Source organism: Azospirillum sp. UENF 112521 (assembly GCF_058780665.1).
In genome coordinates this window covers 1,050,031-1,106,575 of record NZ_JBSNCI010000003.1, presented here as the reverse complement: position 1 = coordinate 1,106,575, position 56,545 = coordinate 1,050,031, and the positions used below count along the sequence as shown (strand labels likewise).

51 protein-coding genes, 2 pseudogenes and 1 riboswitch (2 of these 54 running past the window's edge) are annotated in these 56,545 nt (G+C 65.7%); of the genes and pseudogenes, 39 read left to right on the top strand and 14 right to left on the bottom strand.

The features are described from left to right. The 6 genes from ACWPN8_RS20610 to ACWPN8_RS20585 form a co-directional block, all read left to right on the top strand. Nucleotides 1-938 carry the 3' portion of an ABC transporter substrate-binding protein gene (locus ACWPN8_RS20610; RefSeq protein WP_109451466.1) on the top strand. 127 nt of this gene lie to the left of the window's left edge, so only the last 938 of its 1,065 coding nucleotides appear in the window; its start codon lies off the left edge, out of view; it ends in the stop codon at nt 936-938. Beyond that, the gene (locus ACWPN8_RS20605; protein WP_492242082.1) at nt 935-1,831 is read left to right on the top strand and encodes an ABC transporter permease; all 897 of its coding nucleotides are present in this window, start codon (nt 935-937) and stop codon (nt 1,829-1,831) included. Before ACWPN8_RS20610 ends, ACWPN8_RS20605 begins: the two co-directional genes overlap by 4 nt. Continuing rightward, nucleotides 1,828-2,631: an ABC transporter permease gene (locus tag ACWPN8_RS20600; RefSeq protein ID WP_492242081.1), complete on the top strand. Its 804-nt coding sequence runs from the start codon at nt 1,828-1,830 to the stop codon at nt 2,629-2,631. The genes ACWPN8_RS20605 and ACWPN8_RS20600 overlap by 4 nt, the downstream gene beginning before the upstream one ends. An 82-nt stretch (nt 2,632-2,713) precedes the next feature. Further along, nucleotides 2,714-4,339 (top strand): class I adenylate-forming enzyme family protein, encoded by a 1,626-nt coding sequence (locus ACWPN8_RS20595; RefSeq protein WP_492242080.1) that lies wholly within the window; start codon nt 2,714-2,716, stop codon nt 4,337-4,339. Between the two features lie 70 nt (nt 4,340-4,409). Continuing rightward, nucleotides 4,410-5,183, top strand: coding sequence for an enoyl-CoA hydratase/isomerase family protein (locus tag ACWPN8_RS20590; protein ID WP_492242079.1), 774 nt, complete (start codon nt 4,410-4,412; stop codon nt 5,181-5,183). Between the two features lie 173 nt (nt 5,184-5,356). Further along, on the top strand, nt 5,357-6,352 hold the full coding sequence (locus tag ACWPN8_RS20585) for an MDR family oxidoreductase (RefSeq protein ID WP_492242078.1): 996 nt from the start codon (nt 5,357-5,359) through the stop codon (nt 6,350-6,352). 28 nt (nt 6,353-6,380) lie between these two features. Here the strand turns inward: ACWPN8_RS20585 and ACWPN8_RS20580 are convergent. From ACWPN8_RS20580 to ACWPN8_RS20565, 4 genes and pseudogenes are all read right to left on the bottom strand, one after another. Next, nucleotides 6,381-6,526 (bottom strand): annotated as a pseudogene (locus ACWPN8_RS20580) (IS5/IS1182 family transposase); the annotation flags it as partial. Between the two features lie 14 nt (nt 6,527-6,540). After that, nucleotides 6,541-6,678 (bottom strand): annotated as a pseudogene (locus tag ACWPN8_RS20575) (IS5/IS1182 family transposase); the annotation flags it as partial. 152 nt (nt 6,679-6,830) lie between these two features. Beyond that, the gene (locus ACWPN8_RS20570; protein ID WP_492242077.1) at nt 6,831-7,826 is read right to left on the bottom strand and encodes a helix-turn-helix domain-containing protein; all 996 of its coding nucleotides are present in this window, start codon (nt 7,824-7,826) and stop codon (nt 6,831-6,833) included. A gap of 228 nt (nt 7,827-8,054) precedes the next feature. Then, a complete protein-coding gene (locus ACWPN8_RS20565) occupies nt 8,055-9,449 on the bottom strand; it encodes an amidase family protein (protein ID WP_492242076.1) in 1,395 nt (464 codons plus the stop codon). Nucleotides 9,450-9,861: 412 nt separating this feature from the next. On the opposite strand from ACWPN8_RS20565, the gene ACWPN8_RS20560 reads away from it, so the two are divergent. The 14 genes from ACWPN8_RS20560 (at nt 9,862) to ACWPN8_RS20495 (ending at nt 24,800) form a co-directional block, all read left to right on the top strand. Further along, nucleotides 9,862-10,776: an alpha/beta fold hydrolase gene (locus tag ACWPN8_RS20560; protein WP_492242075.1), complete on the top strand. Its 915-nt coding sequence runs from the start codon at nt 9,862-9,864 to the stop codon at nt 10,774-10,776. 188 nt (nt 10,777-10,964) lie between these two features. Continuing rightward, nucleotides 10,965-12,062 (top strand): TMAO reductase system periplasmic protein TorT, encoded by a 1,098-nt coding sequence (torT, locus tag ACWPN8_RS20555; RefSeq protein ID WP_492242074.1) that lies wholly within the window; start codon nt 10,965-10,967, stop codon nt 12,060-12,062. Then, entirely contained in the window at nt 12,062-13,636 is a 1,575-nt protein-coding gene (locus tag ACWPN8_RS20550; protein ID WP_492242073.1) for a sugar ABC transporter ATP-binding protein, read from the top strand. The genes torT and ACWPN8_RS20550 overlap by 1 nt, the downstream gene beginning before the upstream one ends. Beyond that, complete coding sequence (locus ACWPN8_RS20545; protein ID WP_109451488.1) at nt 13,633-14,664, top strand: ABC transporter permease; 1,032 nt, start codon at nt 13,633-13,635, stop codon at nt 14,662-14,664. Before ACWPN8_RS20550 ends, ACWPN8_RS20545 begins: the two co-directional genes overlap by 4 nt. 119 nt (nt 14,665-14,783) lie before the next feature. Beyond that, entirely contained in the window at nt 14,784-16,190 is a 1,407-nt protein-coding gene (locus tag ACWPN8_RS20540; RefSeq protein WP_492242072.1) for an MFS transporter, read from the top strand. Nucleotides 16,191-16,285: 95 nt separating this feature from the next. Continuing rightward, on the top strand, nt 16,286-17,749 hold the full coding sequence (locus ACWPN8_RS20535; RefSeq protein ID WP_492242071.1) for an amidase: 1,464 nt from the start codon (nt 16,286-16,288) through the stop codon (nt 17,747-17,749). A 241-nt stretch (nt 17,750-17,990) separates the two neighbouring features. Continuing rightward, nucleotides 17,991-18,878, top strand: a complete 888-nt coding sequence (locus tag ACWPN8_RS20530; RefSeq protein ID WP_492242070.1) for an MBL fold metallo-hydrolase — start codon at nt 17,991-17,993, stop codon at nt 18,876-18,878. A 240-nt stretch (nt 18,879-19,118) separates the two neighbouring features. Then, nucleotides 19,119-19,346: riboswitch (cobalamin riboswitch) on the top strand. Between the two features lie 415 nt (nt 19,347-19,761). Further along, a complete protein-coding gene (locus ACWPN8_RS20525; RefSeq protein ID WP_492242069.1) occupies nt 19,762-20,202 on the top strand; it encodes a TonB-dependent receptor plug domain-containing protein in 441 nt (146 codons plus the stop codon). After that, nucleotides 20,097-20,363, top strand: coding sequence for a DUF7676 family protein (locus tag ACWPN8_RS20520; RefSeq protein WP_492242105.1), 267 nt, complete (start codon nt 20,097-20,099; stop codon nt 20,361-20,363). The genes ACWPN8_RS20525 and ACWPN8_RS20520 overlap by 106 nt, the downstream gene beginning before the upstream one ends. Nucleotides 20,364-20,795: 432 nt before the next feature. Beyond that, nucleotides 20,796-21,113, top strand: coding sequence for an ATP-binding cassette domain-containing protein (locus tag ACWPN8_RS20515; RefSeq protein ID WP_492242068.1), 318 nt, complete (start codon nt 20,796-20,798; stop codon nt 21,111-21,113). 6 nt (nt 21,114-21,119) lie between these two features. Beyond that, a complete protein-coding gene (locus tag ACWPN8_RS20510; RefSeq protein WP_492242067.1) occupies nt 21,120-21,515 on the top strand; it encodes a DUF1636 domain-containing protein in 396 nt (131 codons plus the stop codon). 67 nt (nt 21,516-21,582) lie between these two features. Continuing rightward, nucleotides 21,583-21,999, top strand: coding sequence for a DUF2946 family protein (locus ACWPN8_RS20505; RefSeq protein ID WP_492242066.1), 417 nt, complete (start codon nt 21,583-21,585; stop codon nt 21,997-21,999). 71 nt (nt 22,000-22,070) lie between these two features. Beyond that, nucleotides 22,071-22,616: a DUF2244 domain-containing protein gene (locus ACWPN8_RS20500; protein WP_492242065.1), complete on the top strand. Its 546-nt coding sequence runs from the start codon at nt 22,071-22,073 to the stop codon at nt 22,614-22,616. A gap of 111 nt (nt 22,617-22,727) precedes the next feature. Further along, nucleotides 22,728-24,800, top strand: a complete 2,073-nt coding sequence (locus ACWPN8_RS20495) for a TonB-dependent receptor family protein (RefSeq protein ID WP_492242064.1) — start codon at nt 22,728-22,730, stop codon at nt 24,798-24,800. 160 nt (nt 24,801-24,960) lie between these two features. Here the strand turns inward: ACWPN8_RS20495 and ACWPN8_RS20490 are convergent, their stop codons facing one another. The 5 genes from ACWPN8_RS20490 to ACWPN8_RS20470 all read right to left on the bottom strand — a co-directional run bounded on the left by ACWPN8_RS20490 (nt 24,961) and on the right by ACWPN8_RS20470 (nt 30,373). Next, nucleotides 24,961-25,743: an amino acid ABC transporter ATP-binding protein gene (locus ACWPN8_RS20490; protein WP_492242063.1), complete on the bottom strand. Its 783-nt coding sequence runs from the start codon at nt 25,741-25,743 to the stop codon at nt 24,961-24,963. Then, nucleotides 25,743-26,831 (bottom strand): amino acid ABC transporter permease, encoded by a 1,089-nt coding sequence (locus ACWPN8_RS20485; RefSeq protein WP_492242062.1) that lies wholly within the window; start codon nt 26,829-26,831, stop codon nt 25,743-25,745. Before ACWPN8_RS20485 ends, ACWPN8_RS20490 begins: the two co-directional genes overlap by 1 nt. A 40-nt stretch (nt 26,832-26,871) precedes the next feature. Further along, entirely contained in the window at nt 26,872-28,023 is a 1,152-nt protein-coding gene (locus ACWPN8_RS20480; RefSeq protein ID WP_492242061.1) for an amino acid ABC transporter permease, read from the bottom strand. 37 nt (nt 28,024-28,060) lie between these two features. After that, nucleotides 28,061-29,113, bottom strand: a complete 1,053-nt coding sequence (locus tag ACWPN8_RS20475) for an amino acid ABC transporter substrate-binding protein (protein ID WP_492242060.1) — start codon at nt 29,111-29,113, stop codon at nt 28,061-28,063. A gap of 72 nt (nt 29,114-29,185) precedes the next feature. Continuing rightward, nucleotides 29,186-30,373, bottom strand: a complete 1,188-nt coding sequence (locus tag ACWPN8_RS20470) for a trans-sulfuration enzyme family protein (protein ID WP_492242059.1) — start codon at nt 30,371-30,373, stop codon at nt 29,186-29,188. A gap of 104 nt (nt 30,374-30,477) precedes the next feature. On the opposite strand from ACWPN8_RS20470, the gene ACWPN8_RS20465 reads away from it, so the two are divergent. Further along, on the top strand, nt 30,478-31,377 hold the full coding sequence (locus ACWPN8_RS20465) for a LysR substrate-binding domain-containing protein (RefSeq protein WP_492242058.1): 900 nt from the start codon (nt 30,478-30,480) through the stop codon (nt 31,375-31,377). Nucleotides 31,378-31,562: 185 nt separating this feature from the next. On the opposite strand, the gene ACWPN8_RS20460 is transcribed toward ACWPN8_RS20465, so the two are convergent. After that, nucleotides 31,563-32,534: a LacI family DNA-binding transcriptional regulator gene (locus tag ACWPN8_RS20460; RefSeq protein WP_158285444.1), complete on the bottom strand. Its 972-nt coding sequence runs from the start codon at nt 32,532-32,534 to the stop codon at nt 31,563-31,565. 455 nt (nt 32,535-32,989) lie between these two features. On the opposite strand from ACWPN8_RS20460, the gene ACWPN8_RS20455 reads away from it, so the two are divergent. The 5 genes from ACWPN8_RS20455 to ACWPN8_RS20435 all read left to right on the top strand — a co-directional run bounded on the left by ACWPN8_RS20455 (nt 32,990) and on the right by ACWPN8_RS20435 (nt 39,661). Then, a complete protein-coding gene (locus ACWPN8_RS20455; protein WP_492242057.1) occupies nt 32,990-34,066 on the top strand; it encodes an ABC transporter substrate-binding protein in 1,077 nt (358 codons plus the stop codon). Nucleotides 34,067-34,077: 11 nt separating this feature from the next. Continuing rightward, on the top strand, nt 34,078-36,243 hold the full coding sequence (locus ACWPN8_RS20450) for an ABC transporter permease (RefSeq protein ID WP_492242056.1): 2,166 nt from the start codon (nt 34,078-34,080) through the stop codon (nt 36,241-36,243). Then, on the top strand, nt 36,240-37,397 hold the full coding sequence (locus ACWPN8_RS20445) for an ABC transporter ATP-binding protein (RefSeq protein ID WP_492242055.1): 1,158 nt from the start codon (nt 36,240-36,242) through the stop codon (nt 37,395-37,397). The genes ACWPN8_RS20450 and ACWPN8_RS20445 overlap by 4 nt, the downstream gene beginning before the upstream one ends. An 88-nt stretch (nt 37,398-37,485) precedes the next feature. Then, on the top strand, nt 37,486-38,262 hold the full coding sequence (locus tag ACWPN8_RS20440; protein ID WP_492242054.1) for an inositol monophosphatase family protein: 777 nt from the start codon (nt 37,486-37,488) through the stop codon (nt 38,260-38,262). 46 nt (nt 38,263-38,308) lie between these two features. Further along, nucleotides 38,309-39,661 carry a histidine-type phosphatase gene (locus ACWPN8_RS20435; protein WP_492242053.1) on the top strand — a complete coding sequence of 451 codons (1,353 nt, stop codon included), beginning with the start codon at nt 38,309-38,311 and terminating at the stop codon, nt 39,659-39,661. On the opposite strand, the gene ACWPN8_RS20430 is transcribed toward ACWPN8_RS20435, so the two are convergent. Further along, nucleotides 39,649-40,752: a LacI family DNA-binding transcriptional regulator gene (locus tag ACWPN8_RS20430; protein WP_492242052.1), complete on the bottom strand. Its 1,104-nt coding sequence runs from the start codon at nt 40,750-40,752 to the stop codon at nt 39,649-39,651. The genes ACWPN8_RS20435 and ACWPN8_RS20430 overlap by 13 nt on opposite strands. A 182-nt stretch (nt 40,753-40,934) precedes the next feature. Here ACWPN8_RS20430 and ACWPN8_RS20425 point away from each other — a divergent pair, with 182 nt between their 5' ends. The 6 genes from ACWPN8_RS20425 to ACWPN8_RS20400 all read left to right on the top strand — a co-directional run bounded on the left by ACWPN8_RS20425 (nt 40,935) and on the right by ACWPN8_RS20400 (nt 47,814). Next, a complete protein-coding gene (locus ACWPN8_RS20425) occupies nt 40,935-42,218 on the top strand; it encodes an ABC transporter substrate-binding protein (protein ID WP_492242051.1) in 1,284 nt (427 codons plus the stop codon). A gap of 63 nt (nt 42,219-42,281) precedes the next feature. Next, on the top strand, nt 42,282-42,827 hold the full coding sequence (locus tag ACWPN8_RS20420) for a hypothetical protein (RefSeq protein WP_492242050.1): 546 nt from the start codon (nt 42,282-42,284) through the stop codon (nt 42,825-42,827). Further along, nucleotides 42,715-43,314 (top strand): carbohydrate ABC transporter permease, encoded by a 600-nt coding sequence (locus ACWPN8_RS20415; RefSeq protein WP_492242104.1) that lies wholly within the window; start codon nt 42,715-42,717, stop codon nt 43,312-43,314. The genes ACWPN8_RS20420 and ACWPN8_RS20415 overlap by 113 nt, the downstream gene beginning before the upstream one ends. Continuing rightward, the gene (locus ACWPN8_RS20410; protein ID WP_395456359.1) at nt 43,311-44,381 is read left to right on the top strand and encodes a carbohydrate ABC transporter permease; all 1,071 of its coding nucleotides are present in this window, start codon (nt 43,311-43,313) and stop codon (nt 44,379-44,381) included. The genes ACWPN8_RS20415 and ACWPN8_RS20410 overlap by 4 nt, the downstream gene beginning before the upstream one ends. 14 nt (nt 44,382-44,395) lie before the next feature. Further along, complete coding sequence (locus tag ACWPN8_RS20405; protein WP_492242049.1) at nt 44,396-45,463, top strand: ABC transporter ATP-binding protein; 1,068 nt, start codon at nt 44,396-44,398, stop codon at nt 45,461-45,463. Next, nucleotides 45,460-47,814, top strand: coding sequence for a glycoside hydrolase family 31 protein (locus tag ACWPN8_RS20400; RefSeq protein ID WP_492242048.1), 2,355 nt, complete (start codon nt 45,460-45,462; stop codon nt 47,812-47,814). The genes ACWPN8_RS20405 and ACWPN8_RS20400 overlap by 4 nt, the downstream gene beginning before the upstream one ends. A 31-nt stretch (nt 47,815-47,845) precedes the next feature. Here ACWPN8_RS20400 and ACWPN8_RS20395 read toward each other — a convergent pair whose 3' ends face one another. Then, on the bottom strand, nt 47,846-48,841 hold the full coding sequence (locus ACWPN8_RS20395; protein WP_492242047.1) for an MBL fold metallo-hydrolase: 996 nt from the start codon (nt 48,839-48,841) through the stop codon (nt 47,846-47,848). Nucleotides 48,842-48,999: 158 nt separating this feature from the next. On the opposite strand from ACWPN8_RS20395, the gene ACWPN8_RS20390 reads away from it, so the two are divergent. The 4 genes from ACWPN8_RS20390 (at nt 49,000) to ACWPN8_RS20375 (ending at nt 52,554) form a co-directional block, all read left to right on the top strand. Then, nucleotides 49,000-49,938: a LysR family transcriptional regulator gene (locus tag ACWPN8_RS20390; protein WP_492242046.1), complete on the top strand. Its 939-nt coding sequence runs from the start codon at nt 49,000-49,002 to the stop codon at nt 49,936-49,938. A gap of 160 nt (nt 49,939-50,098) precedes the next feature. Beyond that, on the top strand, nt 50,099-50,431 hold the full coding sequence (locus ACWPN8_RS20385; RefSeq protein ID WP_109451535.1) for a hypothetical protein: 333 nt from the start codon (nt 50,099-50,101) through the stop codon (nt 50,429-50,431). 236 nt (nt 50,432-50,667) lie between these two features. Next, a complete protein-coding gene (locus ACWPN8_RS20380; protein ID WP_492242045.1) occupies nt 50,668-51,621 on the top strand; it encodes a GlxA family transcriptional regulator in 954 nt (317 codons plus the stop codon). Between the two features lie 174 nt (nt 51,622-51,795). Continuing rightward, complete coding sequence (locus ACWPN8_RS20375; protein ID WP_109451539.1) at nt 51,796-52,554, top strand: SDR family oxidoreductase; 759 nt, start codon at nt 51,796-51,798, stop codon at nt 52,552-52,554. A gap of 191 nt (nt 52,555-52,745) precedes the next feature. Here ACWPN8_RS20375 and ACWPN8_RS20370 read toward each other — a convergent pair whose 3' ends face one another. Continuing rightward, entirely contained in the window at nt 52,746-53,774 is a 1,029-nt protein-coding gene (locus ACWPN8_RS20370; protein ID WP_492242044.1) for an alpha/beta fold hydrolase, read from the bottom strand. Between the two features lie 401 nt (nt 53,775-54,175). On the opposite strand from ACWPN8_RS20370, the gene ACWPN8_RS20365 reads away from it, so the two are divergent. The 3 genes from ACWPN8_RS20365 (at nt 54,176) to ACWPN8_RS20355 (ending at nt 56,247) form a co-directional block, all read left to right on the top strand. Next, on the top strand, nt 54,176-54,820 hold the full coding sequence (locus ACWPN8_RS20365) for a MarR family winged helix-turn-helix transcriptional regulator (RefSeq protein ID WP_492242043.1): 645 nt from the start codon (nt 54,176-54,178) through the stop codon (nt 54,818-54,820). A 40-nt stretch (nt 54,821-54,860) separates the two neighbouring features. Further along, nucleotides 54,861-55,601, top strand: a complete 741-nt coding sequence (locus ACWPN8_RS20360; protein WP_492242042.1) for a hypothetical protein — start codon at nt 54,861-54,863, stop codon at nt 55,599-55,601. A 100-nt stretch (nt 55,602-55,701) separates the two neighbouring features. Then, a complete protein-coding gene (locus ACWPN8_RS20355; protein WP_109451544.1) occupies nt 55,702-56,247 on the top strand; it encodes a carboxymuconolactone decarboxylase family protein in 546 nt (181 codons plus the stop codon). A 43-nt stretch (nt 56,248-56,290) separates the two neighbouring features. Here ACWPN8_RS20355 and ACWPN8_RS20350 read toward each other — a convergent pair whose 3' ends face one another. Continuing rightward, nucleotides 56,291-56,545 carry the end of an aspartate aminotransferase family protein gene (locus ACWPN8_RS20350; protein WP_492242041.1) on the bottom strand. The gene runs 1,062 nt beyond the window's last position, so 255 of the gene's 1,317 nt are visible here — the last part of the coding sequence; its start codon lies beyond the right edge, outside the window; its stop codon occupies nt 56,291-56,293.

Below are 56,545 nucleotides of genomic sequence, written 5' to 3'. Positions count from 1 at the left end.
CCCTGAACCGCATCTGCATCGAGCCGTTCACCAAGGAGACTGGCATCACCGTCACCCAGGCGGCGACCGAGGACTCCCTTGCCCAGATCCGCGTCCAGCAGACCACCCGGAACATCCTGTGGGACATTGCGCCCACCGAGCGTTCGGGCCTGCCGGTCTCGTCCAAGAATGGCTGGCTGGAGCCGATCGACTGGTCGGTGGTCGACCCGGAGAACAAGCTCCCGCCGGTTGCCCGCAAACAGTACGCCATCGGCGCGATCGCCTATTCCACCACGATCGGCGTGCGCACCGACAAGCTGCCGGAAGGCAAGAGCTTTAGCGGCTGGAAGGACTTCTGGGACGTCAAGACCTTCCCCGGCCCGCGCACGCTGCGCAACTCCCCGGCGGAAAACCTCGAATTCGCCCTGATCGCCGACGGCGTGAAGCCGTCCGATGTGTACACCGTTCTGCGGTCGCCGGACGGCGTCGACCGCGCGTTCAGGAAGCTGGACGAGATCAAGCCGGCGATCACCGTCTGGTGGACCAGCGGCCAGCAGCCGGTCCAGCTTCTCGCCAGCGGCGAGGTCTTCTACGCGACCGCCTTCAACGGCCGCATCCAGCAGCTGCAGAAGGACAAGCTGCCGGTCAAAATCATCTGGGACGGCGGGTCGCTGGACGTCAGCTACTATTCCATCGTGAAGGGCGCCCGCAACATGGCCGACGCCCAGAAATTCATGAACTACTGCTGGAACACGCCTACGCGCCTGGCCGAGATCGCCCGCGCCATGCCCTATTCCTCCTTCAATCCCGACATCTACAAGATCCTCTCGGCGGACGAGGCCAAGGAGCTGCCGACCAGCCCGGCGAACCTCGACGTTCAGTTCGCGCTGGATTCCGAATATTGGGCTGAAAACCTGCCGCGCATCCAGAAGCGGTGGGAAGCTTGGCGCCTGCAATGAGCGACGGCGTCGCCATGCCGCGCGATGGGAAAGGGGCGGCGCGCGGCAGGCGCGCGCCTCTCTCCTCCCTCTGGCTGCTTGCCCCGGCGGCCGTGCTGCTCCTCTTCGTGTTCATCCTCCCGGTGGGCGAGGTCGCGTTGTGGAGCGTGCAGGGGGAAGCCGGGCTGTCGGCGGAGAATTACGAGGCGGCACTCGGCGCGGGGCCGTACCGGACGATCCTGTTCGGAACCTTGCAGCTTTCCTTCGGCGTGGCCTGCGCCTGCATCCTGGTCGGCTATCCGGCCGCCTATTTCCTTGCATCCCGTCCGCCGCGCAACCGGACCCTGCTGCTCCTGCTCATCCTGACCCCGCTGTGGGTCAGCGTGCTGGTGCGCACCTTCGGCTGGATCGTCGTTCTCGGCCGGGAAGGGCTGGTCAACTCCATGCTGATCGGGATCGGCGCCGTCGATGGGCCGCTCCAGATGCTGTACACGCGCGGAGCCGTCTACATCGCGATGGTCCAGGTCCTGCTGCCGGTCGCCATTCTGGTCATGTTCTCGACCATGACCACCATCAACCGCTCCCTGCTGATGGCGTCCCGGATTCTGGGTGCATCGCCGTGGCGCGGCTTCGTCCACATCTTCCTTCCGCTGAGCGCGGGGGGAGCGGTCAACGCCTGGATGCTCACCTTCGTGCTGGCTCTCGGCTTCTTCATCACCCCGGCGCTGGTCGGCGGTCCCAAGGAGACGATGATCGCGAACCTGATCGCGACGCAGATCACGCTGACCCTCGATTGGGGCCTGGGTTCCGCGCTGGGCATGGTGCTGGTGGTCGCGGGCTTTGCCGTGGTGGGTGCCATCGCTCTGCTCTTCCGGCGGGTGACGGGGCTGAGCGGCCATGGAGGCTCGCGATGAAACGATCGCTTTGGGAAAAATCCGGGCGCTACCTGCTTCCGATCTATTTCGTCGGCATCCTGCTTTACCTGCTGCTGCCGTTGCTGCTGGTCATCCCGATGTCGATCAGCGAAACGCGCTATCTGAAATTCCCGCCGCAGGGCTTCACGTTCCGCTGGTATCAGGAGTTCTTCGCGTCCGCCGGCTGGATCGACGCCACCCTGCGCAGCCTGCTGATCGCCGCGGCGAGCGCCGTGCTGGCCACCGCCATCGGCACCGCGGCCGCCCTGGTGCTGAGCCGGGAGGGCAGCAAGGCCGCGCGGGCGGCCGGACCGGTCTTCCTGGGACCGCAGGTGGTGCCGGTCATCATCCTGGCGCTGGGCACCCTGCTGGTCTTCAGCCGCTTCGGCCTTTACGGCTCGCTGTGGGGCGTGGCCCTGGTCCATGCCGTTCTGGCTCTGCCCTTCGTCACCACCACGGTGTCCGGGGCGCTGCGCCAGACCGGCGACACGCTGGCACGCGCCGCCCGCGTGCTGGGGGCCCGGCCGCACGAGGCCTTCTGGCACGTCACCTTGCCGACGATCCGTCCGGCGGTGATCTCGGCCGGCGTGTTCGCCTTCTTCATCTCCTTCGATGAGCTGGTCATCGCCCTGTTCGTCATGGGGCAGAATGAAACCCTGCCCATGCGCATCTGGGCGGACATGCGCCACGACCTGACGCCGGTCGTGGCCGCCGTCGCCACGCTGCTGATCGTCGTCACCTTCGCCGCCGTCTTCATGAGCGATCTGATCCAACGCCGCGCCCAACGGCGCGCGGGGTGACGGGTCGCCCGGCACCGCGCGCCAGCGCCGCACCTCACATGGGCCACCGCACCCGACGGCCCCATCACCCAAGGAAAGTGTGATGTTCTCAGATTTCCGCAGGGAAGAACCCGATGCTCTCACCCGCCGCCTGGAGGCGATGACGCTTCCGGACTCGGTGTACGACCTGCTGCTGGCCACCGCTACCCGTGTCCCGGCGGCGCCCGCCTGGCGCTTCCTCGACGATGGGGTGGAACGGAGCTGGGGCGAGGTTCTGGCCAGCGTCGACAATGCCGCCGCGGCGCTGTCCGCGGTCGGCATCGGACCGGGCGTCCATGTCGCGGTGATGGCGTGGAACCGCGAGGAGTTCCCGATCACCTGGCTGGCGCTGTCGCGTCTCCAGGCGGTGATGGTGCCGGTCAACGCCACCTACACCGCGCGCGAGGTCGAGTATGTCCTGAAGACCTCGCTCGCCACCCACATGGTGTTGGAGGCGGAATTCCTGCCGCATCTGGACAGGCTGGAAGCGGTGAGGCTCGATCCCTCGCACGTCGTCGTGATCGGCGATGCGGTGTCGGACCGTCACCGCAACTGGCGGGTCCTGATGGACGAGGCCCGCGGCCGTCAGGCTCCGGCGATCCCGCGGTCGATGGACGCCACGCTGAACCTCCAATACACCTCGGGCACGACGGGCTTCTCGAAGGCCTGCATGCTGAGCAACGAGTACTGGCTGTGCCTCGGCATCAGCTCGACCGAGTTCTTCGCCACCGACCTGCGCCGCTTCTATGTCGGCTCCAGCTTCTTCTACATGGTGGGGCAGCGCATCCTGCTGAACGCCATGGCCAGCGGCGGCTGCGCCTTCTTCCCGCGCAAGCCGGGCGCCAAGCGCTTCATGCCCGACGTGTCGGCGCTGGACTGCGATTACTGCGCCCTGTTCGAGATGGTCTACAAGCAGCCGCCGCGCGCCGGCGACGCGGACAACAGGCTGAAGATCGCCACGATCTTCGCCTTCGGCCCCGAAAGCCACGCCGACTTCCAGCGCCGCTTCGACGTGTATGGCCAGGAATTCTACGGCATGACGGAGATCGGCGGCGGCAGCTACGTCCCCGCCCATCGCCTGCCGGAGATGACCGGTTCGGGAAGCTGCGGCGTGGCCGCGCCCTTCCGCGAGTTGATGGTCGCGGGCGAGGATGGCAAGCCGGTTCCGACCGGCGAGACGGGTGAGCTATGGGTCCGCGGCCGCGGCATCCTCAAGGGCTATTTCGGCAACGAGGACGCGACGGCGGACGCGTTCACCGACGGGTGGTTCCGCACCGGCGATCTTTGCCGGGTGGATTCCGGGGGCTATCACTACATCCTCGGCCGCACCAAGGACATGGTCCGCCGCATGGGCGAGAACATCGCCGCGCGCGAGGTCGAGGTGGTGTTGCGCACGCTCGACGACATCCAGGACGCCGCCATCGTGCCGGTGCCCGACGATTACCGCGGCGAGGAGATCAAGGCCTATATCCTGCTGGCCCCCGGCGCATCCCCGGACAGCTGCACGCCGGAGTTCATCGCCGATCACTGCTCCCGCCATCTCGCCGGGTTCAAGGTCCCCCGCTACTACGAGTACCGCGACAGCTTGCCCCTGACCGACTCGCAGCGGGTCCAGAAGAAACACCTGATCGCCGAGAAGCCCGACCTCCGCGCCGGCTCCTATGACCGGCAGGACAAGATCTGGCGCTGACGCCATCCCCGTCCCATCCCAATCGATCCAATCCGAAAAGGCCAGCCGGCCTTGAATGAGGACCATTGCCATGCCCGAAATTTCCACGCGGACCGAGGGCGCCATCCGCATCCTGACCATCTCCAACGAACGCAAGCGGAATGCGTTCGAAGGGTCGATGGCGGCGGACTTCCTCCGGCTCCTGAACGAAGCGGAAAGCGATGACGCGGTGCGTGTGATCGTGGTCACCGGGGCCGGGGACATCGCCTTCTCCAGCGGCCATGACCTGAACGAGATCGCGTCCGGCGCCCACGCCGAAAGCAACCTGGGGGAAGAGCCCTTCCTGCGCCCGCGCAGCATGCACAAGCCGGTGATCGCGGCGGTCAACGGCCATTGCTATGCCGCCGCCCTGATCTTCGCGGTGAACTGCGACCTGCGGGTGGCGAGCAGGAATGCGTCCTTCGGGTCGCCGGGGGCGCGTCTCGGCATGCTGCCGGAGGGCGGCCAGATCGGCCGTCTGCCGCGTCTGATGACGTCGGCCCGCGCGCTGGAACTGATGTTGACGGCGAACCCGTTGTCGGCCGACGAGGCTTACCGGACCGGCTTCATCAACCGGCTGGCCGAAAAGGGCGAGGCCTTGAGCGAAGCCCTCGCCCTGGCCGGCGACATCGCCAGGAATTCCCCGTCGGTGGTCGCCGCGATCAAGGCCGGGGTGATCCTGGGGGAGGTCGAGGGGATCGAGGCCGCCACCGCCTATGAGGAGACCGTCGCCCGTCGCCTGGAGAAGGAGGCGGACGCCCAGGAAGGCGTCAGCGCCTTCCTGGAAAAGCGCCCGCCGGTGTTCGGCGGCGGCAAGCAACGATAGGCCGGGGTGGCGGCAAGCCGCGGCTGCCGGCGCCGACAGCGGGTGCACCTCATGGTCAAGCCGCCGGATGGCGCCTATGTTCACCATGATCCGCCGTCCCGGCATCGGCTGCCTGCCGTTCAACGGCGCCGTGCTGATCCAAAATTCTCTTTATCGCGGGGAGGGTCCCAACCATGGCCGAGAACTTCAAAGCCTTCGTGATCGAAGATGTCGACGGCAAGCCCAAGGGCGGCTTCACGACGCTGACGCTCGCCGACCTGCCGGACAACGATGTGCTGGTGGAGGTCGCTTACTCCACCCTCAACTACAAGGACGGGCTTGCCGTCTCCGGAAAGGGCAGGATCGCCCGCAAGCTGCCGATGGTCGCCGGCATCGATCTGGCCGGCACCGTGATCGAGTCCCGGTCTCCCGACTGGAAAGCCGGCGACAGGGTGGTCGCCAACGGCTGGGGCATGTCGGAAACGCAGTGGGGTGGCTACACCCGCTTCCAGCGCCTGAAGGCGGAGTGGCTGACCCGCCTGCCGGACGTTTTCTCGTTCGAAGAGGCCATGGGCATCGGCACCGCCGGCTACACCGCCGCGTTGTGCGTGGACGCGTTGGAGCGGTGGGGCGCCGTTCGTCCTGGCGGCAAGGAGGTGCTGGTCACCGGAGCGGCCGGCGGGGTCGGCTCCGTCGCGGTGGCGCTGCTCGCCAAGAGCGGTTACCCGGTGGTGGCCTCCACCGGTCGGCCCGAGACGCACGACTATCTGCGGGAACTCGGCGCCACCGGCTTCATCGACCGTGCGGTGCTTCTGGAAAAAGGCGCGCCTTTGCAGAAGGAGCGTTGGGCCGGCGGCATCGACTCGGTGGGCGGGCAGACGCTGGTCAGCGCGCTGTCGCAAACCATGTGGGGTGGGGCAATTGCCGCCTGCGGCTTGGCCGGTTCGTCCGACCTGCCCGGCACGGTCCTGCCGCATATCCTGCGCAGCGTCGCACTTCTCGGTGTCGATTCGGTGATGGCTCCGCAGCATCTCCGCGACGCCGCCTGGAAACGTCTGGCCCGCGACCTTGACAGGACGGCATTGAAGGCAATGTACGACGTGCAGCCCTTCGACGCGCTGCCCGATCTGGCAACCCGGATCCTCGCCGGACAGATCCGTGGCCGCGTTGTTGTCGACGTAACCCGTTGAGGCGGTTTCCAGTGCAAAGGGTCCGGACTCATAACCAGTAGGCGACAGTGGCGGCGACGTTTATCGCCGCCATGACGCTGTTGGCCGAGCGGTCATGGCGGGTGGCGATACGGCGGAAATCCTTGAGGACAGGCGCTCGATGACGTCAGGGCTCCGGTGGAGGCAGGGAGAAAAGCGGTTTCACCAGCGCCCGTTTGCTTCAACATGACGACCCCGCTGATCGCATGGCGATCATCCACACGCGGCTTGCCTCGGGTGGCGCGCCGACGGTGCGGCTCAAGCCGTCCGAACTGCTCCACCGTCAACCGGAACAGGCCTTGTTCCATCACAATGCCCCTTTCCAGGACGTTGAATAACAACGATTCTCTTCAGGAAAGGCTCTTTATGGGGCCGGGCCCCAGACGGAAAACCAAAATCTTAGAGTCTGTCTGGTGCTTCGATAAGCATCAGGCAGACTCCAAATCATCGAATTCGCATATTAACCGCAGAATTTCGACCTATATTGGGTAGGAGAGACGCCGACAAATTTTTTGAAAGACCGCGCGAGATTTGCGCCGGAAGAGAAGCCAGTCGATAGTGCTATTTCGTCAATAGTCATATATGGGTCTTTTAAGAGAGTTTTCGCCTTACCGATCCGAACCTCCGATATGTATCGGAAAGGCGACGCACCAGTCGCTGTCTTAAAGGCCCGGCAAAAATGAAATACGCTGAGACAGGCGATCTTGGCCAGATCGTCCAGGGAAAAATCAGTTTCCAAGTTTTCCTGGATAAATTCCACCACCCGGCGGAGGCGGAATCGATCCAATCCCCTGCCTGAATAAGCATCGAAATACGATTCCGACAAACCGCGCTGATCATCGCGCGTGTAACGCTGCATAAGGCGGGCTGCCAAGCCAACCCCGAATGACTCCAAGAGCATTTGAGTTACTCTTTCACTTCTCTCCTCCTGCATCAGTTCTTCTGCGACCGCAAAGCCGATGCTCTGGATAAGGGGATCGTTGATCCCGCCTTTGTACAACAGGCACGCGATATGTGTTCCATCGCTGGTGGTTTGCAAGGCACCGAACAGGTCCGTCGGCAGGTAGAAATGAAGCAGCTTGAGGGGGCCGGCCTCGATGTGGAGATAGCGTACCTCCACACCAGCGGGGCAAATGCTTGCAGAGCCGACCTGAGAAAGATATTTCTGTTCCGCACCGTCGGCGCGCCTGCGAAAGTTTGCGCTCCCGGAAACGTTGACCACAATCTCCGTAACAGGCTGCACGAAAGAATTGCAATTTAGGCGGTTGTGTTGATAAATCTCGGCGCATACCGAATTGACATCCCCAGTCTTGGGTGACGCTCTGATGAGTTCGCTGCCTCCCTTGGTGTATTTTCCGCCAACGATTGAACCGATGCTTTGATCGTCCTGCGGCGGCACACCAAATTTCAGCGGATAACTCGGACGTGAAGCTGCGGTTGAATTCGCTGCGGACATTCATTCCTCCTGACGTTACCACGCTGGAAACCGGTGCGAGCCTGCTGTTTGCTCACATACAGGACTCCAGTGATTTCATATTTCCCGGCAACAGCCCGTATGTGCCCACGGTCTCCGCTCTCCCGGACAGATGGCTTTGCCGCGCCAGCCGATCATCGGCCCAAGTAGCTGGATGCAGCATGGAAGAATATTGGGAAGATCGTGCGATATTTTTCTACGAACGTCCACTCAGCTGTGATTGTGGTGAGCGAAGCCGAAGGATTGCCCTCCTTTGACTGCGGTTTCAATCCGGGTGGCCAGAGCCAGCAGCGCATGATCGCTTCCAGGTCCGCCAGACAAAAGGAAACCGGTTGGGATACCGTTATCGTCGAATCCATTTGGGATGGAAATTCCGCACCAGTCGAGGAAGCTGCCGAGCATGGTATTTCGCAATACAAGCATATTGGTGGCGGCGAATAGATGATCGTCGAATTCCAGGGGTCGAAGGAGAGGCGCGGCGATCGCAACGGTGGGGTAACCGATGAATGTTGTGCCATCGAACAGATCCGCCATCTCGTCAATCAGGTGCAGCCGTGCCTGCCTGACGATTTTCTCCGACACCGCGCTCATATGGTTGCCGAGGAGCATCCGCGTCCGCACCCGTGGGTCCATGCGCTTGGCTGCGGGTGAAGCGAGCCGGCTTTTGTGCAGCTCGAAGGCTTCTTTCCCCACGAGAGCGCCATGCTGTGACGCGACCGAAAGCACCTCATCGAGGACCGGCAAGTGGCGGTGCTCAATTCTGATACCGCAACTCTCCAGTCTTTGGACGGCTTCTTTAAAGTTTCTGATTACCTCGGCGTCGGCGCTTTCCCAGACCGCATTGGTCGGCACGACCAAACGGATTTCGCCGTCGATATCGGGCAGAATCTCGGACGGGGGAAGACCACATGCGGCCGCATCGACGACGATTGCGTCGGCGACTGTGCGTGTCAACACACCCGCGGTATCCAGTGTGCCGGACAATGGAAATGCCCCTTCCAACGGCCATCGCCCCCCTGACGGCTTGAAGCCGACGACGCCATTGAATGCAGCGGGAATTCTGACCGAACCGCTCGTGTCCGTCCCAATCGCGATGGGAACCAGTCCAAGCGCCACCGCGACCGCCGAGCCTGACGATGATCCGCCGGGAATGCGATTCTCGCCGCGACCCCATGGGTTCCTGGGTGTGCCGAAATGCGGGTTCAATCCCAGTCCCGAAAATGCGAATTCCGTCATATTCAGCTTTCCGGTGGTGACCGCACCACAGGCCGCGATACGACGCACCAGTTCCGCATCACGAGGGGCAGGGCCATTGTCCAACACCAAAGAGCCTGCCCGGGTAACCTCTCCTTGAATATCGAAGAGGTCCTTCCAGGCCACGGGAACGCCGTCCAATATGCTGAGCGGCCGGCCCTCCAGGTAGCGCCTCGACGCTGCGGCAGCTTCAACTTCCGCTCTTGCAACAGTTTGTCGAGTGAATACAGCCGGGTCACTCGATGCAATGCGGCGCAGCGTTTGATGCAGCAGATGGGACGGTGTCACTGCTCCTGCAGCCAGCAATTTTTGCAGCTCCAGGGCTGACTTTTCAAAAAGGAAATCGTGCACCCTCACTCCTCCTTCTTTCAGCAAAACCGGCGAGAGTATCGATCTCGAAGCGACCCAATCACGGTTGTAACTGAAATGTCAACCAAGGCCAGAAAACCCTCTAAGATTGTTTTGTATTGTAAGAATTTCGCTATAAGCATGTTTTGAACGGGGGAGGTCTGGTGGAATAGCGCACGGCTTAGAGCTGCTAACTTATTGAATTGACGATATAATAGCGAGCTTGTGACTGGGGAGTGCCAAGTGAGGCAAGATCCTCGACCACTTTGCGGGGCGTCATTGATCCCGCACAAGAGACGCAACGAACCGCAATTTGTGCTGCCACACTCCGCAATCCTCGAAAGGGCCGGCGGCGCGATCGGTGTTATTTAATCTCGGAGTTCATCTGAACCAGACCGAATATCCCGAGGCACCAATGACAAAGTTCCAGACTATCGACGTCCCACACTTGGGCGGTTCGAAGATCGGCTGCAGAACCGCCACAGACTACGATCCCCGGCTTCCGACGCTGGTGATGATCAATTCATTCACGACGTCATCGGAACTGTACCGGCGTCAATTCTCCGACGCGTCTCTGACCGGCAAGGTCAATCTCCTCGCACTTGAGCCGTACGGGCATGGAGCGACGCGAACGGCAAGCGAGCAATTCACCTATTGGGACAGTGCGATCGCAAATATCCAGGTTCTCGATCGCCTTGGAATCAAGTCTGCGTTCGTCCTGGGCACGTCGCAGGGCGGTTGGATCGCCATGAGGATGGCGCTTCTCGCTCCATCGAAAATCGATGGTATCATCCCCCTTGGCACGTCGATGGACTACGAAAGTGCGGCGAGCCGGGACCTCGGATGCTGGGACGCCCCCGCGTTCTGCGATCCGTGGATCGCCGACCTGGCGACGGAGGTGGATTCAGCGTGGGCGCCGTCGGATCAATATTGCAACGACCTGATCGATCCAGCCTTCGGTGTCAACATCGACCAGGAAACGCGTGCCTTCTGGACGTCTCGACTGAAGGAAAACTACAAAGGCGACGACGGCCGCAGCCGTCTGCGCATGTGCACCATAAACCTTCGCGACCGGGACGGTCTGCGCGGGCGGCTTGACGGTGTCGTGAGCCCGGTGCTGTGGCTGCATGGAACCGAAGACGTCGTGTATTCCGTCTCGCATGCGCAGAGAGAAGCCAAGCTGTTCCCCCGTGCGAAAAACGTGTCGTTCAAGGCCATCGAGGGCGGACATCACTTCCTGAGTGCGACGAATCCCGAAGAGGTCAATCGGGAAGCCCTGGCATTCATCCAGGAATACTGGAGCGGCGAAGCCAGGCAGGCCGCAGAGTGATGCGCGGGGCCCGCCGGAATCCTTGATCGGCGGCATGCTCAATCCTTGCCTCTGGTTGATGCATGAGCAGCGGGCCGCCTGGTCCGCAAGAGGCAAAGGGACTTCGCTCGCCCAGGCCGGTGCGGCCGGAAAGGAGCGTCACAATAAAAAATGCTGGAAACAGGGCTTCAACGACCGGAGAGGGAGCAATGACAAACATTCTGCACGCGGCGATTTTTCTCGGAGCAACGGCGATATGCCATCAAGGCATCTCAGCCGGTGTCGCCTTCGCGGAAGAACAATCCGCCATCTTTTCGAAGCCGATCAAAATATTCATCCCCGACAAGAGCGACGTCAAGACGGTGTCGGAGTCGGTCTGGCACCCTCCGGCAAAAGCTGAAAAGAAAGGCTATGTGTGCGTCAGCTTCCCGACGATGCAGGACCCTTACTGGATTGCAGCCAATTACGGGATCGTCACTGAAGCAAAACGTCTCGGCGTGCATGTGGACATCCTGAACGCCGGCTCGTTCAGCAATCTGAGCGCCCAGGTCAACCAGTTGAACGACTGCGCAGCCAAGGGTGCCGATGCCGTGCTGGTGGCCCCGATCAGCGCAGAGGGCGTGTCTTCGGCGGTGTCTTCTCTTAAGAAGAGCGGTATTCCCGTCATCAACATCATTCCTCGGATCGCCGCCGCCGACAATCTCATGGGGCGTTCGACTTTGGACTATTACCAGGTCGGAATCGCGAGTGCGAAATATCTCAAGGAAAGCATCGGCGACGCAGCTGTCAAAGTGGCGCTCCTTCCCGGTCCCGCCGGCGCAGACTGGGCGGCGCGCACCCTCGAAGGATTCAAAGTCGGGATCGCCGATTCAAAAATCGAAATCGTCGCAATCAAGTACGGCGATACCGACAAGAACACGCAATACAATCTCGTCGCAGATACCCTGAACGCCTTCCCGGACCTGAATTGGGTCATCGGCAACGCCGTCGCTGCGGACGCCGCAAGCGGTGCCGTGAAAGCGGCCGGCCTCTCGGGCAAGGTCAAGATCGGATCGACCTATCAGACGGGACCGGTCAGAGACGGCATCGAGAAAGGCGATATCGAGTGGGCGCTCAGCGACAACGTTGCGCTGATGGCGTCGATCGGGCTTGATATGGCGGTCAAGGCGGTCGACGGCTCCTTGGAGCAGGGCACCGAGGTGTGGCCGGTTCCGCAGAAGCTGACGAAGGACAACGCCGCTTCCGACGCAGCAATGGCCGGTTTCGCTCCAAACGGCTTCAAGCCGGTGTTTTCGGTGCGGCCGTGATGGCGGGCGGACTTCAGCACTCGGCGCCCATCCCTGACCCTGGCCTTGGTGCTCTCCTCGAAGCGTTCGGCATCGAGAAAAGCTTTCCCGGCGTACGCGTGCTTGACGGCGTTTCATTGGATGTGCGGGCGGGAGAGGTGCATGTCCTGTTCGGCGAAAACGGCGCGGGAAAATCCACGCTGGTGAACGTCATCCTCGGAAACTACGCGCCTGAGGGTGGCACGGTCCGTTTCGACGGAAAGGTCCTGCCGTCGGGATCGCCGCGCGCGGCGCGTGATGCTGGAATCAGCGTGGTTTTCCAGGAATTGAGTCTGATTCCGACCCTTTCCGCTTGCGCCAATATCTTTCTTGGACGGGAAAAGCGACGGTCGGCGTTGCTCGACGAAGGCGCCATGTCGAGGGAAGCCGCGGCGATTTTTGCTCGGCTCGGCATTGCACTCGATCCGCATGCTCCGGTTGCCGGCCTCTCGCGCGCCGAACAGCAGATGGTCGAGATCGCCAAGGCGCTGCAGAACGGTCCCCGGCTTCTGATCCTCGATGAACCGACCACGGCCTTCACCGATGTCGAAACCCAAAGACTGTTCTCGATCGTGGCGGAACTCAGGCGCCTCGGTGTCGGAATCATCTACATCACCCACCGCATGGCGGAAATCCAGGCAATTGGAGACCGCATCAGCATATTGCGCGACGGTCGCCGCATCGCCACCAAGCTCGTGTCGGAAACGGATGAAGATGAACTCATCCAGCTCATGACCGGCCGTGAGACGCTGAATGTCTACCCGACAATCGCTTTCAAACCGGCGGATGAAGCCATAGCACTGGACGGGGCAAGCGCCGCGTCGGGGCGTTTCCAGAATGTGTCGATCAGCGTCCGCGCCGGTGAGATTGTCGGCATAGCCGGGTTGGTCGGTTGCGGCAAGTCGGCGGTCGGTCGCAGTCTGTTCGGCGAGGAGCGGCTGGCGGCCGGCCAGGTAAAGCTGTTTGGAAAAACTCTGCGATCCCCATCGCCTCAATCGATGCTCGAAGCCGGGGTCGTCTACCTGCCGCCCGACAGACGCAGGCAAGGACTCGTTCTCAACAGGTCGGTACGGGAGAATGCGACACTCTCTTGCCTCAAGCTGCGGTCTTTTGCCTTCGGGCAATGGCTGAGGAAGAAATCCGAAGACGACGCGGTGCAGCGGGTTCTGAACCGCCTGAACCTCACCCCCCCGCTTCTCGATCGGAACGTTTCGGCATATTCCGGAGGCAATCAGCAGAAAGTCGTTTTCGCCAGGGCATTCCTGCGTGAAACGAAGGTTCTCATCGTCGACGAGCCGACAGTCGGTGTGGATGTGGGAGCCAGGCTCGAGTTTTACGGGATCCTCAAGCAGCTGTGCGAGGCCGGGGCCGCCATCCTTCTCATATCATCGGACCTTCCGGAAATCCTTCACCTCACGCACCGGACATACGTGCTGGCCTTCGGCCGACAGACCGCGGAGTTCCAGCGGGAAGAGATCAGCGAAGCGGCGATCCTATCGTCATTCTTCGCGGCCGGTCCGAAAGAAGGCGGCATAAAGACAGGAGCGGCGGCATGACGCCTTTGCAGCAAATCTCCCGACCGGCGCAACCGTTTGCTCTGCGCCGCGTTGCTGACCGGATGCTTTCGCGCCTCAAAACGACCGGCATCATCAGCGCGCTCGTTCTTGTGGTGTTTGCTTTCTTCGCCGTGGCGAACTCCCGGTTCACGAACAGCAATAACCTCATCAACATCCTGAATCAGTCCTCATACCTGATGATCGTCTCACTCGGGCAGGGTCTGGTTCTGATCAGCGGAGGTTTCGACCTGGCGGTGGCCGCTCTGCTCGGCCTCACGAGTGTGGTATCGGCCACGCTGATGATCGCTCTGGCGGCCAATGGGGTCGACCTCCCGCTTGCCATCGCGATCTCGGTCGCATGCGGCTTGTCGGTCGGACTGATACTCGGCATGGTAAACGGCGTCGCCGTCGCCTACCTGAATGTTCCATCGTTCATCGTGACTTTGGGCATTGCAGGAATAGCGGCCGGCGCAGGATACCAAATTTCCGGGGGTGCTCCGGTCACCGGTCTTCCGGAGAATTTCATAGCAGTCTTTGGCACGCCCGATCTTCGCAGCATTTCCACATCGGTCTACATTGCGGTGCTCTTCGCCGTCGCCCTGCATCTCACGATGACGCGAACGAGGGCGGGACGCTATATTTACGCCGTGGGCGGCAATCCTGTCGCTGCGCGACTGTCCGGCATCAATGTCAGGCGCCATATCGTTTTCGTCTTCATGACCAGCGGCATGCTGGCCTCGCTTGCCGGCATCCTCCTGAGCGCACGCGTATCGACCGGCGACACCAATCTGGGCGGAAATTTCGTCCTTCAATCCATCACCGCGGGCGTGCTCGGTGGAATTTCGCTTCGTGGAGGAGAGGGTACGCTTTTCGGCGCGGCCCTCGGCGCCCTCTTCATCGCCGTACTGAGCAACGGCATGAATCTGGAAAATATTTCTTCCTACTATCAGATGATCATCTTGGGTGGACTTCTTGTTCTGGCCGTCCTGGCGGAACAGCTGCGTCTTCTGATTTCGGGAAGACGATAGGGCAGATCGCCACCCTCATGCGTGCCGGCCGAGGTCGGTACGCATGAATATCCACTGAGTCGTTCATCACATTTGTTCGCGCCCACCTGAGGTTGCCCAGCGGGAGCCGGAGACGGTGGATGCCGTTCGAATTCGCTCGGACAACCAGCGGATCGAACGCATCGGCTTGCGGACGGGAAGGGGAGACAACAATGAAACAGACAAAAAATAAGACGAGCTGTAGGTCGCTGAGCGCAATCTCTGTCGGGAATGCGCTGGAGTGGTTCGACTGGACCCTGTATGCGACTTTTTCCGTATACCTGGCCAACAACCTGTTCGACAAAACCGATTCGCGATCAGCGATGCTATCCACGCTCGCAGTCTTCGCAGCCGGCTTCTTCGCGCGGCCGGTCGGCGGCCTCGTCTTCGGGCGGTTGGGTGATCGATTGGGTCGCAAGGGCGTTCTGGTCGCCACGATGCTGCTGTTGGCTTTCAGCAGCCTTGGAATTGCGCTAATTCCAACTTACGAAAGCAGCGGATTGTTCGCGTCCTTTGCCCTGCTGGTCTTCCGCATGTTCCAAGGCTTGGCCCACGGCGGAGAAACGGGCGTATCCTATACCTACGTGGCTGAAATCGCGCCCAGAAGACACCGCGGCTTGTGGTCGAGTTCCGTCTATGCCGGTGTCATCGTCGGTGTGATCGCCGCCACGCTCGTTGCGGCCGCCCTGACCGCGCTTCTGGATGCGGGCGCGATGAACAGCTACGGTTGGCGCATCGGCTTTGCGATCGGCGGCGTTCTCGGCATCTACGCCTTCTTCATGCGGAAATCGGTGGAAGAGTCGCACGTCTTCGAGCAGCAGGAGAAGGTTGCCGAGAAGAAATTGTCGCGAGGCGACATGTTTCGCATCGCCCGCAACCTCGTCATGCTGAATTGCACGACGAACGTCGCCTACTACACCTGGGTGACGTTCGCACCCGCGACCGCAATTTCCAACGGCATGGATCCTGGCGGAGCCTATCGCGCCAGCTTGATCGCCATGGCCCTCTGCGTAGTCTGGCTGCCGGTCTGCGGGATGATTTCGGATCGCTTCGGGCGGAAACCCGTGATGATCGCCTGGGGACTGTCGGTCGTCGCGCTTACTTACCCCATTGCCACAATGGTCACGACGGAACCGCACACTCTGTTCTTCGCCCAGCTGATGGCGCTGGGGGCATGGGGGTTGATTGCATCGATATTCCCCGCGGTATTGTCTGAACAGGTCCCCACCCAGGCACGGGCGCAGGGCGTTGGCTTCGTGTCCTCGGTTTCCGTGGCAATTTTCGGGGGAACAGCTCCCTATCTCAATGCTTACCTTTCCGACATCGGGCAACAGAATCTCTATCACTACTACGTTATGTTCTTAGGCTTGGTGGCGATTGCCGCCGGATTGATCATCCGCGAAACGGCCGGAGTGGATCTCGCGGAAATCGGCACCTCCCATACACGGGCCGATAGTACCGAAATTGGCGGTTCCAACTTGCACGCAACCGAGCTGGCCGAACGGTAACCTCGTTCGCAGTGATGCCGAGATCCACAGTCCCGTAAGACCCGGCCCGTTCAATCCGAACATCCTGACGTCCAGCAAAATAGAGGAAGCGGCCCATGCGCTCGAATCCAAATCATTCGTCTTCCCGATCCGCTGAATTATACGCGATGGATGTCGCAACGCTTTCCGCGGCCTATCGGAAGCGCGAGCTGTCCCCCGTGGAGGTCGTCTGCTCAGCGTTGGAGCGCGCGGAGGAAATCTCCCATTTGAATGCCTTCACCTTTCTCGATTTCGACAGCGCAATGCGAGCCGCCGAAGCGTCGGAGCGACGTTGGTGCAAAGGCGAAGCGCGCTCGCCGATCGATGGCGTGCCGGCGACGGTCAAGGACATCCTGCATGTCGAGGGCTGGTCGGTTCGTTATGGCAGCCGTGTGACGGATCCCGCCCCCTTTGAAAAAGACGCTCCGGCAGTTGAAAGGTTGCGGCAAGCGGGAGCGGTTTTCATCGGGCAAACCACCACCCCGGAATATGGCTGGAAAGCTGTCACCGACAGTCCTGCGTTTGGCGTCACGAGAAGCCCCTGGAACCCGAAGCTGACGCCGGGCGGCTCGTCTGGTGGCGCCGCGGTTGCGGCGGCCTGCGGCGCAGGCGTGCTCCATGTCGGCACGGACGGTGGGGGATCGGTGCGAATCCCTGCATCCTTCACCGGTATCGTCGGACATAAGCCTTCCTATGGCAGGGTGGCATTCGCTCCTCCGAGTTCATTTGGCACCGTTGCCCACATCGGGCCAATGGCGCGCAGGGTCGCGGATGCCACGGTGATGCTGCAAATCATGTCAGGCAGGGATTTGCGCGACTGGACCCAGCCTTCCATGCCTTTTCCCGATCTCGATGTCTTCGAATACGGTTGGAAAGGAAAGCGGATTGGCTATTGGCGGACACCGTGCGTGGGAGATGTGGATGTCGAGGTGCTGAACGCCGTAGACGGCGTCATTTCCGATCTGCGGAGGGAGGGCGCGCACGTCGAGGAATTGCGTCTTCCCGATCAAGACGATCTGTTGGAAATCTATACGCGGCATTGGTGCGTCGGTGCGGCGAACCGCCTTTCGACAATCGACGTTGGACGAATTTCGGAACTCGATCCGGGCTTCGTCGCCGCAGCGCAGGTCGGCCAGAAATATAGCGGTGCTCAGAGAATGAGTGCTGAAGTCGGCCGTAGCCGTTTCGGCAGTGCCATGGACGCTTTGCTCTGCGAATACGATCTCATCATTTCGCCGACCGTGCCGATCCTGCCTTTCGAAGCAGGGAGGAACACGCCAGACGGCGACAAGCGGAGCTGGGTCGAGTGGTCGTCCTTCAGTTTCCCGATCAACCTAAGTCAACAGCCCGCCTGCTCGCTGCCTTGCGGTTTCAGTCATCAAGGGCTTCCAATCGGTCTTCAGATCATAGGGGCCAGAGGAGACGACAGGTCCGTTCTCAGCGCCGCACAGAGTTATGAAGCAATGTACCGGGACCGATTCATCCAACCCGGCGGTCGATGGCTCGGACAGCACGGAAAAGGCGATGGGAAGGCCGGATAGGTCGCAATCTGTCACTTGGTGTTGGGGCTGGTTGGTTTGGTACGGCAACCCCGCGTTTTTGCCGGCGGAACGGAGCGTCAGACGGTTTGCGGCACGCTCCTCCACCGAAATGGGCAGTCAACGGAAAGCATCAGCGCTTGAAGCTCTGTAACAATCCAGGGTTGGCGGGATTGCTGACCCTGGAATCCCGCTTTGCACAGCAAAAACATGTTCTGAGCAATTCAAATTATGGCAGGAGGAAATGATGTCGCGAAAGCCGCTTGGTCAGGTTCCTGGAATCTATCATCGCGCAATCGGTGATATCGTCGTAACCGCGATTTCCGACGGATATGCCGATGCAGGTATTGAACCTTTGAGGAATATCGATCCTTCTGAAGCTTTGCTTTTGTTCGAGGAAAAGCTTCGTCCGGTCAGACGGGCATCGATCAATTGCTACCTCGTGCACTCGGAAGGACAGATCGCCTTGATCGACACCGGCTGCGGCCCCTATTTCGGCCCGACCGCCGGACAGCTTCAGCGAAACCTCAGCGCCATCGGCATCAGGAGCGATGAAATCGATGCAATACTTCTGACGCACATCCATCCAGATCATTCAGCGGGCCTGACGGACGTGGCAGACGGGCGTCGCATCTTCGCGAATGCCAGACTTGCGGTCCACCGGAACGAGTTGGTTCACTGGTTCGATGATGTCGAGATGGCCAAGGCAAGCGACCAGGACCGCCGCTTCTTCTTCGACACCGCTCGCGAGCAGGTCACCCCTTATAAAGACGTCGTTCAAGCTTTCGAAGGTCGGACCGAAGTATTCCCAGGTGTCCTGTCGAAGCCCTTGCTGGGGCACACACCCGGGCATTCCGGCTTCACGATCTCATCGAAGGGGGAAGAGCTCCTGATTTGGGGCGACACAATTCATATTCCCGAAATACAGATTTCCAGACCGGATGTGACGCTCACATTCGACTGTGATCAGGCGCTCGCCGCGGAGACTAGAAAAAACCTCTTCCAGGAGGTTTCTTCGAGGAGAACTCTCATCGCCGGTTCCCACATTGACTTCCCCGGGTTTGCGCATGTCGTACAGCGGCGTGATGGCTATCATCTTTTGCCGGAGCCGTGGTCCTACACCATGCGTTAGCAGGACGCGGAGAACGCGCTGTGTCATGGCGGCTGGTCATGATTCTCCCACTTGGCGAAGGAGGCGGCCGAAAAGAGGGCGATGGGGGCACGGATGAACGCAGCGAAGACGCTGCTGCGGGCTTTGCTGCTTCAGGCTTTCTCCCGGGAGCCTCGGAGCGCACGCCGATCGGAAATGCCGCAGCATCGCGAAGGCCGGAACGGCTCGACGCCATTGACAGGCGTATGGCCTGCCTCTATCACCGGAGGCATTGTCGGTGGTTCTCCCAGGCGCAAGCCGGGAGATTAAAAGGGAACGACGGAAGCGACAGGTGTCAAAGCCTGATGCAAGCCGTGGCTGTCCCCGCAACTGTGAGCGGCGAGTCGGCGCCGAAAAGCCACTGATCGGAGATCCCAGGATCCCGGTCGGGAAGGCGGTGCCGGATGACGACCCGCGAGCCAGGAGACCTGCCTCCGACAGCGTCACTCTGCCTTCGATCGGGGTGTGTCGAAGGTGCGGAAACCCGTCGTGGTGACGCGTCCATTGGCGTTGCCGCGGCCGGAGTCCGGGAAGATCGATCCTCCCTGAAGCAAGTCGCAGCTGAATGGTTCTCCAGGCGCGGGGCTTCGCGTCGTGGCGTCCGTTCGGCAACGCCCGTTCAACGGCTCCGGTCTCCGGGGCCGGCATGGATGTGTGGTCCCGGACGGGCGGCTTTGCGGCCGCATCGCTTGTCCGAACGCGCCTCCATGCCTGTGGCAGGACGTGGCAGAGCATGCAGACAAGCCGTTCCATCAAGTATTTCCACCTTCGGTTCGCCCCGGCCTGTTTGGGGGCCGGTCTCGGGGTTGTGGCTGGAGCGCCCATCGTTTCGGCGGACAACCTTCACCTTGCCCCTCTGGAGATCATGGCGCCGAAGGATGTGGCCGTGCCGCAAGAGCCGGCGACCATCGCCACCAGGGTGATCGGCGGCGAGGAGATCGAACGTCAGCAGATCCGCCGTCTCGACGATGCGCTGGGGCTTGTTCCCGGCCCCAGCCTGTCGGGCCGGCAGGCGCCGGGCGGTGTCCAGACCGTGAGGCTGCGCGGACCGGGGCCGCGCAACACCCGCGTCTTCATCGACGGCGTCGACATCGTCACCCGCCGTCCGTCCGGTCCGCTCGCTGGACAGGTCGGGGGAGAATATGGCGGCTTCGATAGCAAGGCACGCCGCGCAACCCGGTCGATCCGGAGCTTGCCCGCATCCGCCGGACCGCGCGGGCCGAGATGTACCGTGTCCTGGGGGCCGACGGCGCACCGCGGAGCTGGGGCCTGCGGCTGTTCAACGGCACGGGAGACCAGCAGATGACGCTGTTCTTTCCCAACCCCTTCCTTGGCGAGAACGACCGCATCCTGAAGGAGCCGGACTGGAGCCGCCTGTCGATGTGGGACCGGTTCCGTGAGCGCTATCTCGGGCTGATGCCCGATCCGCTCGACCGCAGCGGAAGGGGGTTCCGGTGCGGCGGCTGACCCTCCGCCTGACAGCGGCCTGCCTTCTGAGCGCGGCCACCCCGGTTGGGATTGCCGTTGCCACCGGTCCGCGGGCGGCGTCGGCCGCCGTGTACGGCGACCAGTATCTTCTGGTGCTTGCCGATCCCGGCCAGATCGCTGCCCCGGCGCCGCAGGCCGCCGACCCCTGGCTGTCGCTGCTGGCCGGCGAGGCGGGTCCCTTCCGGCAGATCCGGCCGAGTGCCGAGGCCTACCTGTCGCTCGGCGTCGGGGTGGTCCTCGCCAATGGCTGGAGCGCCCACAAGACCGTGGAACTGCTGGAGCGGTTCGGTGTGCGGGTGGTGCGCATCCCGCTGGTCGAGCGGTTCGAGGACATCGAGACGGTGACGGCGACGGTCGCCGAGGCTCTGGGCCATCCCGAACGCGGCGCGGGTCCTGGCGACGGACGCCCCGGTGCTCCTCGCCGACGAGCCGACGGCAGCCCTCGATCCCGGCCACCAATTCCGCCTCATGATGCTGCTGCGGGTCGAAGCGGTCGAGCGGCACCGTGCCGCCGTCGTCGTGCTCCACGACCTGTCGCTGGCCGCCCGCTGCTGCGACGATCTCGTCCTGCTGATGCCGGACCTTCGCGTGATCGCGGGAGACGTGGCGACCGTTCTGACGCCCTTCCTGCTGCGCGAGGCCTATGGCGTGCCCTTCGCCGTGACACAGGCCGCCGGCACCCCGGTGGTGCTTCCCCAATGCCCAACCATGATTCAATCCGGAGACTGACCAACCATGACCGTCGACGTGATCGTCTGTGAAACCTGCCGCCAGCCCGGCACAGGACCGGGGGTGGACCCGGAGGCCGGGTGGACCGGAGCGATGTTCGCGGCCCTGCTCGAAGGGGTTCTCGCATCCGCCGGGGCCGACGATGTCCGTGTCGGCACCATGCGCTGCCTGATGAGCTGCCGCCGGCCCTGCGCCGTCCACATCCGCTCGCCGGGGCGCATGGGATATGTCCTCGGCGACTTGGCTCCCGAGCGGTCGGCCGTCGAGGCGCTCGTCGGCTATCTGCTGGCCTATCGTGGGACCGACAGCGGTGTCGTCGCGTATCGGGACTGGCCGGATGGCGTCAAGGGCCGCTTCGTCGCACGGGTTCCCGTCCCTGACATGCAACCTTTGGGAAAATGACGCTTATCCTCGATGCGGCTCTTCGGCTATTGTGCCGCACCCGCAACGGACGGACTCACGGACCGGCATGAGCGCGACCCAGGAGAGACTGCGACCCGCGCGACGGGCCGGCCTTGCGGCCGGTGCGATCGCGCTGCTGTTGCAGATCGTCGCCTGGGCCTGGATGCCGGCCATGATCGCATCCGCCAACGCGGCCGAAGCCAGCCGGATCGTGATCTGTACGGCGGACGGCTTCAAGACCGTTGCTCTGGACGATCACAGCGTACCGGCCGACCCGGACGGCGCCCCTTCCGATGCGGCCGTTGCCGATGGCTCCTGCCCCTTGTGCCCCCTGGTCGGCGGTCTGGCGATGCCGCCGCTCGGCCTGCTTCCGGTGACCGTCGGATATGTCCGGCATGGGCCCGAGTTCCTGCCCGGACGCCGCATCGCCGCCGGATGGTTCCTGTCCTCCCTTCAAGCCCGGGCGCCGCCGGCCAACGGTTGATCCGTCTTCGGCATCGGTGGGTTTTCAGACCCGCCGTTGCCGCACCATGACCGATTGACCGGAGCCTCCGCATGCCCGACGCCTGTTTCGGGGACGCGGCCGTCGTACCCGTGTTCGCATCCGTCGTCCCGCCTGCTCGCGCGGCGAAGACGGACGAACCGCTGTTCGACGCCGTTGCCACCTCCAATGACGGCGGCACCCGCAATGGCCGCCTCATCTTCGTTGCCGTTCTGACCGCCTATTCCGCAATCACCCTGTTCGCCTGGCTGTGCCTCGGGGCGTGGCCGATGGCGCTCTATTCCCTGATCGTCCTTGCCTTCGCCATCTGGTCGGTGATCGGCGATGCACGGCGCCGGCGGCAGTCCAAGCGTATCCGCGTCTGGCCGGACCGCACCCTGGTCGAACGCATCGACGGGGCAGGGCGGCGCACATCCAGCGAATGGCAGACCGGCTGGCTGCGGCTGACCGTCGAACACGGTCAACCCGGCGGCCCATGCCTGCGCCTGACCAGCCATGGCCGGTCGGAAACGGTCGGTGCCTTCCTGACCGGCCGCGAGCGGCTGGATCCGGCGAAGGCGCTGGCCCGCCACCTCGGCCCGGCGCCCGCATTGCGCTGATCGCATTGCGCCGATCCGCCGGTTTGCCGGCGGCTTCCACTGAAAATCCCAATCGCACCGACACCGCAGAGCGGAGCCGGCGGCTCCTCTGCGCCACCCTGGAGAACCTCGATGTCAAGACCATGCCCGCGGCGTACCTGCCATCCGGCCCTGCTGGCCGCGCTGATGGTGAGCGCGGCGCCGGCGGCGTTCGCGCAGGATGCCGTGTCTCCGACGCTGCTGCCGCCGGTCACCGTGACGGGAACCTCCGCCAGCTCTCTCACCGTGCCGACAACGGAAGATGCGGACCAGCGGATCCGGCTGACTCCCGGCGCTGTCGAACTGGTGCCCGACACGGCTTTCAAGAACGGTACGGCGAACACGATCAGGGACGTTCTCGGCTGGGTGCCGGGTGTGGTGACGCAGCCCAAGTCCAACATCGACAACCGGGTGTCGATCCGCGGTTCGGGGCTGACGCGCAACTACGGCAATCGTGGCGTCAACCTCTTTATGGACGGCATCCCGATCAACACGTCCGACGGCCTGTTCGATGTGTTCGAGATCGATCCGAGCGCCTACCGCTATGTCGAGGTCTACAAGGGCGCCAACGCCCTGCGCTACGGCGGCAACGCGCTTGGCGGCGCCGTCAATTTCGTCACCCCGACCGGCCGCGACGCCTCGCTGTTCGACGGCCGCATCGATACGGGGAGCTTCGGTTTCCTGAAGGGGCAGTCCAGCACGGGCGGCGCCTCCGGGGCCTTCGATTACTTCGCCAACCTGTCGGTCCAGCGCGAGGACGGCTATCGCGACCACAGCGAGGGCCATATGGGGCGCGGCAGCGTCAATCTGGGCTATCGGCTGTCGCCGGATGCCGAGACCCGCTTCTATCTGAACGCAAACAGCTGGAGGCAACGCCTTCCCGGAGAGCTGACCAAGAGCGCGGCGTTGAACGCACCGAAGTCGGCGGATCCGGAATTCGTGCGCCAGGACCAGCAGCGCAACATCGATTCGATCAGGATCGCCAACAAGACCACGCTGCATTTCGACGGCACCGAGGTGGAGTTCGGCGTCTTCAACCACCGCCGCCATGTCGATCATCCGATCTACCGCTATCTCGATTACACCGTGAACGACTATGGCGGCTTCGTCAGCGCCACCGACGACCGGACCGTCGGCGGCTTCCGGAACCGCCTCGCCGTCGGGGCGAACGCCCTCAACGGCACGATCGACTACAAGGAATTCAATAATCTGAGCGGAGCGGTCAAGGGCGCGCTGGCCTTCTCGACGCGGGACAAGGCCGAGAATTATTCGGCCTATGCGGAGAACTCCTTCTATGTCCTGCCGAAAGTCGCCCTGGTTGCCGGCGTCCAGTTCCTGCATGCCGTGCGTGATCGGAAAGACCGGTTCCTGACCGACGGCGACCAGTCGGGCCGCCGCAGCTACAATCTCTGGAGCCCCAAGGTCGGGGTTCTGTGGGAGGTCGATCCGGATTGGCAGGTGTTCGGCAACATCTCGCGCAGCGCGGAGGTTCCGACCTTCGACGCCAACAGTTTCGCGACCCCGGCCAGTTCGACCCTCAATGCCCAGACGGCAACCACCTACGAGATCGGCACGCGAGGCCGCAGGGCCGACGTCACCTGGGATTTGGCGCTCTACCGGTCAGAACTCCGCAACGAGCTGCAATGCGTCACCACCTCGCCCTACAGCACCTGCACCGTCCGCAATGCCGACAAGACGGTGCATCAGGGGGTGGAGTTGGGGTTCGGCGTCGCCATCCTGAAGGCGCTCGCCGCCCAGGAGGACCGCACCTGGCTCAACCTGACCTACAGCTACAACGACTTCTTCTTCGACGGTGCGACCTATCACGGCAACAGTCTGCCCGGCGTGCCGCCGCAGTCCGTCCGCGCCGAACTGCTCTACAAGCACCCGAGCGGCTTCTATGCGGGCCCCAGCGTCGACTGGATGCCGAAGAGCTTCTATGCCGACAATGCCAACACCCTCAAGGTCGATCCGTATGGGTTGATGAACGCCAAGATCGGCTTCGACCAGGGTTCGGGTCTGTCCGGCTATCTGGAGGGACGGAACCTGCTGGACAAGCGCTACATCTCGTCCACGATCACGGCGGAAACGGCCAGTGCCGGGTCGGCCCTGTTCAATCCCGGCTACGGCCGCGCCGTCTATGCCGGCCTGCGCTTCGTCTGGTGAAATTGGTGGGATGAAACCGGTGGGGTGAAAGCGAAGCAGGGGGTTTCCTTGAGGGAAGCCGGCATACCGCCCGGCACCCGCGCCGCTCCGTCCGGTCACGCCCTTCGGCAGTGGCCGGGCGGCCTGTCCACACCTCCGTCGATGCCCGATAGAAGGCCGATCAATGGAGGATCTGGTGCAGGAAACTGCGGGTCCGTTCGTGACGCGGGGCGTCGAAAAACTCGTCGGGCCCGGCGCATTCGACGATCCGTCCCGCATCCATGAAGACCACCCGGTCGGCGACGCGGCGGGCGAAGCCCATCTCGTGCGTCACCACGATCATGGTCATGCCGTCCTCGGCCAGCGACACCATGGTCTCCAGCACCTCCTTCACCATCTCCGGATCGAGCGCCGAGGTCGGCTCGTCGAACAGCATCACCTGCGGCTCCATGCACAGGGCGCGGGCGATGGCCACCCGCTGCTGTTGCCCCCCGGAAAGCTGGCCGGGGAATTTCGCCGCCTGCTCGGCGATGCGGACGCGCTGCAGCAGATGCATCGCCCTGTCCTCGGCCTCCCGGCGCGGAGTGCCGCGCGCCAGCATCTGCGGCAGGGCGCAGTTGTCGAGGATCGACAGATGGGGGAACAGGTTGAAGTGCTGGAACACCATGCCGACGCCGCGGCGGACGGCGTCGATGTTGCGCACGCTGTCGGTCAGCTCCACCCCGTTGACGGCGATGCGGCCGGCCTGATGCTCCTCCAACCGGTTGATGCAGCGGATCAGCGTCGATTTGCCGGACCCGGACGGGCCGCAGACGACGATGCGTTCTCCCGCCGCCACGGTCAGGTCGACCTTCGAGAGAACCTGGAAGGTGCCGTACCATTTGTCGACCGCCTCGATAAGGATGGCGGGGCTTGCGGCGGCAGGGGCAGGGGCAGGGGAGTGGACGGGCATGGGGGAGGTCATCAGCGCAGATCCTTGTCCTGGACGCGGCCTTCCAGCCAGCGGGCGTAGAGAGAGATGGCGAAGCAGATGAGGAAATAGACCGCCCCCACGAACAGGTAGCTTTCCGAATAGGGAGCCGGCCAGACGGGGTCGGATGCGGCGGTGCGCGCGGCGCTCAGCATGTCGAAGACGCCGACGATCAGCACCAGGCTGGTGTTCTTGACCATGACGATGGCGGTGTTGGTCAGCGGCGGGATGACCTTCTGGATCGCCTGGGGCAGCACCACATGCCACACCGCCTTCCACACCGGGATGCCGAGCGCGCGGGCGGCCTCCATCTGTCCGCCGGGGACGCCCTGCAGGCCGCCGCGGATCACCTCCGCCAGATAGGCGGCGGCGAAGATGGTCAGGGCGGCCAGCGTGCGGCCCAGCTTGTCGACCGACCAGCCGGCCGGCAGCAGCAGCGGCATCATGATCGAGGAGATGAAGAGCAGCCCGACCAGCGGCATGCCGCGGATGGTCTCGATCACCAGCACCGACAGGAAGCGCGGGACCGGCACCTTGGAGCGGCGGCCGAGCGCCAGCGTGACGGCGATGGGAAAGCCCATCCCCAGCGAGAGGATCGCCAGCAGCAGCGTGACCGGCAGGCCGCCCCAGTTGGCGGTGGAGACGAAGGGCAGGCCGGCGAAGCCGCCCCACATCAGCGCCAGCATCGCGCCGATTGCCACCCCCCAGGCCGTCAGCAGGCGGCGCCCCCAATGGCGGGGCGGCAGCGACACCAGCACCATCGCCAAAACCAGACCGATCACGGCCAGCGGCCGCCACTGCTCGTCGGCGGGATAGACGCCGAACAGGATGAAGCGGATCTTGGCGGCGACGAAGGCCCAGCAGGCACCGCCGGCACCGCAGCGGCCGGGATCGGCCGTGCTCCACACGGCATCCAGCACGCCCCAGCGCAGCGCCGGCAAGAGCGCCAGGACGAGGGCGCCGGTCATCACGGTCAAGCCGGCCGCGAGCAGGTCGCCGAACAGGATTTGCAGGATCGGGGTGCGGCGGCGCTTCGGCGGTGCGTCCGCCGCCGCGGCGGGAATGGCGGTGGTCATGGTCATGATCGGAAACTCTCCCATCGGCCGACTCATCGCGTGACAATCATCGCGTGACCAGCGCGGTTCTGGCGTTGCACCAGTTCATCAGCAGCGAGACGGCGGCGCCGATGGTCAGGTAGACGGCGAGCAGGATGGCGATGCTTTCCAGCGCCTGGCCGGTCTGGTTGATGACAGTGCCGATCACCAGCCCCAGCTCCGGGAAGCCGACGGCAAGCGCCAGGGTGGAATTCTTGACCGTCGAGAGATATTGCGTGGTCAGCGGCGGGATGATGACCCGCAAGGCCTGCGGCATGACGATCCGCATCAGCGTCTGCCGCTCGCTGAGGCCGAGCGCCCGCCCGGCCTCCCACTGGCCGCGGCCGACGGCGTCGATGCCGCCGCGGATGATCTCGCCGATGAAGGCCGCGGTGTAGAGCACCAGCCCGACCATCAGCGCCGCGAATTCCGGCGACAGCCGCATCCCGCCGGCGAAGTTGAACCCGCGCAGTTCCGGCAGGCTAGCAGCGGCGCCAATGCCGGTCGTCCAGGCGAGGAGCAGGATAGCGGCCGCCGCCGCTGCGATGGCGGGCAGGGCAGGGGCCGTCCGGCCTTGCCGGCGCAGCCGCCGGACCAGCACCGCCGCGGCCACGAGGATGGCAGCCGTCCCCGCCGCGAAGCCCCAGCCGTTGCCGCTCCAGTCGATGCCCGGCAGATAGAGGCCGCGCTGCGACAGATAGACGTAGGGCAGGGGGTGCAGCGCGTTGCGCGGCGCCGGCAGGGCCGTGGTGGCGAGCGCGTACCAGAACAGCAGCTGCACGATCAGCGGCGTGTTGCGGACCGCCGTGACGAAGACCCCGGCCACGCCCGACAGCATCGGGTGCCTGGCCCGCCGGGCCAGCCCGACGAACAGGCCGAGCAGGGTGGCGGCCAGGATCGCCATCGCCGAGATCATCAGGGTGTTGCCGATCCCGACCACATAGGCCCAGGCGAAGCTGTCCATCGGGCTGTAGGGAACCACGCTTTCCGAGATCGGAAAGTTGGCCGGGCGGGCGAGGAAGTCGAAGCCGACGCGGATGCTGCGGACGGCCAGATTCTCCACCGTGTTGGCGGCGAGCCAGACCAGGGTCCCGACGAAGAGGAGCAGCAGAAGTGCCTGGCCGGCCCAGGCCCGGAGGCGCGGGCTGTCCCAAAGGGCAGTGATCTGGGCGGCGAGCATGGGCCGATCTCCCGGTTGCCGTGCGGATGCGGGGGGCTTACTGGAAGGCCAGCGGGAACATCAGCCCGCCGTCGCGGAAGAGGCGGTTGTAGCCGCGGTCGATCTTCAGCGGGCTGCCGGAACCGAGGTTGCGGTCGAAGACCTCGCCATAGTTCCCGATCTGCTTGACGATGTTGTAGGCGAACTTGTCGTCCAGCCCGATCGCCGTGCCGTTGCCGGGCTCCACCCCCAGGAAGCGGCGGATGCGCGGATCGCCGGAGCCGAGCTTCTGGTCGATGTTGGCCTGGGTGATGCCGAACATCTCCGCCGCGGTCAGCGCCTGGAACGACCAGGTGACGATGTCCATCCACTGGTCGTCGCCATGCCGCACTGCCGGGGTCAGCGCATCCATGTAGGGGGTGGCCGGGAAGATGACGTAGTCGGCCGGGTTCTTCGCCTGGGTGGCGCGGATGGAGGCCAGCGCCGCCGCGTCGGTGATCAGCGCGTCGCAGCGGCCGGAGAAGAAGGCCTGCCGCAACGCCGACACGCTGTCGAAGACCACGGTCGTCAGCCCGAGCTGGTGCTCGCGCGACACGTCGTTCACCACCACCTCGGTGGTCGAGCCGGTCTGGACGCACACCGACGCGCCCTTCATGTCCTGAACCTTGGTGACGCCGAGGTTTTTCGGCATCAGGAATCCGGTGAACTCGTAATAGTTGGGGGTGGTGAAATTGATGCCGTTGCCGTCGCGCTGGATCGTCCAGGTCAGGGTGCGCGGCAGGATGTCGATCTCGCCGCTCTGCAGGGCCGGAATCCGCTGCTGGCCGCTGAGCGGCACGAATTCCGCCTTCTCCTTGTCGTTGAACACGGCGACCGCCACCGCGCGGCAGGTCTCGACGTCCAGCCCGCGCCAATAGCCCTTGTCGTCCGGGGCGCTGAAGCCGATGGTGCCGGAGCTGGCGGCGCAGATCACCTTGCCGCGCGCCTTCACGGCGTCCAGCGTGGTGCCGGCTATTGCGGGACGCAGCGCCGCGGCGAGGGCCAGGATTGCCGTGGTTGTCGCAATGGCAAGGCGGGCGGCGCGGCGCCGGCCGGATGTCTGTTCGGTCATGCGGGAAACCCCTGTTCGTCGTCTTGCTTGTTGTCCGGCCGCCTTCAGACGGCCATTGAGATCCTGTCGCCGTTAGGCGGCCTGCGCCCCGGCCGTCCGTGCGGCGATGTCGTCGAGGAAGGCGGTGAGGTCGTCGTGCAGGTCGGACGGATCCTCCAGCCCGATGCTGATGCGCAGGATCAGATCCTCGCCGGTCCATGGCCGGGCGGTGCGGTTGCGCCTGACCGGCATCGGCGCCATCAGGCTGCGGGTGCCGCCCCAGGAGGCGCCGATGGCGAAAGTCCGCAGCACGTCCAGCGCCGGTGAGACATGCGGCGTCGCCGCGGGCGTGAACACGACGCTGAAGACGCCGCTGGCTCCGAGGAAGTCGCGCTTCCACACCGCATGGCCGGGTGAGCCGGGGAGTGCCGGATACAGCACCTCTTCCACCAGCGGATGGCCGGCAAGCCGTTCGACCAGGGCCATGGCCCCATCGGACGCCTGCCGCATCCGCACGCCGAGCGTCTCCATTCCCCGCAGCACCAGCGAGGCGTCATCGGGCGAAACGCCGATCCCGTAGCGGCCGAGAGCGCTGCGGATCGGCGCGATCAGGGCCTCGCTCCGAACGGTGAGCGACCCCATCAGCAGATCGGAATGGCCGCCGACATATTTCGTCAGCGCTTCGGTCACCAGATCGGCGCCATGGTCCAGCGGCTTGAAGTTCAGCGGGGTGGCCCAGGTGTTGTCGCAGCCGACCAGCGCGCCGTGGCGGTGCGCCACCGCCGCGATGGCCGGCAGGTCCTGGACCTCCATGGTGGTGGAGCCGGGGGATTCGCACCACACGACCTTGGTGCGTCCGTCGATCCGCCGCTCCAGATCGGCGACGGAGGTCGGATCGTAATAGTCGACCGCGATGCCGAACCTGACCAGATCACGGTTGGCGAAGTCGCGCACCGGCGGATAGGAGGTGTCGGCGATCAGCATCCTGTCGCCCGCCTGCAGGAAGGGCAGGACGGCAAAGCTGTTGGCAGCCTGCCCCGACGGGAGAAGGAAAGTCCAGGCACCGTTCTCGAGCGCCGTCAGCTTGGCTTCCAGCGTCCGGGTCGTCGGGGTGCCGTAAAGGCCATAGGTATAGCCGGTGTGCCCGCGGTCCCCGCGCGTCGCATAGCCTTCGGCATTGGCGAAGACGATTGTCGATCCACGGTGAACGGGCACGCTGAGGCTATCGAATCCTTCGGCGGCGACCGAGGGATTCACCACGCATTGGGTGAGATCTTTCATGGGAGGCGTCCTTTGACTGACGCCCCCGATTTGATGGCAATGGGCCTATTTCGTCCAATATTGATTTCCAGCTACTCTATTCTCCTGGGTTATAGGGGGGTGCCATGAATCTGCGGCAGGTCGAGGTGTTCCACGCGGTGATGACCAACGGCACCGCATCGCGTGCGGCCGAGGTGCTGCGGATTTCGCAGCCGGCCGTCAGCAAGGCGATCCAGGAGCTGGAGCGGGAAATCGGCTTTCCGCTGTTCCACCGCGCCAAGGGGCGCATGATCGCGACGGAGGAGGCGCGCCTGTTCTTCCAGGAGGTGTCCTCGTCCTTCTCCGGTCTGATCCATCTGCGTGCCGCCGCCGCCCGCATCCGCGATTTCGGCTCGGGCGAAATCCGGGTCGCCTGCCAGTCGGCGATCAGCACCACCGTCCTTCCCAAGGCACTGCGCGCGTTCCAACTCCGGCACCCCGATGTGTCGATCACGGTGCAGGCGCGCATGTCGTCGGTGGTGAAGGACCTGATCGCCTCCGGCCAGTTCGACGTCGGGCTGGCGGCCGACGAGATCGACGTGACCGGGGTGGATGCGACGCTGTTCATGCAGCAGCGCCTGGTGATCGCGGTCCCGGCCGGCCATCCGCTGGCGCAACGCCGGGTCCTGCATCCCGCCGACCTTCACGGCACGCCCTTCATCGCCCTCGCGCCGGAGGACACCGCGCGCCGCCGGCTGGACGGGGTGCTGGCCGCCCACGGCGTGATGCCGAAGATCGTGCTGGAGACTCCCTATTCGACGACGGTCTGCGCCATGGTGCAGGCCGGCATCGGCTGCGGCTTGGTCAGTCCGCTGACCACGGAACCCTATCTCGGCCGCGGTCTGGTCACCTGCGCGTTCGAGCCGGTGATCCGGTCGCGCACCCTGCTCCTGCTGCCGCCGAACCGCCGTCCGTCCCGCATCGTCGCCGACTGCATCGAGGAATTGATGGCCTTCTCGTCCACCGGGGCGGACGCCTTCGACTGAAGGCAGGACGGCTTGCTCAGCGCGCATGAACCGCCCCGGGTTTCCCGGAAGCCATTCGTGTCGAGTCAGGCCGCTATTTCAGGGGCGTATTCGGGTGATGCCTGCTTCGTCATGTTGAGCCCAGCCGCTCAAGAAGCGGGGCCTCCAGCAAAGCCGCGGTGGTTCACCCCCCGATGCCGCCGCCGTCAAACCGCGGTTCGGCGGACCACCAGTTCGGGCAGGACGAGATCGACCTCGCGGTTCGGCGGGCTCCCCTTGCCGATGCCCTCGATCATCGCCATCAGCCGGCCGACCTGGCTGTCCAGGTTCGGGCGCAGGCTGCTCAGGCCGAAGGCCGGCCAGGAGGCCATGGGAATGTCGTCGAAGCCGAGGATCGCCACATCGTCCGGCACCCGCAAACGGAAGGTGGCGGCAGCCTGGAGGGCGCCCAGCGCGATGATGTCGTTGAAGCAGAACAGCGCGTCGGGGCGGTCCGAGCGGGCGAACAGCCGCGTTGCCGCGTTGTAGCCGCCCTCGAAGCTGTTGTCCTCGGACTCCTCCTCCATGAAGGGCAGGCCGGCATCCTCCAGCGCGGCGGCAAGCCCGGCCCGTCGCCGCCGGTTGGCGTCGGTCTGCGCCGTCTTGGTGACGTAGGCGATGCGGCGCCGGCCGGACTGCACCAGAAAGCGGCCCCCCATCAGCCCGCCGAGCCGGTTGTCGCAGGCCACCCCGCCAAGCCCTTCGATCTGACGGCCGAACTGGAACACCGGGGTGTCGAGCGCGCGGAGCCGGTCGACGACATGGTCCGATACGGTCCCGCCCATCACCACGATGGCATCCACCTGATAATCGAGCGCATGCATGGTCGAGCTGGTCAGATCGTGCTGCCGCGTTTCCGGGATGACCAGGGCGCGCCTGTCGGCCTCCGCGATGGCCACCAGCAGCTTCTTCAGCACCAGATCGGTGTGCGGATTCTCCAGTTCGGCCAGCAGCAGGGCGACGAGGCCGGTGTTCTGGCCGGTCAGCGAGCGGGCGATGACGTTGGGGCGGTATCCCAGCGCTTCCGACGCCGCCACGATGCGCTTGCGCGTCTCCTCGGACACCAGCCCATCGCCGAAGCAGCGTGAAACCGCCGAGCGTGAAACGCCCGCCATATCGGCCACCTGCTGGGCGGTCACCCGCGATTTCATTGACGACACTGGGGTCCCGTCCCTTGCCCGCATCCGGATCCTTGCCAAGGGATACTGAGGGCGAAGCCGTTTGATCGCAAGCGCTATGCGTCGCGCGGAAATTCCACTGAATGCGACATTCTATTGCACGCGCGTGCAGTGCTGAAAATGTTCGAGGCGATGGCGGCTGGGGCGGGGGCTTGGTCCATATGTGGGGGCTGTTTGATCGGCCCCGCTGGAGCAATGGCGCCAACATCGCTATTTTTAGCCATTTCCTGGTTGATGCACCCACCTCCAGCCTTCGGCATGATTCCGGAGGGGTGCGCCTGTCTGGGGATTGACAGTTGTTCGCATCTAAAATAGCGTGACCTACGAATGAACGCGCGTGCATAAACAATTCAAAGCGGCGGGCCATGCCGGCATCGCCGAAAGAAGCCGTCCGTTTCCTTGAAGGGAGGAACTTCATGCATTGCAAAACACGACGCCCGGCCAAGGCCGCGGGCCGGAAGCGCCTGCGCTCGATGCTGCTGGCGGTCGCTGCGGCGGCGGGGCTAGCCGTCCTGGCCGGACCGTCGCCGGCCGCCGCGGCGGAGGTGGTCGTCTACTGCTCGGTCAACGAGGACTGGTGCCGCGAGGTGGTGACCTCCTTCGAGCGCAAGACCGGCATCAAGGCGCTGATGACCCGCAAGAGCGCGGGCGAGGTCTATGCACAGCTTCGGGCCGAGAAATCCAATCCGAAGGCCGACATCTGGTTCGGCGGCTCGGGCGATCCCCACCTGCAGGCGGCGGAAGAGGGGCTGACGGAGCCGTACAAGTCGCCGGAACTCGACGGGCTGTATGGCTGGGCGATCCGCCAGGCGGAAATCTCCGGTTACCGGACGGTCGGCATCTACATGGGCGCGCTCGGCTTCGGCTATAACAAGGACTTGCTGGCCAAGCGCAAGATCGCGGCCCCCGCCTGCTGGTCCGATCTGGTCAAGCCCGATTTCCGGGACGAAATCCAGATCGCCGATCCCAATTCGTCCGGCACCGCCTACACCATGCTGGCGACGATGGTGCAGTTGATGGGCGAGGATGCTGCCTTCGATTACCTGAAGAAGCTGCACCGCAACGTCAACCAGTACACCAAATCCGGCGCCGCTCCGGCGAAGTCGGCGGCACAGGGCGAAACCATGCTGGGCATCGCGTTCCAGCACGATCTGCTGGTGGAGGCGATTGCCGGCGCCCCGGTCGCCATCGTCGCCCCCTGCGAGGGCACAGGCTACGAGATCGGCTCGATGAGCCTCGTCAAGGGTGCGCGCAACCCCGACACCGCCAAAATCTTCTACGATTGGGCGCTGACGCCCGAGGTGCAGGCGCTGGGCGCCAAGGCCAGGAATTTCCAGATTCCCAGCAACAGCGGCGCCCAGATCCCGCCGGAATCGCCGCGCGTCGACCGGATGAAGCTGATCTCCTACGACTTCGCGCGCTACGGCTCGAGCGCGGAACGCACCCGCCTGCTCGCCAAGTGGGATCACGAGGTCAAGTCCCTGTCCAGATAGGTCCCGCGATCATGAAACGACATCTCGGTTTCTGGCTGGCCGCGGGCTGGGCGGCTGTGCTTGTCCTGCCCTGGCATATCGGCGGCGTCTGGCCGGTCTTTTGGCCGGCCGGTCCGCAGAACGGCCCCTCCGCCGGTGACGGAATGCCTGCGCTGATCCAGGGGCTGCTGCTGGGACGGCCGTGGCTGCTGGCGTCGGTCCTGCCGCTGCTGGCGGCGTTGGCCGGCTTGCGGGCGAAGGGCGGGGCGGACGAACGGGCGCGGTCGGCGTGGCTGACCGCCACCGGGGCCGGCGGTCTCGGCTGGCTGCTGTTGGAAAGCCTCGCCGTCACCCAGCCGGGCCTGGGGCTGGGCGCCGCCGCCTATGCGGTGGTCTGCCTCGTGCTGGGCGCTTATGGCTTGGCGCTGCGCGGCTGGTGCAAGGGCGACGTGTTCATCGTCGCCTCCATCGGGCTGGTGCTGGGCTCGATCCTGGTCTTCGTCGGCTTCCCGGTGGTCACCATCCTGCTGTCGGCGGTCCAGGACAACGATGGCCGGCTGACGGTCGCCGGCCTGTTCGACAAGCTGACCGACAGCGGCATCTGGGGCCTCGGCTGCGTGCTGGGCACCGGCAGCACCTGCGGGGTGGCCTGGAACACGCTGGCCCTGGCGGGCGTGGTCGGGGTGCTGACCACCGGCACGGGGCTGGCCTTCGCGCTGATCGCGGTGCGCACCGGCTTCCGCTTCAAGGCGGCCCTGCGGCTGGCCTCGATCCTGCCGGTGATCACGCCGCCCTTCGTCATCGGGCTTGCCATCATCCTGCTGTTCGGCCGCGCCGGCGTGGTGACCGATCTGCTGTCCACCCTGTTCGACATTCCGCGGTCGCGCTGGATCTACGGCATGCCGGGGGTGGCGATGGCGCAGATCCTCGCCTTCACGCCGATTTCCTTCCTGGTGCTGGTCGGCGTGCTGCAAGGGGTGAGCCCGACGCTGGAGGAGGCGTCGCAGACCTTGCGCGCCACCCCGTGGATCACCTTCCGCACGGTGACGCTGCCGCTGATCCGTCCCGGCCTCGCCAACGCCTTCCTGATCTCCTTCATCGAAAGCCTGGCGGACTTCGGCAACCCGCTTGTGCTCGGCGGCAATTTCGACGTGCTGTCGACCAAGATCTTCTACGCGGTGGTCGGTGCCGCCCACGACCAGGGGCGGGCCGCCGTGCTGGCGATCATCCTGTTGTCCTTCACCCTGTCGGCCTTCCTGGCGCAGCGACGGTGGCTCGGCCGCCGGTCCTACGCCACCGTGGCCGGCAAGGGCGATGCCGGCCTGCCCAGCCCGCTGCCGTCGGGGGTGCGGATCGCCGCATCGGCCGTCGCGGCAGCCTGGACGCTCCTGACCGTGCTGGTCTACGGCACCATCCTGGTCGGCGGCTTCCTGAAGAGCCTGGGGCGCGACAACACGCTGACTCTGATTCATTACCAGACCGCCTTCGGCATCGAAACCGGGCCGAACGGCTGGTGGTTCAGCGGGTCGGCCTGGGATTCGCTGTTCACGACGCTGGGCGTGTCGCTGGTCGCCATGCCGCTGACGGCGGCGCTCGGGCTGCTGACCGCCTATCTGCTGGTGCGCCAGTCCTTCCTCGGCCGCGGGGCGTTCGAGTTCCTGACGATGCTGAGCTTCGCCATCCCCGGCACGGTGATCGGCGTCAGCTACATCCTCGCCTTCAACACGCCGCCGCTGGAACTGACGGGGACCGGGCTGATCCTGATCATCGCCTTCGTCTTCCGCAACATGCCCGTCGGCATCCGCGCCGGCATCGCCACGCTGAGCCAGATCGACAAGAGCCTGGACGAGGCGTCGCTGACGCTGGGGGCGCGGTCCTTCACCACGCTGCGCCGGGTGATCCTGCCGCTGCTGCGCCCGGCAATCGTCACCGCCATGGTCTACAGCTTCGTCCGCGCCATCACCAGCGTCAGCGCGGTCATCTTCCTGGTGACGGCCAAATACAACCTCGCTACCGCCTACATCGTCGGCCGGGCCGAGGTCGGCGAATACGGCCTCGCCATCGCCTACTCCTCCGCCCTCATCGTGATCATGGTGGTGGCGCTGCTGACGATCCAGTTGCTGGTCGGCGAACGCCGCCTGGGCCGCCGCACCGCCGCCCTGCCCGTCAGCACTTCAGCCTCGAAGGTCAACGCATGACCCATATCCGGACCCCGTCCCCCGGGACGACGACCCTTGAGCCGGCGCCGGCCGCTGCCAGAGCCCGGCCGGCGGTGGAGTTCCGTTCCGTCGTCAAGCGCTATGGCGCCTTCACCGCCGTGCATGAGCTGAATTTCTCCATCGAATCCGGGACGCTGGTCACGCTGCTCGGGCCCTCGGGCTGCGGCAAGACCACCACCCTGCGCATGATCGCCGGGCTGGAGCAGGCGTCGTCCGGCACCATCCTGATCGGCGGCGAAAACGTCACCGCCCGCTCCGCGGCGGAACGCGACGTCAGCATGGTGTTCCAGAGCTACGCCCTGTTCCCGCACATGACCATCCTCGACAATGTGGCCTATGGGCTGACGGTCGGCGGCATGGCCAAGCGCGCGGCGCTGGAGGCGGCACGCGACAAGCTGGCCCTGGTCGGTCTCGCCGGGCTTGAGGGCCGCCTGCCCAGCGAGCTGTCGGGCGGCCAGCAGCAGCGCGTGGCCGTGGCCCGCGCCATCGTGCTGGAACCGCGCGTCCTGCTGTTCGACGAGCCGCTGTCGAACCTGGATGCCAAGATGCGCCGGCAGGTGCGGGAGGACATCCGGCAACTCCAGCAGTCGCTGAAGCTGACCGTGGTCTACGTCACGCACGACCAGGAGGAGGCGCTGGCGGTGTCCGACCGCATCATCGTAATGGCCGGCGGGAGGATCGCCCAGGACGGCACGCCGCGCGACCTCTACCAGCGGCCGGCCAGCCGGTTCATCGCCGATTTCATCGGCGACGCCAACATCGTTCCGGCACTGCTGGAGGGGCGGGACGGTGCGCTGGGCCGGGTGAGAATTGGGATGGCCACACTGACATTGCCGCACCGCGATCTGGCCGATGGGCCGGTCGAGCTGGCGGTGCGACCCAACGCGATCCGCCTCACGCCGAGTCATGACGCGGGCCACGATGCGGACGCCGAGGCGGCCGGTGGCCTGCTGGGCCGGGTGCATTTTGTGGCCTATCTCGGCGATCACATGGAGTATGAGGTGGCCGTGGCGCTGGGCGGACGCGAGGTCATGCTGTTCGCGCGCACCCCGGATGTCGATGCGCCGCTGTCCGTCGGCGATGCCGTCTGTGTCGGCTTCGCGCCGCGCGGCGTCACCGTCGTTCCCCCCTGATCCGTCCGCCCCGATCTTTCTGCCCCAATCCCTTTTACCCAAGACATCCCGGGCCGGCGCTGCCGGCTGCCGGCGGAGCTTTCCTGTCATGACCGATTTCGACGACCGCCTGCGTTTCGCCATCGACCTTGCCACCGAGGCAGGAGCCCTGGCGCGGTCCATGCGCCAAGGGCTGGGCACGGTTGATACCAAGAGCAGCATCGATTTCTGCACCGCGGCCGACCTTGCGGTGGAAGCGCTGGTGCGCCGGCGCCTCGACGAGGCTTTCGGCGACCCGGTGATCGGCGAGGAGGCCGGCGGCGACCCGGCCGAACTGGTCTGGGTGGTCGACCCCATCGACGGCACGACCAACTACATCCACGGCACGGCCAACTGGTGCGTCTCGCTGGCCCTGGTCCATCGGGGCGCTGTCGAGATCGGCGTGATCCATGCCCCCGACCTCGACCAGCTGTTCGTCGCCCGCCGCGGCCAGGGAGCGACCCTGAACGGCCGCCCGCTGCGCACCAGCGGCCTGCGCCACGGCGGCGGGGCGGTGGTCGAGGTCGGCTGGTCGGCGCGGCGCCCGCTGGCGCTCAGCCTCGACCTGATCACTCAGATGATCGCCGACGACATCGAATTCCGCCGCTGCGGATCGGGCGCGATGGGCCTCGCCAATGTCGCGGCCGGCATCAGCGACGGCTATGTCGAGCTGCACATCAATGCCTGGGACGCTCTGGCCGGCCTGCTTCTGGTGCGCGAGGCGGGCGGCTGGACCAACGACTTCCTTGCCGGCGACGGGCTGCGGCTGGGCAACGTCGTCGTCGCCTGCACGGCCGAACTGACCGGGCGATTGCAGGCGCTGGGACCGCTGCGGGGCGTCGCCTGACGCGCCACGGGACTTCGAACATCCAAAAAAATCGGTGGAGGAAACAATGAAGCGAGCTAGGGTCCGGACATCCGCCCTGCTGGGTGCCGCTCTCGTCGTGGGTGGACTGCTGCCGGCACCGGTGCCGGCAAGGGCCGCGGAGACCCGCGAGAGTGTCGAGAAGGTGGTAATCTTCAGCCGTCACGGCGTTCGGCCTCCGACCGAAACACACAAGATCGTTCCGCTTTCGACCAAGGACTGGCCGTCCTGGCCGGTGCCGGATGGGCATCTGACGCCGCATGGCCGTGAGGGGGCGGTGCTGATGGGCCAGTTCTACCGGTTGCGCTTCGTCGGAAACGGGCTATTGCCGGCCGGCGGCTGCCCGGCGGCCGGCGATGTCTTCGCCTGGGCCAACACCGACCAGCGCACCCGCGAGACCGGCAACGGCATTCTGGAGGGGTTGTTTCCCGGCTGCGGCCTGAAAGCGGCGTCGAAACCACCGCAGGGCGGGCGCGACGTGCTGTTCGCGCCGATTGCGCAGGGACTGTCGCCGCTCGACCCCGCCAGCGCCAAGGCCGGTGTGCTGGAGGCGATGGACGGCAGCATCGACGCCTACAAGGCAAAGCTGGCGCCGCTGTTCGCACGGCTCGACCCCGTGCTGCCGGGGCCGCGTCCGGAGACCTGCCGGAAGGCGGGACTGCCCGAAGGCTGCCACCTGATCGACCTGCCCTGGGCCATCGACCAGGGGAAGGACAAGGGTCGGAACATCGGGCTGGACGGCCCGCTCGATCTCGCCTCCACCATCGCCGAGACCTTCCGGCTGGAATATATGGAGGGCATGGCCGCCGATCAGGTCGGCTGGGGCAGGGTGGGGGCGGACGAGGTCCGCGACCTGATGGCCCTGCGCATGGCGAAGTACGACGTGATCGAGCATGTGCCCTACATCGCCCGCCGCGGCGCCTCCTTCCTGTTGCAGCAGATCGTCGCGGCGATGAACGAGGGCGCCGGCCCGCAAAGCCCCGGAGCGGAGAGCGCCGGCCCCCCGCCGGCCAAGCTGACCCTGCTGGTGGGGCATGACACCAACATCGGCCATATGCGCGCGGTCATGCAGGTGGGCTGGGCGCTGGAGGGATCGCAGCCCAACGACTCCTCGCCGACCGGAGCGATGCTGTTCGAGCGCCTTAAGGACGGGGCCAGCGGCAAGCGCTATGTCCGGCTGTCCTTTGCCGCCCCCACCGCCGATCAGGTCCGCGGCCTGACGCCGCTGACCGGCGATGCCGGGCCGAGGGTGGCGGCGCTGGAGCTTCCCGGCTGCACCGACAGGCTCGGGCCCGGCACCTGCGAGCTGTCGCAGTTCACCGCGCTGGTCAGCCAGCGTCTGGACCCGACCGCGGTGGGGAAGCCGGACTACACCCAGTGACGGCGATGGCCGGGCCGGTTATGCCGGGTCTCCGGCCATCGCCGGTCCGCTCTGCCGGCGGACCAGCCGGTGGGGAAGAAGCACCTCCCCGACGCTGTTTCCCCCCGCAGATCGCGCAGGCTGGTCACGATGGCGTCACCGAACCGCTGGTAGGGGATCTTGACCGAGCTGAGCCAGGGAGCGATCCAGTCGTTGAGGTCGTTGTCGTCGATGCCGACCGGGCGGCAGTCGTCCGGGATGCGCACGCCCTGCTCGCCGGCGGCGCGGAACAGGCCGTAGGCCATCAGGTCGCTGGGGCAGAGGATGCCGTCGGGCCAGCCGCCGTCGGCGGTCAGCCGCTTCGCGGCGGCGTAGCCGCAATCGAGATGGTTGCCGCCCGGCCCGTCGCAGCGGCGGACCGCCATGCCGGGCCGCCGCTCCTCCAGCCGGTCGAGAAATCCCTCCACCCGTTCCCGGATGGTCGAGGACAGGTCCGCCGGGTGGATGACCGCCGGGGCGTGCACGCCGCAGGCCAGCAGATGGTCGGCGGCGTCGGCGCCCGCCTGCCTGTTGTCGATCCCGATGAAGGGACCGCCGCCATAGGGATTGCGCCGGTTCACGAAGACGATCGGCTCGCGCCGGTCCAGCGATGCCTCCAGTTCGGGGCTGGCGACCGCGCTCACCACGATGAACCCTTCGGCGAAGCGTGACCGCATCGCGCGCAGATACTCGTCCTGCAGGTCGGGACGGTCGTGGGTGTCGCACAGGATCATCACATAGCCGGCGGCGCGCAGGGCCGCCTCCGTCGACGCGGCGATGGCGGCCATGGCCGGGTTGTCGAGATTGGGCGCCAGCATGGCGACCAGACGGCTGTCGCCCCCGCGCAGGCTGCGCCCGACGGGGTTCGGCCGATAGCCGCGCTCCGCGATCAGACGCTGCACCTTCGCCACCGTCGCCGCCGATGCCCGTCCCAGATCGCCGTTGGCGATGCGCGAGACGGTGGAGACGGACACCCCCGCCTCGGCCGCGATGTCGGCCAGGGAAGTCTGTCCGGAAATCTGTCCGGACGTCTGGCCGGAGGCCTGTCCCGGTTCCCGGCGCTGATCGTTCATGGCCCCCTCCATTTGTGCATCGAACATTGCCGTTGACAGTTTAGGCAAACGTTTGCCATGTTCAAGGAAGAAGAGCGGAGCCGGGAAATTCCGGCCTGCGCCGATCTGCCGGCTTTGGCAGGAAACAGGTCCGGACAGGGACCGACCGAGGGTCCGCAAGCGACCCCATAGGAGGAAACGCAATGAAGAAGGCAGCATGGATGGCCGGCTGTGCGCTGGCGTTGTCGATCCTCGGGGCCGCTGGCGCCCAGGCCGAAACCACGCTCCGCATCATGTGGTACTCGGACGGCAACGAGGGCGAGGTCATGAACGACCTGCTCCGCCGGTTCGAGGAGAAGAACAAGGACGTCAAGGTCGTCCTCGACCAGGTGCCCTTCAAGGCGATCAACGAGACCCTGCCGGTGCAGCTGGCCTCCGGCCAGGGGCCGGATCTGGCCCGCATCACCGACATGGGCGGGCTGGCCCCCTATCTGCTGGACGTCCGCGCCCATGTGAAGGACGCCGCCTATTGGGAACAGAATTACGGGCCTTTCCTGCAATGGATGCGGGTTCCGGGCAACACCACCGCGATTCCCGGCTACATGACGCAGCTGACGGTGACCGGCCCCTTCGTCAACAAGACGCTGTTCGAGCAGGCGGGCGTCGCCATGCCGGGCGCCAACGCGACCTGGGAGGATTGGGCCAAGGCGGCGAAGGCGGTCGCTGACAAGGTGCAGGCGCCGTTCCCGGTCGCCTTCGACCGCTCCGGCCACCGCTTCTTTGGCCTTGCCGTCTCGCAAGGGGCGCAGATGGCCGAGACCGGCGGCGCGCTGAATCCGGTCGATGACGGGTTCAAGCGCGCCGCCAAGCTGGTCGTCGACTGGCACAAGTCCGGCGTGATGTCGAAGGAGCTGTGGGGGGCGGTGTCCGGCACCGCCTATCGCGGCGCCAACGAGGAATTCAAGAACGCGCAGGTCGTCTTCTACGAATCGGGATCCTGGCAGACCGCGCAGTTCGACAAGACCATCGGTGATGCCTTCGACTGGATCGCGGTGCCGACGCCCTGCGGCCCGGCCAACTGCTCCGGCATGCCCGGCGGCGCCGCGCTGGTGGCCCTGAAGACCAGCAGCCATCCGGCCGAGGTCGGGCGCCTGCTCGACTATCTTGCCAGCGAGGAGGTCGCCAGCGAGTTCTATGCGCGCACGCTGTTCGTGCCGGGCCATATCGGCCTCGCCAAGAAGGGCATCGCCTACAAGTCGGCCTCGCCGCAGGCAGCATCCGCGCTGAAGGTGTTCGGCGATGCGGTCGGCAAGCTCGATCCGGTCGCCTACCGCATCCAGGGCGACCCCAGCAGCCGCATCGTCTTCAACGCTGCCATCAGCCGCCTGGGCCAGGTGGTGGTCGGCGAAACGAGCCTCGACGACGCCTATCAGCGGATTTCCGCCGACGTCGCCCAGCAGATCGCCGAGCGCAAGAAGAAGCAGTAACTCCCGGCTTTCGCTCCCAACCCTGGGCCCTCAAACCTGGGCCCCAACCTTGGGCGGTGGAACATGACCGATACCATGAGATCGCACGGCGCCCCCGCGCGCGGTCCGTCCGCCGCCGCGGCTGCCGTCACCACGGGCAGCGCCAACGCCTTGATGCGGCTGACCGACCCGCCGATGCGGGCGGTCCAGCGCCTGATCGGTGCTGCGCGCATGCCCTATGTCTTCCTGCTGCCGAACCTTCTCTTCTTCGGGCTGTTCGTCTTCCTGCCCATCGGGATCAACATCGTCTTCTCGGTGACGGGCGGGACGGGGCTGTTCCCGTCGGAGCGGCCCTATGTCGGGGCGGAGCATTACGCCCGCCTGCTCGACTGCGGCTCCTATCTGGAGGCCGGGAGCTGCCGGGAGGATTCTGTTCTGGCGCGGTGTGGGGAACACACTGACCTTCACCGTCTTCCAGATGGTGGCGATGGTGCTGTTCTCGCTGGTCACAGCACTGGTGCTGAACCGCCCCATCCGCGGCCGCGGCTTCTTCCGGGCGGTCTATTTCTTCCCCGTCCTGCTGTCGCCGGTCGTCGTCGCCCTGATCTGGAAATGGATTTTGCAGCGTGACGGCCTGCTGAACGCCGTGCTGACCACGGCGGGCGGCGAGAAGATCCTGTTCTTCGTCGATCCCGGCTGGGCGATGTTCTGGGCGGTCTTCGTTTCGGTGTGGGCCCATATGGGCTTCTACACGCTGATCCTGCTGGCCGGCCTCCAGGCCATCCCGCGCGACGTCTACGAAGCGGCGGAGATGGACGGCACCCGCCCCTGGCGCGTCTTCCACCGCATCACGCTGCCGCTGCTGTGGCCCAACCTGCTGGTCGTGCTGGTGCTGGTGCTGATCCGCTCGGTGCAGGTGTTCGACGAGGTGTTCGTGCTGACCGGCGGCGGTCCCGGGACGGCGACGATGATGGTCGTCCAGTACATCTACACCACCGCCTTCGCCAATCAGGTGCAGAATTTCGGTCTGGCCGGTGCGGCGTCGGTGCTGCTGGGGGCCGTGCTGTTCGTCCTGACCCTGATCCAGCTTTTCCTGACCCGGCGGAGGGCATCATGACCGGAAAACTCCGCACCGGAAAACTTGGGCGCCTGCTCCTGGCGCGGCGTGGCGGCGCCTCCTGGCATTGGACCGATGTCGCCAGCTATGCCTATCTGGCGCTGGGCGTGCTGCTGATGTTCGGGCCGGTGCTCTGGCTGGCGCTGTCGTCCTTCAAGACGCCGGCGGCCCTGCTGGAATTCCCGCCGTCGCTGCTGCCGATGGCGCAGAGCGAAGTGTCGGTTCCGGGCTATCCGCAGCCGCTGCCGCTGTTCCAAGTGACGATGGAGGACGGTTCGGTCCGCGAGCTGGCCCAGGTCCGCCGCGTCGGCATCGTCGCCCAGATGGTCGATCCGGCAGCGCCCGGCCAGACCATCCGGGTTCCGGCCGACCGCCGGACGCCGGTGCGCCACATGGCGCTGGCGGTCGAGAACTACACCGACCCGCTGACCCAGTTCGACTTCCTGCGCTTCCTGCGCAACTCGCTGGTGGTGACGGTGGTGGCGACCATCATCACGCTGATCATCAACTCGATGGCCGCCTACGCGCTGTCCGTCTACGAGTTCCGCGGCAAGTCGGTGGCGATGCTGGGGGTGATCGGCACGCTGATGATCCCCATCACCATCATCCTGGCGCCGGTCTATCTGGTGGTCACCAAGCTGGGCTTCGTCGACTCGCTGTGGGCGGTGATCCTGCCGGGTGCCGCCACCCCGACCGGCGTCTTCCTGCTGCGCCAGTACATGCTGACCATCCCGCGCGACCTGATCGAGGCGGCGCGGATGGACAAGGCGTCGGAATGGCGCATCTACGCCCGCATCGTCATGCCGCTGTCGATGCCGGCGCTGGCGGTTCTGGCGATCTTCTCGGTCATGTGGCGCTGGAACGAGTTCCTGTGGCCGCTGGCCGTCCTGACCAAGACCGAAGTCCACACGCTGCCCATCGCTCTCAACGCCTTCCAGGGCGAGTTGCAGACGCAATGGCATTATCTGCTCGCCATGACCGTGGTGACCCTGCTGCCGGTGGCGCTCGTCTTCGCCTTCCTGCAGCGCTTCATCACCAGCGGCATCGCGAATACCGGCATGAAATGAGGGGGATGAAATAAATGGCCGGATTGGAGCTTCGCGGCATCCGCAAGGACTATGGCAGCACCGCCGTCCTGAAGGGCATCGACCTCAGCATCGCCGACGGCGAGTTCGTGGTCTTCGTCGGCCCGTCGGGCTGCGGGAAATCGACGCTGCTGCGCGTCATCGCCGGGCTGGAGACGGTCACGGCGGGCGACATCCGCATCGACGGGGCGGAGGTGACGCGGACCGCCGCGTCGGACCGCGGGCTGGCGATGGTGTTCCAGTCCTACGCGCTCTATCCGCACATGACCGTCCACCAGAACATGAGCTTCGCGCTGGAGAATATGGGGATCGCCAAGGCGGAGATATCGTCGCGGGTGGACCGCGCCGCCCGTATGCTGCGGCTGACCGACTATCTCCAGCGCAGGCCAGCCGCCTTGTCGGGCGGCCAGCGCCAGCGCGTCGCCATCGGCCGCGCCATCGTGCGCGATCCCAAGATCTTCCTGTTCGACGAACCGCTGTCCAATCTCGACGCCGAACTGCGGGTGGCGACGCGCAAGGAGCTGGCCGCGCTCCATGCCGAGATCGGCGGGACGATGATCTACGTCACCCACGATCAGGTCGAGGCGATGACGCTGGCCGACCGCATCGTCGTGCTGAACGGCGGGCGGATCGAGCAGATCGGCACGCCGCTGGAGCTTTACAACCGCCCGGCCAACCTGTTCGTCGCCGGCTTCATCGGCTCGCCGCGGATGAACCTGCTGCCGACGGAACTGGTGCGGGACGAGGCGGCCGGCGGTGAGACGGGCCGGGCGACCACGTTGGGCATCCGGCCCGAACATGTCGAGCCCTGCGGTGAGGCCGACGCCGACCTGACCGTCCGCGTCGATCTCGTCGAGCAGTTGGGCGGCGAAACCTTTCTCTACACGTCCGCCAACACGGGCGGCCCCAACGGTTTGCCGCTCACCATCCGTTGCGACGGCCAGAGCCGCCTTGCCCGCGGCGACCTGCTGCCGGTGCGGCTGCGCCGCGACCATCTCCACCGCTTCGACGCCGCGGGCCTCGCCTGCCGTCCCGAACCCCTTCTCGCCCGGAGCCATTCATGAAGGCCCTGACCCGAGCCCGTTTCAGTGGGCGCGACGGCATCTATGCCGTGTTCGAACTCGACCATGGCGTCGATCTGCGCATCGGTTTCGTCGAGGACGATGTCGGCCGCATCCTGATGCGGCGCGACGGGGGCTACCGCCTCGACCGCGGCTGGTCGGTGGCGCCCGGCGGCGGCGATCCGTCCTATGAGGGCCGTGACCGCGACGATCTGAGCGGCTTCGCCTGTCCGGCAGCCGATGTCGAGGAGGGCGAGGGCACGGTCACGCTGCGGGGGGCAAAGCTCCGCGCCGTCGTGACGCTGGAGCCCTTCGGCGTCGCCTGGTACCGGGCGGGGGAGGAGGTGCCCTTCCTGCAGGACCGCCGCACCCAGGCCTATTTCGTCTCGCGCAAGACCCACGCCTTCTCGCATTTCGTCGAGCGCGGCGGGGACGAGCGGCATTACGGGCTGGGCGACAAGGCCGGTCCGCTGGACCGCACCGGCCGCCGTTTCCGCGTCGATGCGGTCGATCCCTGCGGCTTCGACGCCGAGCTGAGCGACCCGCTCTACAAGATGATTCCGTTCCTGCTGGTCGCCGGGCCGGCGGGGGCGCACGGGGTCTATTACGACAATCTCGCCACCGCCGAGATCGACGTCGGCGCCACCATCGACAATTACCACGGGCTGTTCCGCTCCTACCGCGCCGACGACGGCGACCTCGACGCCTATGTCTTCGTCGGTCCCGGCGTTCCGGATGTGGTGCGCGCCTTCTCGCGCCTGACCGGCGGCCATGCCTTCGGGCCGAAATGGACGTTGGGCTTCGCCACCACCTCGATGGCGATCGCCGACGCCGCCGATGCCGATGCCCGCATCGCCAACTTCGTCGACCGCTGCGCCGAGCATGCGATCCCCTGCGACAGTTTCCATTTCGGCTCCGGCTACACCATGATCGGCGGCCGGCGCTATGCCTTCCACTGGAACCACGACAAGTTCCCCGATCCGGCGGCGACGCTGGCCAAGCTGAACGCCGCCGGGCTGCATCCGGTCGCCAACCTGAAGCCTTGCCTGCTCGACGACCATCCACGCCTGTCGGAGGTGACCGGGGTCGGCGGGCTGGTGACGGACGGCGAGACCGGCAAGCCGGCGGTGGCACAGTTCTGGGACGGGCTCGGCTACCATCTCGACTTCACCAACGCGAAGGCGCGCGACTGGTGGCGCAACGGGATCGAGACGGCGCTGCTGACCCCCGGCATGGTGTCGGTCTGGAACGACAACAACGAGTATGAGATCTGGGACGAGGACGCCATGGCGGCCGGCGATGGCCGTCCCTTCCCGCAGACGCTGGCGCGCCCCGCCCAGGCGCTGCTGATGACCAAGCTGGCCTACGACACGCAGGCGGCCTGGGCGCCGGACAAGCGGCCCTACACCATCACCCGCGGCGGCCCGGCCGGCCTGTGGCGCTACGGCCAGACCTGGTCGGGCGACAACGCCACCGCCTGGAAGACGCTGCGCTTCAACCTGACGCAGGGGCTCAACATGAGCCTGTCCGGCATGTTCGACATCGGGCATGACGTCGGCGGCTTCCACGGGCCGAGCCCCGGGCCGGAGCTGCTTTGCCGCTTCGTCGAGTTCTGTTCCTTCTGGCCGCGCTTCGTGATGAACAGCTGGAACAGCGACGGCATCACCACGCTGCCCTGGATGCATCCGGAAGTCATCGACCCGATCCGCGAGGCGATCCGCCTGCGCTACCGCCTGATGCCCTATCTCTACACCCGAATGTGGCGGGCGGCGGAAGCGGACGAGCCGGTGGTGCGTCCGCTGTTCTACGATTTCCCTGACGATCCCGGTGCCGCTGCGACCGAGGACGCCTTCATGCTCGGCCCCGACCTGCTGGTGGCGCCGGTGCTGGAGCCGGGGGCGGACAGCCGGTCGGTCCGGCTGCCGGATAACCCCGGCGGCTGGTACCTGTTCCATGACGGCACGCACCATCCGGGCGGAGCGGTCGCGACGGTGGCGGCGCCGCTCGGCCGGGTGCCGCTGTTCGTGCGGTCCGGCGCCCTGCTGACGCTGGCTGCCGCCGGACTGCGCGTCGATCCGGCGACCGACACCGAGCGCGAACTGGTCGCTTACGGCGATGTGGAGGGCGCCACGGTCCTGCTCTATGACGACAACGGCGACACCACCGGCTGGCGCGACGGTGCCGGGCTGGTGACCCGCCTCACCGCGGTGCGGGCGGGGGATGCCGTGGCGGTCTCCGCCAAGGCGACCGGCGGTTACCAGCCGGCATGGCGCAGCCTGCGCCTGCGCAGCGTGGGCGGGCCGCAGCTGCGGCCCGGCACGGTCGAGGGGGCCGCGCTGACGCTGGAGGCCTGAGCCACCGCTTCGCCGGGGCGGGGCCGATGTCTTACTGCCGGTTGCGGTATTCCACCGGCACCCAGCGGTAGCCGTCACCGTCGCGCCGCAGGCGGCCGAGGCCCGGGAAGCTGAGATGGGCGGCGGCGGTCAACTGACCGCTGTCGGCCTCCTCGGCGAAGCGGTCCCGGCGCTGGGCGCGGGCGGCATCCTGGTCGATGTCGAAGGCGACGGTGGCCTCCGGGTGCCGGAACTGCACCGGCCCGACATGGATGATGTCGCCCCAGAACTCGATGGTCTCGCCCCGGCTCGTCACCCGGTAAAAGGCATGTCCGGGAGTGTGGCCGGGGGTGGGGATCGCCGTGACACCCGCCAGGATTTCCGACCTTTCGCTGAAGGGCTTCACCTTGCCGGCCTTGAGATAGGGGCCGACGGTGGCGACGGCCTCGTCATGGAGGCGGGGCTGCAATCCGTTGGCGATGTTGTCGCGGTTGAGGAAGAAATCGAGGTCGGGCTGGCCGACATGGACGGTGGCGTTGGTGAACACCATCTGCCCGTCCAGCGCCAGCCCGCCGGAATGATCGGTGTGGATGTGGGTGAGGAGGATGTCGGTCACCTGATCGGGCCGGTAGCCGGCGGCGGCGAGGCTGAGCGGAAGCTTGCCGCCATAGGGGCCGAACAGCTGGCCGGCGCCGGTATCGACCAGCAGCACGCGTGACCCGGTGTCGATCAGGAAGGCGTTGATGGAGGTTTCCAGCGGGTCGCGCTCGAACCGCTCGGCCAGCAGCGCGTCGATCCGGTCCGGTGGCAGTCCCTTCACCAGCGGCTTGATGCCGAGCGGCAGTGTGCCGTCGCTGAGTGCGGTGATGCGGAGGTCGCCGACGGTGAAGCGGTAGAGCCCGGCTTCCGACGGTTGGGCTGCCGGTTGGGGAATGGCCTGGGCGGTAGCGTGGCCGGCGGGCTGGCCGGGGGATTTGTCGGCGGTATGGCCCGTCGGGATGGCCGCGAACAGCAGGCCGGCGGCCAGCAGGAGCGTGTGCGGTTTCATTCTGCCTGTCCTTGGAACGGTTCGGGTATCGGGTGCCGCGGCGGTGGAGGTTTTCCGCCGCGGTGCATGCCCACCAGTTAGCACTGGGCGACGGGCTTGATTACCCGGCAAGCTCGGGCAACATTGTCCCGGAAACCGATCCAATCGCCGGGTTGCGGATGCAGGACCTGAACGACACCATCGCCTTCGTCAAGGTCGTGGAGGAGGGCAGCTTCACCAAGGCCGCCCGGCGGCTGCGGCTGCCCAAGACGACGCTGAGCCGCAAGGTGCGCGATCTCGAACAGCGGCTCGGCATCCAGCTTCTGCACCGGACCACCCGCCGCATCGGGCTTACGGAGGCGGGGACGGTGTATTTCGACCGCTGCCGCCGGATCGCCGAAGAGCTGGAGCAGGCGGAAAGCGCCGTTGCCCAGCTTCGCGACGCGCCGCGCGGCTGGCTGCGGATCACCACCCCGCCATCCTTCGGAATGAAAGTCATCGCACCGCTGCTGCCCGGCTTCCGCAGCCGCTATCCCGATGTCCGCATCGATCTGGTGCTGAGCCACGAGAACCTTGATCTGGTAGCGCGGGACATCGATCTGGCGATCCGCATGGGAACGTTGCAGGACTCCAGCATGGCGGCGCGCAAGCTGGGCGTCCTGCACCGCCATGTCTATGCCGCACCGTCCTATTGTGCCGCCCATGGGCTGCCGGGCCATCCCGACGAGTTGATCCGCCATTCGACGCTGGCGAACATGACCGCCCGCCGTCCGTCGGGCTTCGGCTGGCGGCTGTTCCGCACCGACGGGGGCCAGCCGGGGGAGGTGGATGCGGTCATCGACCCGGTGATGTCGGCCGACGATCCGGAGATGCTGGTCCCGACGCTGCTGGCCGGCGGCGGGCTGGTGCTCGCCACCGACTTCGCCATGCGATCCTACCGGGCGGTCGGCCAGGTGCAGCGGGTGCTCGACGGCTGGAAAGGGTCGGATGTCGATCTGCATGCGGTTTTCCCCGGCGGGCGTATCCAGCCGCCGAAGGTGCGGTCCTTCCTGGATTTCCTGGCGGAACGCATCGATCTCGGGAACGGTGCCGACCATTGGAGTGCGGCGGAGGGCTGAACGACCTGTGTCGTCGTTCCAGTATTCGCAACAGTCTTCTTTGATGTGCTCTATTTATCGCGACCGGAGGAACGGTTAGCGTCCCTGCATTGACCGGCACGGCATTACGTTCGCGTCCGGCCTGATCCCAATCTCTCCCCCGGATCAAAGGACGCGGGTCATGAACCGATCCATCTCCCTCTGCGCCGCCTCCGGCGATACCCTGTCGACCTTGGCCTGCAAGCTGCAAAGCGCCGGCTGCTCCGTCGTCCGCGGCGTGCTGGACCTGCTGATGCTGCCTTCGGGCTACCAACGCCTTCTCGGCTGGCTGGCCAGCCATCTGCTGTCGATTGTCGGACAGTTCGGCAACACGGCGCTGGACCTGATCCCGGCTCATCCGACCGCCTCTACCGCCTTTCTGGCCGTCATCGTGTGTGCGGCGCTGGCGCCCCTCCTGCCGACCGCCGCGAATTCGGCCATTTGGATGCCGGCCCGCATGGCGGGAATGCGGTGATGGACCGCCGGGGGGCCGCGGGGGGACTGCCGGCCCGTCACTGACGGGGACGACGTCCGGTCAGCGGTTCTCCGGTGCGGATCGGGGGCTCAGGGCGGGTGTCCGGCCAAAACGATGTCCGGAATCGTTGGATCTTTGACATTCCAGACAAGCCGGCCGCCGCATAGTCTGGTTCCAGCCACCGGCCATCGGGCCTGACGGCTGCGGACGGGATAAAGGTCGAGCCGGAGAAGAAGATGCTCACCATCGGGTTCGTGGTGTTCGACGATTTCCAGGTGATGGGGATGGCCGCGCTGTCGGCCTTCGAGATGGCGAATCTCGTGCTCGGCCGTCCTGCCTACCGGGTCCATGTCCTGTCGGAGCAGGGTGGACCGGTGCGCAACTCGCTGGGCTTCGCCATCGACACCGCCCCGTTCGGCGAGGATTTCTTCGACACGACCGTCACCATCGGATCGCTGCGGGTCAAGCCGAGCACGCCGGGGCTGCTGACCTATCTGCGCGATGCCGCCGCCGCGTCGCGCCGGGTCGCCGGCATCTGCACCGGCGCCTATGTGCTGGCGGAGGCCGGGCTACTCGACGGCCGCCGCGCCACCACCCATTGGAACCACGCCCGCAATCTCCAGCGGCTCTACCCGGCGGTGAAGGTGGAGGAGGACCGCATCTTCAGCGTCGACGGCAATGTCTGGACCTCCGCCGGGATGACCGCGGGCATCGACCTCGCCATGGCGCTGGTCGAGGACGATTTCGGGGCGGAGGTCGCCAAGGCGGTGGCGCGCAAGCTGGTGGTCTATCTGCGCCGGCCCGGCGGCCAGTCGCAATTCTCCGCCCTGCTGGAGCTGGAGCCGCGCTCCGACCGTGTCCGGCGGGCGCTGGTCCATGCCAAGGAAAATCTGAGGAACGAGCTGTCGGTGGAAGAGTTGGCGGAAACGGCCAATCTCAGCCCGCGCCAGTTCAGCCGGCTGTTCCGCCAGGAAACCGGCCAGACCCCGGCCAAGGCGGTCGAGCATCTGCGGCTGGAGGCGGCACGTGTGATGATGGAGGAAGGGCGCCATCCGATGGATGTCATCGCCCGCGAGACCGGCTTCGCCGACCGCGAGCGCATGCGCCGCGCCTTCCTGCGCGCCTACGGCCAGCCGCCGCAAATGGTCCGCCGCGCCGTCGAAACCGGCCGCGCTTCGGCACCGGATTAGTCAGCGGCCGCGATCTGCCCCTCTGTCGGGGCCATTAACACCTGGATACGGCTCCATCGGCACGGCGGGTGCGGTGGATTTCCACATCGTCCGGCACCGAGATTCCCCGGGGAATGCTTCCATTCCCCGAACGCCTTCACTTGCCCACTTTCAAACAAGGACGGACATCAGGCCATGCAGCTCACCGGAAACACCATCTTCATCACGGGCTCGACCTCCGGCATCGGCCGCGGTCTGGCCGAGGCGTTCCACAAGCTGGGCAACCAGGTCATCATCGCCGGCCGGCGCAAGGCCCTGCTGGACGAGGTGACCGCCGCCAACCCCGGCATGACGGGCATCGAGCTGGACATCGCCGACCCGGTCAGCATCCAGGCCGCGGCCGAGCGGTTGGTTGCCGAGAATCCGACGCTGAACGTCCTGATCAACAATGCCGGCATCATGCCGTTCGACGACGCTTCCGGTCCCATCGACGATGCGCAGGCTCAGTCGATCATCGCCACCAACCTGCTTGGCCCCATCCGCATGACCTCGGCGCTGATCGAGCATCTGAAGGCGCAGCCGCGCTCGACGATCGTCAACAACACCTCGGTGCTCGCCTACACGCCGCTGGCCACCACCGCGGTCTATTCCGCCACCAAGGCGGCGCTGCACAGCTACACGCTGTCCCAGCGCTTCATGCTGCGCGACACCAGCGTCACCGTGCAGGAGATCGCGCCGCCCTGGGTCAACACCGACCTGATCAAGAAGGGCGACGATCCGCGCGCCATGCCGCTGGACGCCTTCATCGAACAGACGATGGCGGCACTGGGCACCGACGCCGAGGAGGCCATCGTCGAGAGCGCCCGGCCGATGCGCGACAATGCCGGCCCGAACGAGCATGCGCTGGTCATGGGATTCAACAGCTACATCGCCGAGAATCCCATTCCGGTTTGATTGGCCCTGTCCGGTCGGACACGAAGCAGACCAGGCCGCCGGGCTTTCGTCCGGCGGCCTGGTCCGTTGGGGTGATCGTTGCGGATACGAGGCGATGCAGGTATCGGTGGTGAACTGCGCAATTCCTACCTGCCCAAGGGTTGCCCCCGCAGTGCCGTCCCGGTCCCGGTCCTGCGGGGGCGGGGGCTGGATCAGGTTTTGAAGAAGGCCAGCAGGTCGGCGTTGATCGTTTCGGCATGGGTGGTCGCCATGCCGTGCGGGAAGCCCTTGTAGACCTTCAGGGTGCCCTTCGGCAGCAGCTTGGACGACAGCAGCGCGGAATTGGCGATCGGCACGATCTGGTCGTCGTCGCCGTGCATCACCAGGACCGGAATGTCGATCTTCTTCAGATCCTCGGTGAAGTCGGTCTCGGAGAAGGCCTTGATGCAGTCGTAATGGGCCTTGGTCCCGCCCATCATGCCCTGCCGCCACCAGTTGTCGATAACGCCCTGCGAGACCTTGGCACCGTCGCGGTTGAAGCCGTAGAAGGGGCCGGAGGGGATGTCGCGGAAGAACTGGGCACGGTTGGCGGCGAGCGCCGCGCGGAAGCCGTCGAACACCTCCAGCGGCAGGCCGCCGGGATTGGCCTCCGTCTTGACCATGATCGGCGGAACGGCGCCCAGCAGCGCCGCCTTGCCGGCCCGCGAGGTGCCGTGGCGGCCCAGATAACGCGCAACCTCGCCGCCGCCGGTCGAATGGCCGACATGGAAGACGTTCTTCAGCCCCAGCCCGGCAACGACGGCCAGCACGTCGTCGGCATAAGTGTTCATCTCGTTGCCGGTCGCCGTCTGGGTCGAGCGGCCATGGCCGCGCCGGTCATGGGCGACGACGCGGTAGCCGTGGTTCAGGAAGAACAGCATCTGGGCGTCCCAGTCGTCGGCGCTGAGCGGCCAGCCATGGTGGAACATGACGGTCTGGCCGTCGCGCGGTCCCCAATCCTTGTAGTAGATCGACGCGCCGTCCTTGGCGGTGACGAACCCGTCCTCGGTCTTGCCGCTGGTCATCGTCCGTTTCCCTTCGCTCTTGTGGCCCGCAGCCTCTCCGGCATGGCGACGTTCGGCCGCGGTGGCATCGGCGGCCCCGATCACGGTTGCGCCGGCGACCGCAGCACCGGCGGCAGCCGCGCCGACGATCAGGCTGCGGCGGGTGGCCCCCGGCGCCAGGACTTCTTCGGATGGCATCGTGATGCTCCCTGTCAATGCGTTGGCTGTCAATGCGTTGGTGGTCGGCCGGCCTGGATCCGGTCGCTTGGCGCCGCGGAACGCCGATGCCTGCATTGAGCACCGGAATGAACCGTCTTTCAAAGCTATCCCTAGGTATTAAAGAACCATCCCGAGAAATATCCGCAAATGAACAGGGGTTGAGCGGGGGCGTTCATGTCTTCATTTGCGGAAATGGTGCAAATTGGGATGTGCCCCCCTCTGTCCGATAGTCCGAATGTGCGGACTCACTTGGCTCGTGAAGTCTAATTGACTGAATTCTCATGAAGGCCTCCGCGCTCTTTGGGACGAAGGAGGACGCCCGCAGCGCGGTCGGAAATCGGTCGCTTGACAGATTTAAATAGGAGTCCTAAGTTAAATCCATGGACCACGCATCGCACCCCGACCCTGTTCCGCACCGCCTTCGGGAGGGCTTCGAGCGCATCGCGCTGGTGCTGCGCGCCGATCTCTGGTCGGCTGCCGGCACGGCGGGGCTCAATCCCACCCAGGCGCAGGTGCTGGCCCTGCTGGCGGCCCGGCCCGCCGGCCTTCGCCCCAAGGAGATTGCCGCCCATCTGGCGGTTTCCGCCGCCAGCATGGCCGACACGCTGGCGGCGCTGGAGCGCAAGTCGCTGCTGCGACGCACGCCCGATCCCAGCGATGCGCGGGCGCAGATCGCCCGCCTGACGGAAGAAGGGCTGGAACTGGGCCGCAGCCTTGCGTCATCCGCCTCCCAGATCGCGGCGGCGCTTGCACAGCTGACCGCCGCCGAGCAGGCCGGGCTGCTGCGGGCGCAGATCAAGATCATCCGGTCGCTGCAACAGGCAGGCGCCATTCCGGTCCAGCGCCTGTGCGTCAGCTGCCGCCATTTCCGGCCGAACGCCCATCCGGGCGAGGCCGCCTCCCATCACTGCGCTTTTGTGAACGCCGCCATCGGCGACCGGGATCTCCGGCTCGATTGCGGCGAGCATGAAGAGGCTGATCCTGCCGTCCAGGCTGCCACCTGGACGGCCTTTGCCGAAGGATAGCCACCCCTCCAAGCACGTCTTCAGAAAGGAAAGCACCATCATGATCGTCTGCACTCCACGGGGCCTCGGCCTCGTGGCAACGGCGCTCTGCTGCCTTGCGTCCGGTCTCGTGTCCGGCCCGTCTACGGCTGCCGCGCATGGAATAAAGACCGCCCCCGATCAGGCGGTGATGGCCTCGTTCGACATCGTCGAGACGCGCATCGTCACCGATCACGGCCATGCCGTCTTCAGCACCCGCGTCCGCGCCGATGCCGGCAAGGCGACGCCGTCCGCCACCGGCAAGTTCGCGGGATCGGAGGTCTACGCCTATGTCTGGCCGACCTCCCTCAACTCCGCCGATGTCGGCTTCGAGAAGGACCAGGGCATCGTCGCGCTCGCGGTGACCTTCCACCCCGATTTCGACGATGCCGCCTATGGCGGGAAGAACCGCGACCGCTGGCATTCCCACTGGGTCGTCCTCAACGAGGACAAGGCCTGTCCGGGAGGATTGAAGGTCAAGGACATCCCGGAGGGCACGAAGCCCAGGCTGCCGGAAACCTGGCCCGGTGCGCCGATCCTGATCGACAGCCCGGACTACCGAACCGACCTCAAGGCCGATCTGGTCGAGGTCCACATCCCGCTCGAAAAGATCGGGGCGATCGCCACCGCGTCCTTCGACGGCGTGACCGCCGGGTTGCGGGTCAATGCCAACCTGCATGCGCCGCTGCTGTGCGTCACCAACATCCACAAGGTCGCCTCCGGCACCCTGTCGCTGCCGGGCAAGGTCGCGCCGGCCAAGTAACGCTGGCCAAACAGCGTGCAAAAGTGAAAGCGGCCCGGCGACTGCCATCGCCGGACCGCCCGAATACCCCCCTCCAAGCATCAGAGAAGGATAAAACATCATGGCACACGTCAATCTCGTCGATCCAGCCTCGTCTGCCGCGGCGGTCAAGCCGACGCTCGACCGGATCAAGGGCGCCTTTGGCGTCGTCCCCAACATGTTCAAGGCCGTTGCGAATTCGCCGGCCGCACTCGCCAGCATGTGGGGATCGTTCGGTGCGCTCGGCCAGGGCAAGCTCGGGGCCAAGCTGGGCGAACAGATCGCGGTGGCGGTTGCCGACCGCAACGACTGCAACTATTGCCTCGCCGCCCACACCCTGCTCGGCCAGAAGGCGGGGGCGAGCGGAGCGGAGATGGCCGAGGCGCAGCATGGCCGCTCGGCCGATCCCCGGACGGCGGCTGCACTCGCCTTCGCGGTGAAGCTGGTGGAGAACCGCGCTGCGGTCGATGCCGCCGATGTCGCCGCCCTGCGCGCGGTCGGATTCGACGATGAGGCCATCGTCGAAATCCTGGCGCATGTCGCCCTGAACCTGTTTACGAACTACGTGAACGTCGCCCTCGATGTGCCGGTCGACTTTCCCGGGGTGAAGCTCTCCCGCCGCAGCTGACGGATGGGGTGCGGCCGGAACGACGACGTTCCGGCCGCGTCCGTCACAGGGCCGCCAGCACCTCGTCGAGCGTGCTCAGGAACAGGGTGGCGTCGTCGGCGGAGAAGACCAGCGGCGGGCGGATCTTCAGGATGTGCCCTTCCTGGCCGGTGGCGCTGATCAGCACCCGGCGCCGGCGCATGTCGTTGACCACGCGGGCGGTCTCCTCCGGGGCCGGGGTCTTCGCCTTGCGGTCGCGCACCATCTCGACGCCGATGAACAGGCCGCTGCCGCGCACGTCGCCGATCAGGTCATGCTT

Excerpts from the sequence above, each read along its gene's own strand:
- ACWPN8_RS20605 (WP_492242082.1), top strand. The coding sequence starts at position 935 with ATGAGCGACGGCGTCGCCATGCCGCGCGATGGGAAAGGGGCGGCGCGC.
- ACWPN8_RS20600 (WP_492242081.1), top strand. The coding sequence starts at position 1,828 with ATGAAACGATCGCTTTGGGAAAAATCCGGGCGCTACCTGCTTCCGATC.
- ACWPN8_RS20595 (WP_492242080.1), top strand. The coding sequence starts at position 2,714 with ATGTTCTCAGATTTCCGCAGGGAAGAACCCGATGCTCTCACCCGCCGC.
- ACWPN8_RS20590 (WP_492242079.1), top strand. The coding sequence starts at position 4,410 with ATGCCCGAAATTTCCACGCGGACCGAGGGCGCCATCCGCATCCTGACC.
- ACWPN8_RS20585 (WP_492242078.1), top strand. The coding sequence starts at position 5,357 with ATGGCCGAGAACTTCAAAGCCTTCGTGATCGAAGATGTCGACGGCAAG.
- ACWPN8_RS20570 (WP_492242077.1), bottom strand. The coding sequence starts at position 7,826 with ATGTCCGCAGCGAATTCAACCGCAGCTTCACGTCCGAGTTATCCGCTG.
- ACWPN8_RS20560 (WP_492242075.1), top strand. The coding sequence starts at position 9,862 with ATGACAAAGTTCCAGACTATCGACGTCCCACACTTGGGCGGTTCGAAG.
- torT (WP_492242074.1), top strand. The coding sequence starts at position 10,965 with ATGACAAACATTCTGCACGCGGCGATTTTTCTCGGAGCAACGGCGATA.
- ACWPN8_RS20550 (WP_492242073.1), top strand. The coding sequence starts at position 12,062 with ATGGCGGGCGGACTTCAGCACTCGGCGCCCATCCCTGACCCTGGCCTT.
- ACWPN8_RS20545 (WP_109451488.1), top strand. The coding sequence starts at position 13,633 with ATGACGCCTTTGCAGCAAATCTCCCGACCGGCGCAACCGTTTGCTCTG.
- ACWPN8_RS20540 (WP_492242072.1), top strand. The coding sequence starts at position 14,784 with ATGCCGTTCGAATTCGCTCGGACAACCAGCGGATCGAACGCATCGGCT.
- ACWPN8_RS20535 (WP_492242071.1), top strand. The coding sequence starts at position 16,286 with ATGCGCTCGAATCCAAATCATTCGTCTTCCCGATCCGCTGAATTATAC.
- ACWPN8_RS20530 (WP_492242070.1), top strand. The coding sequence starts at position 17,991 with ATGATGTCGCGAAAGCCGCTTGGTCAGGTTCCTGGAATCTATCATCGC.
- ACWPN8_RS20525 (WP_492242069.1), top strand. The coding sequence starts at position 19,762 with ATGGCGCCGAAGGATGTGGCCGTGCCGCAAGAGCCGGCGACCATCGCC.
- ACWPN8_RS20510 (WP_492242067.1), top strand. The coding sequence starts at position 21,120 with ATGACCGTCGACGTGATCGTCTGTGAAACCTGCCGCCAGCCCGGCACA.
- ACWPN8_RS20505 (WP_492242066.1), top strand. The coding sequence starts at position 21,583 with ATGAGCGCGACCCAGGAGAGACTGCGACCCGCGCGACGGGCCGGCCTT.
- ACWPN8_RS20500 (WP_492242065.1), top strand. The coding sequence starts at position 22,071 with ATGCCCGACGCCTGTTTCGGGGACGCGGCCGTCGTACCCGTGTTCGCA.
- ACWPN8_RS20495 (WP_492242064.1), top strand. The coding sequence starts at position 22,728 with ATGTCAAGACCATGCCCGCGGCGTACCTGCCATCCGGCCCTGCTGGCC.
- ACWPN8_RS20490 (WP_492242063.1), bottom strand. The coding sequence starts at position 25,743 with ATGACCTCCCCCATGCCCGTCCACTCCCCTGCCCCTGCCCCTGCCGCC.
- ACWPN8_RS20485 (WP_492242062.1), bottom strand. The coding sequence starts at position 26,831 with ATGACCATGACCACCGCCATTCCCGCCGCGGCGGCGGACGCACCGCCG.
- ACWPN8_RS20480 (WP_492242061.1), bottom strand. The coding sequence starts at position 28,023 with ATGCTCGCCGCCCAGATCACTGCCCTTTGGGACAGCCCGCGCCTCCGG.
- ACWPN8_RS20475 (WP_492242060.1), bottom strand. The coding sequence starts at position 29,113 with ATGACCGAACAGACATCCGGCCGGCGCCGCGCCGCCCGCCTTGCCATT.
- ACWPN8_RS20470 (WP_492242059.1), bottom strand. The coding sequence starts at position 30,373 with ATGAAAGATCTCACCCAATGCGTGGTGAATCCCTCGGTCGCCGCCGAA.
- ACWPN8_RS20465 (WP_492242058.1), top strand. The coding sequence starts at position 30,478 with ATGAATCTGCGGCAGGTCGAGGTGTTCCACGCGGTGATGACCAACGGC.
- ACWPN8_RS20455 (WP_492242057.1), top strand. The coding sequence starts at position 32,990 with ATGCATTGCAAAACACGACGCCCGGCCAAGGCCGCGGGCCGGAAGCGC.
- ACWPN8_RS20450 (WP_492242056.1), top strand. The coding sequence starts at position 34,078 with ATGAAACGACATCTCGGTTTCTGGCTGGCCGCGGGCTGGGCGGCTGTG.
- ACWPN8_RS20445 (WP_492242055.1), top strand. The coding sequence starts at position 36,240 with ATGACCCATATCCGGACCCCGTCCCCCGGGACGACGACCCTTGAGCCG.
- ACWPN8_RS20440 (WP_492242054.1), top strand. The coding sequence starts at position 37,486 with ATGACCGATTTCGACGACCGCCTGCGTTTCGCCATCGACCTTGCCACC.
- ACWPN8_RS20435 (WP_492242053.1), top strand. The coding sequence starts at position 38,309 with ATGAAGCGAGCTAGGGTCCGGACATCCGCCCTGCTGGGTGCCGCTCTC.
- ACWPN8_RS20430 (WP_492242052.1), bottom strand. The coding sequence starts at position 40,752 with ATGAACGATCAGCGCCGGGAACCGGGACAGGCCTCCGGCCAGACGTCC.
- ACWPN8_RS20425 (WP_492242051.1), top strand. The coding sequence starts at position 40,935 with ATGAAGAAGGCAGCATGGATGGCCGGCTGTGCGCTGGCGTTGTCGATC.
- ACWPN8_RS20420 (WP_492242050.1), top strand. The coding sequence starts at position 42,282 with ATGACCGATACCATGAGATCGCACGGCGCCCCCGCGCGCGGTCCGTCC.
- ACWPN8_RS20410 (WP_395456359.1), top strand. The coding sequence starts at position 43,311 with ATGACCGGAAAACTCCGCACCGGAAAACTTGGGCGCCTGCTCCTGGCG.
- ACWPN8_RS20405 (WP_492242049.1), top strand. The coding sequence starts at position 44,396 with ATGGCCGGATTGGAGCTTCGCGGCATCCGCAAGGACTATGGCAGCACC.
- ACWPN8_RS20400 (WP_492242048.1), top strand. The coding sequence starts at position 45,460 with ATGAAGGCCCTGACCCGAGCCCGTTTCAGTGGGCGCGACGGCATCTAT.
- ACWPN8_RS20395 (WP_492242047.1), bottom strand. The coding sequence starts at position 48,841 with ATGAAACCGCACACGCTCCTGCTGGCCGCCGGCCTGCTGTTCGCGGCC.
- ACWPN8_RS20390 (WP_492242046.1), top strand. The coding sequence starts at position 49,000 with ATGCAGGACCTGAACGACACCATCGCCTTCGTCAAGGTCGTGGAGGAG.
- ACWPN8_RS20385 (WP_109451535.1), top strand. The coding sequence starts at position 50,099 with ATGAACCGATCCATCTCCCTCTGCGCCGCCTCCGGCGATACCCTGTCG.
- ACWPN8_RS20380 (WP_492242045.1), top strand. The coding sequence starts at position 50,668 with ATGCTCACCATCGGGTTCGTGGTGTTCGACGATTTCCAGGTGATGGGG.
- ACWPN8_RS20375 (WP_109451539.1), top strand. The coding sequence starts at position 51,796 with ATGCAGCTCACCGGAAACACCATCTTCATCACGGGCTCGACCTCCGGC.
- ACWPN8_RS20370 (WP_492242044.1), bottom strand. The coding sequence starts at position 53,774 with ATGCCATCCGAAGAAGTCCTGGCGCCGGGGGCCACCCGCCGCAGCCTG.
- ACWPN8_RS20365 (WP_492242043.1), top strand. The coding sequence starts at position 54,176 with ATGGACCACGCATCGCACCCCGACCCTGTTCCGCACCGCCTTCGGGAG.
- ACWPN8_RS20360 (WP_492242042.1), top strand. The coding sequence starts at position 54,861 with ATGATCGTCTGCACTCCACGGGGCCTCGGCCTCGTGGCAACGGCGCTC.
- ACWPN8_RS20355 (WP_109451544.1), top strand. The coding sequence starts at position 55,702 with ATGGCACACGTCAATCTCGTCGATCCAGCCTCGTCTGCCGCGGCGGTC.